Source organism: Mycolicibacterium xanthum (assembly GCF_019710635.1).
Taxonomy (GTDB): Bacteria; Actinomycetota; Actinomycetes; order Mycobacteriales; family Mycobacteriaceae; genus Mycobacterium; species Mycobacterium xanthum.
In genome coordinates, this window is sequence record NZ_JAIFZS010000037.1 from 57016 (window position 1) to 113627 (window position 56612).

Here is a 56612-nt window from a genome sequence, read left to right on the forward strand (position 1 = left end):
GCACCCGGGATCATCGACGCCATCCGGCGCCCCTCGGCGACATCGGCGGTCGGGTCGTCACTGGTCCACACCACCATCGTCGGCGCACTGATCGCGCCGTACTCCGCCGGGCCGAGCAGGTTGCGGGCCCGGATCTCCGGGTCCTGCAGCGCCATGATGTCGCGCATCGCGTCAGCGAAGCCGGGCTGGCGATACACCCGCTGGCGGCTGGCGACGATGTCGTCGTAGTCCTTGGTCTTGTCGGCCATCAGCCACTTGATGCGTGCCTGCACGGTCTCCCAGGTGGGGTTCTCGGCAGCGGCCATCGACAAGGTGATGATCCGCTTCATCACCTCGGGGTCGGCCTGCGACCCCCCTGCGGTGTTGAGCACCAGCCGGTCCACCCGTTCGGGCAGGTCCACGGCGAACCTGGCGGCCACCCAGCCCCCGAGTGACTCGCCGCTGATATATGCGCTGTGCGCACCGACCGCGTCCAGGAATGCGGCCAGATGTTCTACATAGTGCGGGATTTCGAGCAGATGGCCGGGCTTGTCGGTATATCCGTGGCCCAGCATGTCGATCGAGTAGGTCGAGAAGTGCTCGGCGTGCGACTCGAGGTTCCGGACATAGGCCTCGGCGTGGCCACCGGAGCCGTGCAGGAACACCAGAACAGGCTTGGCCGGGTCCCCGGCGTGCAGGTACCGGGTGCGCACCCCGCCTGCGTCGAGGTAGCCCTGCGAGAACGCGACCCCCTGCAGGTCGCTCCACACACTCTCGAATTCCGTCACCGCACCCTCTCCCGAGACGTTGACCGCAAGAATCGAATTCTCCTAATTTGTAAGCAGTCTGCTCATTTATCGCACATACATGTGCACTATAGTCAGAGCATCACCCTCTTGAGAGTGATATGTCAAGGAAGGCCCCTATGACTCGAGCGTCAGCCGAATCAGACCGCCAGCGCGGCCCGGGTGGCCCCGCCACGAACGTGGCGGGCAACGGCGCACCCGGATCCCAGACGCTGGCCCGCGGGCTCAGCGCCCTGCAGCTGGTCGCAAGCTCGCCGAACGGGTTGACGGTCGCCCAGGTCGCCGAAGACATCGGGGTGCACCGCACCATCGCCTACCGAATACTGACCACGCTTGCGCAGTTCCGATTCGTCGCCAAGGGTGAGGACGGGCGATACCGTTCGGCCGCGGCGCTGGCTGTGCTCGGCGCGTCGTTCGACAACAACGTCCGCCAACTGTGCGTACCCACGCTGCGCAGCCTGGCCGACGAACTCGGCACCACGGTGTCGCTGCTGGTGGCCGAGGGCGACCAGCAGGTCGCGGTCGCGGTGATGGTGCCGACGAACGTCTTCTACCAACTGTCCTTTCACGAAGGCAGCCGCTATCCACTGGATCGCGGATCGGCGGGGATCGCGCTGCTGGCGAGCATGCCGCCGCGCCCGGGTGAGCGCGACCTGGTTCCTCAGACGCGCCAGCAGGGATGGGTGATCACCCACGGCGAGATCGAACCCAACACCTACGGACTCGCGGTTCCGGTGCGTCGCAGGCCGCCGTCGCCGCCGACGTGCATCAACCTGATCTCACACCGGGAGGACATCGTCCTCGACGGCCGCGATTCGGTGATCGCGGCCGCCAACGAGCTCTCCACGATTCTGTCCTGAGGGATCACGGAGCACAACGCGACAACAACACCACGAGGAAGGAGATAGCGGTGACCGACTGGGACCACGACGTCGACGTCGTCGTACTGGGCAGCGGAGGTGCCGGACTGACCGCAGCACTTACCGCGGCGGTCAGCGGCGCCTCGGTGGAGGTATACGAGAAGGCCGACACGTTGGGCGGCACCACCGCGGTGTCGGGCGGGATCATGTGGATTCCCGCGCACAATCGCGGTGCCGGTGGCGAACTGACCATCGAAGACGCCATGGCCTATCTGCACGCACAGTCGCTGGGCTACATGGACGACGATCTGGTCGACACGTTCGTGCGCACCGGTGGACCGATGCTCGATTTCGTCGAGCAGCACAGCGACATCGAGTTCGAGGTGGCCGAAGGATTCCCCGACTACAAGCCGGAACTGCCCGGTGGCCTGCCCGGCGGCGGGCGCTCCCTGCATGCCAAACCCGTCAAGCTCTCCGAGCTGGGCGACTGGCGGGACCGGATAACGTCCTTTCCCGCCGACTTCAGCAACGTCGGTATCGACGCCGAGACCCGCGCGCGCATCCACGCGATCGACGACGACACCGGCGACTACTGCGTGGCCGGGACGGCGCTGATCGCCGGCCTGCTCAAGGCGCTGCTCGATGCGGGCGTGGTACCGCAGAACGATTCCCGCGCGGTCGAGCTCATCGCGGACCCGCTGGGAATCACCGGCGTTCGGATCGAGCAGGGCGGCAAGGACATCTACGTCCACGCCCGCCGCGGAGTGGTGTTGGGCACCGGCGGCTTCGAATGGGACGAACGGCTCGTCGAGGCCTACCTGCGCGGCCCGATGCGTGGCGCGGTGTCCCCTCCCAACAACACCGGGGACGGATTGCGCATGGCGATGGCGCACGGCGCAGACCTCGCGAACATGGGTGAAGCCTGGTGGGTGCCGATCGTGCAGATCCCGGGCGACACCTTCGAAGGACATCCACGCAGCCGCAGCGTGCGGCTCGAACGCACCCGTCCGCGCAGCATCATCGTCAACCGGTCGGGCAAGCGGTTCCTCAACGAGGCCGGCGAGTACAACTCGATGGCCGGTCCGTTCCACTTCCTCGACCCCAAGCTCGGCTACGCCAACGACCCGGCCTGGATCGTGTTCGACTCGATCCATCTCAAGCACTACGGGTTCCTCGGTGTCGATCCGGACGGACCGGTGCCGGACTGGTTCTGCCAATCCGCCGACCTCGCCGAACTCGGCGAGAAGACCGGCATCGACCCCGACGGCCTGGCCGCGACACTGGCGGCGTGGAACGCCAACGTCACCGAGGAACGGGATCCGGACTTCGGCCGTGGCGCGAGCGCATACGACGGCTACTGGGGCGACGCCAACGCCGCCACGCCGGCCGGCAAGACGCTGGGCCCCATCGACACCGCCCCGTACTACGCGGTGCCCGTGTTCATCGGGGCTATGGGCACCAAGGGCGGCCCACGCACCGACCGTGACGGCCGGGTCCTGCATGTCAACGGCACCGCGATCACCGGGTTGTTCGCCGCCGGCAACGCGATGGCCGGAGCCACCGGCAAGGCCTACGGCGGGGCGGGCGGCACGCTCGGTCCGGCATTGGTGTTCGGCTACCGCGCCGGCTACGCGGCTGCCACCGGCCACTCGGCGTCCTGAGGGCAACCCTCAGGTCGCGATGGCCGAGCCGACGACGTAGGTGCCGAGCAGCGAGGCGCCGATCAGGACGACCCATAAATCGGTGAGCCGGCACAGCAGCGCGGGCGCGCGCCGCACTTCCATGAACTCCCGGAAGATGATGCGCACCTTGACGAGTGCGATCACGATCGCACCGACGGTGACGGCGGTGCTCGCCTGGACGACCCCGTTGCGGTCGGCCATGTGATCGAGCAGGACATAGATCAGGGTCATCGCGGACAGGACCGCCCAGACGATGAGCAGCCTCTTGTTCGACAACACGCTCATCACCTCACGACGTAGAGCAGGGCGAAGATCAGGACCCACAGGAAATCAACTGTGTGCCAATAGGTCGCGCCCGTCTCGACGAGCTGCTGGGAGCGACGCTGCGGCCCGCGCAACTGGTAGACGACGACACCGAGCACGACGAATCCGATCAGCAGGTGCAGACAGTGGATCGCGGTCAGGAAGTAGTAGTGCTGGAAGAATTCGTTGGTGGTGAACGTGTTGCCCCGCCGGATCTCCAGCGTCCACTCGATCACCTTCGACACCAGGAACACGAGACCGAAGGAGATCGTCAGGTACGCGCTTGTCAACGCGGCGCGGTAGGCGCCCTGGCGGGCGGCCTGCACGACTCGGGCCATCGCCCACGAGCTCACGAGAAGCACGATGGTGTCGAACACACCGAAGCGGAGGTCCAGTTCGCCCTGCGACGCCAGGAACAGGTCGCGGTTCTGGGTGCGGGCGAAGAGGTACACGCAGAAGTATCCGGTGAACAGCAGAGACTCGAAGAAGACGAACACCCACATGTCCGGCTGTCCGGGAATGAACTTCGTACGGATGGCCACCGTTCGATCGGCGTCGGTGGTGTCGGTCATCGACCGCCTCCCGTCGGTTGCGCCAGTTGATCGGCCTTGGGCGGCAGGTCCGGTAGCGGGCCGGTGCCGAACTCCTCGCGTCCGATCAGCCTCCGCAGCAGGGTGATGAAAACGACTGTGTAGATACCGAAGACGATCACGTTGATCCACCAGGCGATAGCGCCGTTCCACGCGAACACGCCACGTTGGAAGATCCACGCCGGTGCGACGACCACCTCGGTGAGCGCATTGCAGAGATTCAGGTAGCCGAACCATTTCGGGAACACCCGGTTCTTGTCGATCAGTATCGCGAGCATCCACACCAGCGAGCCGACCAGGAAAACACCCATCGTTCCGCTGAAGGACAGGAACGCCAGATCGTAAAGCCACACGATCAGTTCGGGATCGCGGTCGGGGCGCAGCGCGGCAACGGTGATGGCGATGGCCATCACCAGCATGCCCGGTATGGCACTCAAGGCGTACATGATCATGTACGAGTAGGCGAAGACCCGGCTCACCGACATCCGCAACATCGAGTACGCGAGAAGGGCGTTCATCGGCCCGCACATTCCCGCGACGAGGAACACCACCGAGAAACCGGCAAGAATGCCGAAGTGGTGATCGTTGACCCAGTGCGCGATGGTCGCCGTGTCCCAGCCTGGACTCGGCGGCGGCTGAACACGGGTGACGACGAAGAACAACAGGCCGTAGAGGTTGTAGAAGACGACCATCACCGCCCACGCGAACCACAGCTCGCGCTTGGGACCGTGCCGCAGCTTCCACCAGAACCCCGCGCCGGGCGGCTCGACGGCGACGTGCTGCGCAGACATCGTCACGCCGCCACCCGGTGCTCGACTCGCTGCGCATGAATGACCCGGCCGACCACGGCGGCGGTGACCAGGATCCAGACGGCGATCGCGACGTTCTTGACCCAGAACGAGAGCAGGCCGTCCCACGCGAACGGCCCGCTCTTCGCCAGTGCGGTGAAGGCCGCCGGCATCAATGCGATGGCGATGAGAATGTTGAAGTGCGCGAACCACCTCGGTAGCACGGGCTTGGCCGGCTCATCCCAGTGGATCGCCAAGGCGACCAACAGACACTGGGCGATGAGGTACGGAACCAGGGTGGTGAACGAGACCCATGCCAGATCGTTGTACATCTGCGTGAGCTCCGGCGCCCGTTCCGGCCGGAAGGCGGCCAGCAGCCAGAAGATGTTGGCGATCAGGAAGATGGCGGGTGGCCCTCCGGCACAGGCGATCAGGCTGTAGGTCAGGATCGGCGTACGGTGGGCCATCCGGTGCACCTGGGTCGCCAACATCATCACGACGGGGATCAGGCCGACGCAGATCCAATTGAACAGGATCATGCTGTAGCGGATCCGTGCGGTCTCGTCGCGATAGAACGCGGCGACCTCGTCCGCCGACATGTTCGGCGACATCGGATGGACGAAGCCCGGAAACAGGAAGAACGCGGAGATCCAGATGACTGCCAGCACGGGCAGTGTCCAGAACAGGATCAACTCACCATCAGGTCGTCTCATCGTCGCGCCTCTTCGTCGAGCCGTGGTTGCCGATCGGCAACTTGGACGGTAGCCGATCGGCAACCAGGCGGTCAATCATCGGCTAGCGTGGCGGCTGTGACGAGGACCCAACCCAGGACCCAACCGAGGTTCAGCGCGATCCAGCGCACCGCGGCGCAGACCCGGGTCCTCGACGCGGCCCTGAAGCTGATCGCCGAACACGGTGTCAGCGGGACCTCGTTGCAGATGATCGCCGACGCGATGAACGTGACCAAGGCCGCGGTGTACCGCCAGTTCAGGACCAAGGAAGAGATCGTCATCGCGATCACCGAGCGGGAGATGGCCACGCTGGAGGATGCGGTGGAGGCCGCCGAGGCCGAAGGGCACCCGGTGCGGGCCCGCGAGGTTCTGCTGCAGCGGATGATCGACCAGGCCATCGAGCGTCGAGGGGTGGTCAGCGTGCTGCAGTTCGATCCGGTGATCATTCGGCTGCAGGCCGAACACGAACCCTTTCAGCGCTTCATCGAGCGACTCTACGCCGCGCTGCTCGGCACGGAAGCCGGGGTCGAAGCGCGCTTCCACGCGGCGATGCTGTCGAGCGCGATCAGCGTCGCGGTCATGCATCCGCTGGTCGCCGACCTCGACGCTGACACGCTGCGCTCGCAACTGAACGCGATGACCCGACGGATGCTGGATCTACCGGCTCAGGAGTCGGTGGGGACGACGAGCCGCTCGGCCGCCGTGTAGGGATCGTCGCGACCCTCTGCGACGGCTTCGGCCAACCGCCCGAGATCGGGGTGCTGGCGGAGCAGGCTCTGCGCCAGGGACAGGATCTGTGCGCGCGCCCGCGCGGCCCGTCGGGCGGGGTTGTCCGTGCGGTGATGGGCCTCGATCGCCGCCACCAGTTCGGCGATGCCGTCCCCTTGGGCGGCAACGAGTTTGAGGATCGGCGCGGCGGTTTCGGCGCGGAGGTCGCGCACGGTCTGGTCCGCGCCCTCGCGATCGGCCTTGTTCACCGCGACGATGTCGGCGACCTCCAAGAGCCCGGCCTTGGCGGCCTGGACGGCATCGCCGGCGCCCGGGTTGAGGATCACCACGGTTGGATCGGCCACCGCCGCGATCTCGATCTCGGACTGCCCCACGCCCACGGTCTCGAGGATGACCCGGTCATAGGACAGCGCCGAGAGCAGCCTGATCGCGGCGGGCACGGCGGCGGCCAGCCCGCCGAGGTGACCCCGGGTCGCCACCGACCGGATCAACACGTCGGGGTCGTTGATGTGGGCAGCCATCCGGATCCGGTCGCCGAGCAGCGCACCGCCGCTGTACGGCGAAGACGGGTCGACGGCCAGCACCGCCACCCGACTGCCCACAGCGCGGTAGGCGCCGACCAGCGCACCCACCGTCGTCGACTTCCCGGCACCGGGCGGACCGGTGATCCCGACCACGGCAGCCGGTGTCCCATCCCCCAACACCGCGAGCACCTCGTCGCGGCGCGGGCTCTCCACCATGCTCAACAGCCGACCGGTGGCGCGTACGGAGCCGCGGCCGGCTGCCGCGAAAAGCTCGTCGATGGTCACCTGACTCAGAGTACGCAGCCGATTTCCCTCAGTGCGAACGGTTCCTTCCCTTCATGAGAATGCTATTCTCCAAGATTGAGAGTGATCGTTTCAAGGAGGATTCACTATGCAGATCACCGGTAGTTCGGCTCTGGTCGTCGGCGGCGCGGGCGGGCTGGGCGAGGCCACCGTCCGCCGCCTGCACAACGCAGGCGCCAAGGTCGTCGTCGCCGACATGGCCGATGACAAGGGCAAGGCGCTCGAGTCCGAACTCGGGGTGCATTACGTACGGACCGACGCCACGTCCGAGGAGTCTGTCCAGGCGGCGATCGCCGAGGCCGAATCGCTTGCTCCGCTGCGTATCTCCGTCGACACCCACGGCGGCCCGGCCAGCGGCGGCCGGCTCGTCGGCAAGGACGGCTCGCCGCTGGACCTCGACGGGTTCAAGACGACCATCGAGTTCTACCTGACCGCGGTGTTCAACATCATGCGGCTGTCGGCTGCGGCGATCGCGAAGACCGAGCCGCTCGACGAGGGCGCCCGCGGGGTCATCATCAACACCGCATCGATCGCTGGTTACGAGGGGCAGATCGGCCAGCTGCCGTACGCGGCCGCCAAGGGCGGGGTGCTGGGCATGACCCTGGTCGCGGCGCGCGATCTGTCCCCACTCGGTATCCGCGTGGTCACGATCGCCCCCGGCACGATCAACACCCCGGCCTACGGCAAAGCCGCCGATCAGCTCGAGCAGTACTGGGCTCCGCAGGTGCCGTTCCCCAAGCGGATGGGCCGCTCGACGGAGTACGCACAACTCGCCCAGAGCATCATCGAGAACGACTACCTCAACGGCGAGATCATCCGCCTCGACGGGGCGCTGCGGTTCCCGCCGAGGTGAGTGGGCCGCTGGCGGGCAAAGTCGCCTTCGTCGCCGGGGCCAGCCGCGGGATCGGCGCGACCGTCGCGGCCGCCCTGGCCGGTGCCGGAGCGGCCGTCGCGGTGGCGGCACGCACCGAACAGCCGGGTAAGCTGCCCGGCACCATCGGATCCGTCGCCGCGGGCATCACCGCAGCCGGCGGGCGCGCGCTGCCGGTGAACTGCGACGTCACCAGCGAGGAGTCCGTCGAAACCGCCGTGGCCGCAACGGTCGAGGAGTTCGGCGGCATCGACATCCTGGTCGCCAATGCCGGGGTGATGTGGCTGGGCCCCATCGAGACCACGCCGCTCAAGCGCTGGAAGCTGTGTCTCGACGTCAACACCACGGGCGTCTTCCTGGTCACCAAGGCCGTGATCCCGCATGTTCGCGCCCGCGGCGGCGGCTCGTTGATCGCCGTGACGACCACCGGTGTCACGATGACCGACCAGGGCGCGAACGCCTACTGGGTGTCCAAGGCCGCAGCCGAGCGGCTGTATCTCGGGTTGGCCAGCGATCTGAAACCGGACAACATCGCGGTCAACTGCCTGAGCCCGTCGCGGGTGGTGCTGACCGAGGGCTGGCAGGCCGGCGGGGCCGGGATGCAGATCCCGCCCGAGATGGTCGAGCCGCCCGAGGCGATGGCCAACGCCGCGGTGTTTCTGGCCCAGCAGGACGCCAGCGGGATCACCGGCACCATTCAGCGCTCAGAGGACCTCAGCCTCTGACCGCCTCTGACCGCGAGCGCGCATAGGCACGCAGACACGCCGCCGGCGCCGGCAATCCACGCCCTTTCGTCGGCGGCGAGCGCGCACTTGCGTACGCGACACACCGCGCGCGGTCGCACAGACACGCGCGCCGAACGGCCGGAACGGCTCAGCCCTTGGCGATCAGGCCGTCGACGATCTTGTTGAAGTCCGCCGTGCCGAAGGACACGTACTCGGCCAGGTTCGCGTAGTCCAGCGAGGCCATCACCGACTTCTCCAACTGAAGGTTCATCAGCCGCTTGGTGGCCTCGACAGCCTGCTGCGGAAGCTCGAGGAGCTTCTTCGCGCACGCGATCGCCTCGGTGACCGGGTCGGCGACGACGTGGTTGGCCAACCCGAGCTCGACAGCGCGCGGGGCTTTGATCCGCACACCGGTCAGCGCGAACTCCTTGGCCTGCAACAGGCTGATCTGACTCCCCCACACCAGGGGCCCACCGTCGGCGGCGACCAGGCCGATGGAGACATGCGGATCGGCGAAGAACGCGTTCTCGGCGATGTAGACGATGTCGGACAGCGCGGCCAGGCTGCAGCCCAGGCCGACCGCCGGCCCGTTGACCGCGGCGACGACAGGGATCCGGCACCGCACCATGCCGATCACTATGTCGCGGCCGTGCTTGATCGTCTTCTGGCGCAGCGCTTCGTCATTGCGCAACTCGTTGAGGTAGTTGAAGTCACCGCCGGCCGAGAACGCCCGGCCCGCACCGGTGATCACGGCCGCTCGCGCGCCCGCATCCTCGCTGAGCGCATCCCAGATTCGGGCCAGGCCCACGTGCAGGTTGTCGTTGACCGCATTGAGGTCGTCCGGCCGGTTCAGGGTGATGATGCGCAGCGCACCATCGGCCTGGACGTCGATCTCATCGGGCATGTCGTACATGTCTAGCCTCCCAGTCCGAGGATGCGTTGGGCGATGATGTTCTTCTGGATCTGCGACGTTCCGCCCATGACGCTCTGTGACCGGCTGTACATGTAGGCGCCGAAGAGCTCCTCGTCGCCGGTGCCGACGGAAGCCAGCGCGGCGTGACCGACCGACTGCTCGACCCAGGTCATCAGCAGCTTGTCCAGGGAGCCCTGCGGACCGTGCTTGATACCGCCGAGCTGCTCGGACAGCCGCCGGCGCACGTGCAGACGCAACATCTCGGTCTGCACCCACGCCCACGCCAACTCCTGCGGCGGCGGACCGTCGACCCGGGAAGCCATCTGCCGCACCGTCTTCCCGTACCTGGCCGAGAAACCGAGGGTCGAGGGCTCGCGCTCATGGCTCACCACGGTCATCGCGAGCTTCCAACCATCCCCGGGAGCGCCGATCATGTTGGCCGCGGGCACCCGGGCGCCGTCGAACACCACCTGACCGAACTCCTTGGTCACTCCGCTGATCATCTTCAGCGGGAACTGCTCGATGCCGGGTTGATGCATGTTCACGATGAATGCCGAGATGCCCTTGTGCTTCGGCACATCCTTGTCGGTGCGTGCCAGCACCAGGCACCAGTCCGCTACATCGGAGTAGCTGGTCCAGATCTTGTGCCCGTTGATGACGTAAACATCGGGATCGTCGTCGCTCGGAGTGGCCGTCGTCGTCAACGACGCCAGATCAGATCCGGCGCCCGGCTCCGAGAAGCCCTGGCACCAGCGCTCGGTGCCGTTGATCATCCCGGGCAGGAAACGCTGGCGCAGTTCTTCGCTGCCGTGATGGCTCAAGCCGACGACGAGGTAACCGAGGCTGGGCCGCGCGGGCGCACCCGCCTTGGCGATCTCCTCGTCGACGATCACGTCGTAGACCGACGGCAGATCCTGGCCGCCATATTCCTTGGGCCACGAGGTCCCGAAGAACCCTGCTCCGTACAACGCCTGGTGCCATTCGCCCTGCTTGGCCCAGTACTCATCACCCGAGGTCGGGAACCGACCCTTCTGCTCGGTCAGCCAGCCGCGCAACCGTTCCCGGAATGCGGCCTCGTCTGGCGAATCACGAAAGTCCAATGGTCAGCTCCTCCAGCTTGACAGGCCAGGTTTCGGTGGCGGCGAGGACCCGCCGCAGATAGATGTGTGCCAGGCATTCCCAGGTGTTGCCGATGCCGCCGTGCACCTGGATCGACGTCTCGCACACCGTCATCGCCGCACGCGCACAGTAGATCTTGGCTACCCGGCCCGCCTCGATCGCTTCCTGCACGGGCAGTTCGTCGACCGCCCACGCGGCGTGCCGCGACACGCTGATCGAGCCCTCGATCAGCGCGAGGCTCTCGGCGAGCAGATGCCCGACCGCCTGGTAAGACCCGATCGCCGACCCGTATTGCTCACGGACCTTGGCGTACTCGGTGGCCAGCGCGTGGGTGCCCTGTGCCGCCCCGACGATGTCGGCGGTGCTGGCGGCCAGCGCGAGCGCATACCAGCGACCGGCCTCCTCCTCGGAGAGCTGCGCCAGCTCGGCGGGCGCCTCGACAACGCCGATCAGGCTTCCGGTGAGGTCGACCGATGCCGGTGCCGCATCACTCCTCTGAACCTGCCCGCCGAGGCGGCGGGCCAGGTCGTCGGCGAGCACCGGCCCCAGGTAGGGCACGTCGACCAGGCCACGGGCGAACTCCCCAGCCACGATCGCCACCTCGACGCCGGACGCGCCGTCGGAGCGCAGGGTACGGAAACCCGTGGCGTCCACGGCCTTCTCCAGCCGCGCCAGCCGCGCCTGCTCACCGAGCTCGGCGACCGAACCCGGTCCCAGGTCGTCGGCGAGGTCCGCCGCGGCGGAACTCAGCAGCTGTTGTTCTTCGGTCAAACGGACGTCCACAGACGCTCCTTCAGCACTCGGCGGAGCACCTTGCCGGAGGGCAGGCGCGGGATCTCGGAAACGACTACCACCCGGCTCGGCCGCTTGTACGAGGCCAGCCGGTCGGCGACCAACTGGGCGAGTTCGTCGGTGTCCACCGGGACGGAAGCGGTCACCGCGGCGACGATGGCCTCCCCATCGGTGCCGGCGGGCACCCCGAACACCGCGCAGTCGTCTACGGCGGGGTGCCCGTGCAGCACCGCCTCCACCTCGGCGGGCGCCACCTGGAATCCGCGGACCTTGATCATCTCCTTGGCGCGGTCGGTGATGCGCAGCCAGCCGTCGGCGTCGAGGGTGCCGACGTCACCGGTGCGGTACCACCCGTCGGCGAACGCCCCGGCGGTGTACTCGTCGGGCAGGTACCCGGCCATCGCCGCATCGGAACGCACCTGGATCTCGCCCTCCGCGTCCGGCCCGACCGGTTCGCCGGTGTCGAGCGAGACGATCCGCACGCTCACCCCGGACACCGCGCGACCGACGGTGTCCAGCCGTGGGTGATCCAGGTCGTTGCACGAGATCACCGGTAGCTCGCTGGCGCCGTAGGCGGTCACCCAGCGCACCCCGGTGCGGGCGGTCACGGCCTCGGCGACGCTCTGGGTCACCGGCGTGGCGCACCACATGATGTAGCGCAGCGAGGACAGGTCGTGGTCCTCCAGCCGGGGATGCGCCGAGAGCGCCAACGCGATGGGCGCCACCGCCATCTCGACCGTGACGCGGTCCGATGCGATGTGGGCGAGCATCGAGTCGATGTCGAAGCGTCGGTGCAGCCGGATCCACGCGCCGGTGTCGAGCGCGGTGACGATGTTGAGCAGCCCCAGGATGTGCGACGGCGGGGTCATGATCTGCATGCGGTCTGCATCGGTCAGCCCCAGCGCGTCACGCCAGTGCCCCACCGCAGCGGCCAGCGAGGCATGCGTGTGCCGAACCGCCTTGGGCATACCGGTCGTTCCCGAGCTGAACACCAGCACCGCGTCATCGGCGGGATCCGGCCCTGCGAAGGTGTCTTGCGCCGGCGCCGGCGCCTCGTCGAGGTGCAGCATCGGCATCAGCCCGGCGAGCACCGGATGGTCGCCGACGGCATGGGTCGGAGCGGTCAGGGTCAGCGCGTGGTCGACCTCGGTCCTCTTCCAGGCCGGGCTCAGCAGCACCGCCGCCGCCCCCAGCGACCAGATCGCGCGGACGGCGACGACGAACTCGGGCCGGTTCGACGACATCAGCGCTACGCGCGAACCGCGGCGCACGCCGCGCCGCTGCAGCTCGGCTGCCATACCGGCGGCGAGTGCATCCAGGTCGGCCAGACTGAACTGGCGGTCCTCGAAGGCGAGCGCCATGCGGTCACTCACGTCGCGCGCGCCCCTTCCAGCTAGCGGTGATAACGATGGGCAGTGATTGCGAGAAGATTACCGTTTGTCAGCGAGAATAGTATTCTCCTATTATCAGAATGACAATGTCGAGAGAGGGTTGTATGGCCGCCCCACACACTCCGGGATCGGGGTCTGTAGTGACAGAGACGACCGACGCGCAGGGTGAAATCACCATCGAGTTGGACGGCAAGACCGCGACGGTGGCGCCCCAGCCGGGCGAAACCCTGCTGGAATGCGCGCGGCGCGCGGGAATGGCGCCACCGTTCTCCTGCGAGGCGGGCAACTGCGGCACCTGCATGGCCCTGCTCAGGGAGGGCACCGCCACGATGCGGGCCAACGACGCGCTGACCGAGGACGAGGTCGCCGAAGGATACGTGCTCACCTGCCAGGCCGTCCCGGACACACCCAACGTCACGGTGACCTACGACGAGTGAGCGACCGGGGCGGCGCTGGCCGCCCCGTGCTCGTCGAGCCGCGGCGCGGCCCGGTAGCTGGGCTGGTAGCCCGCGATGTGGATTGGACTGCCCACCAGTTTGAAATCCCCGGCCGTGACCACGACCTCCGGCGTGGCGGCCAGCGCCTCCGGCAGGCTGCGCACCGCCGCCGCCGGAATGCCCAACCGCCGCAACCTGTCCTCCCAGCCGGCCGCGGTGTCGGCCGACAGTGCCGCACTGACCACGGAAAGCACCTCGTCGCGGCGCGCGGCGCGCTCTGCCATCGTCGGGAACCCCTCGATGCCGGCCTCTGCGGCGAATGCCGCCCAGAAGCCGTCATGGGTGATGAACAGCGCGAGATAGCCGTCGGCCGTCGAGAACAGCTGCGCCGGAACGTAGTACGAGTGCGCCCCGAACGGGTACCGCTGCGGTTGCACCCCGTCGTTGAGATAGGCGGCCGCGCGGTAGTTCAACTGGGAGAGCATCACGTCCCGCAACGAAACGTCGACCTGTCCCCCTCGGCCCGAGATGATCTGGGCCAGCAGCCCCAACGCCGCGGTGAGGCCGGTGGAGTTGTCCGCCGACGAGTACCCCGGCAGCGTCGGCGGCCCCTCCGGATCACCGGTCATCGCGGCCACCCCGGTGGCGGCCTGGATCACGTAGTCGAACGCCGGGTCGTCGCCGCCGTCGAGGCCGAAGCCGGTCATCGCGACACAGACGATGCCCTCGTTGAACTCGCGCAGCGACTCGTAGGTCAGGCCGAGGCGCTTGATCGCGGACGGCTTCATGTTCACCAGCAGCGCATGGGATTCGGCGACCAGTTCACCCAACCGCTGCCGGCCCTCGGCCGACCGCAGATCCAGACAAACGCTCTGCTTGTTGCGGTTCAGGCTGGCGAAGTAGCTGTCGCTGACCTGCCGGGAGATCTCCCCACCGGGCGGCTCGATCTTGATCACCTCGGCGCCGAGATCAGCCAGCAGCATCGTGGCGTACGGCCCGGCCAGCATCACCCCGACCTCGAGGATCCGGATGCCCGCCAGGGGACCTGCCGGTGCGCTCACCGCACGGCCTTGGCAAGCTCGGCGATCACCTCGCGGGTGCGATACTTCGACGCCACCAGTTCATCGCGGGTCTCCCCGATCGGCAACAGCCGCACCGAGAGATCGGTCACACCGGCATCGGCGAACTGCTTGAAGCGGGCCAGGATTGAGTCTTCGTCACCGGCTGCGCAGAGATCGCCGACGTTGCGGGCCTCGCCGCGATCGAGAAGCCGCTGGTAGTTCGGCGACGTCTCGGCCTCTGCCAAGATGCGATTGGCCCGCTCCTTGGCCGCGTCGATCTCGGAGTTCGCACACAGGCACACCGGAATCCCGGCCACGATGCGAGGCGCGGGGCGGCCCGCGTCGGCGGCGGCCTTGTTGATCTTCGGCGCGATGTGGTCGCCGATCGCCTTCTCGTCGGCCATCCACAACACGGTGCCGTCGGCGAGTTCACCGGCGATCTGCAACATGACCGGACCCAGTGCGGCGATCAGCACCGGCATCGGGGTCTGGGCGCCCAGTGCGGTCGGGTTGTGCACGGTGAAGGTGTCGTTCTCCACGTCGACCGGCCCGGGGCCGGCGATCGCGGCGTTGAGCACCTCGAGGTAGTCACGGGTGTAGGCGGCCGGTTTGTCGTACGGCAGGCCCAGCATGTCCCGGACGATCCAGTGGTGCGACGGGCCCACCCCCAGCGCCAGCCGTCCGGCCGACATGGCGTGGACCGAAAGCGCCTGGCGGGCAAGCGCGATGGGGTGCTGGGCCTGCAACGGCACGACCGCGGTGCCCAATTCGATCCTGGAGGTGTGCGCGGCCATCAGCGCCACCATCGTCAGGCAGTCGAAATCGTCGGGCACCTGGGGCATCCAGGCCGTGTCCAGGCCCGCCTCCTCGGCCCACTCGATGTCGGCGACCAGCTTGTTGACCTTGCGCGCCATGTCGCCACGCTCGGCACCGATCATCACGCCAAGACGCATGTCCACTCCCCTTTGTTCATCGAGCGTGCATTCACTGCGAGAAACCGGCCATGATCTCGCGCTGAGTGCACGCTCGGCGAACGACGCCTCACTCTGCCGCCTTGGTCAGCTCACGCACATCACGAACCAGATCATCCAATGAGGTCCCGGTCGGGAACACCGCCGCCGCACCGGCGTCGAGCAGTTTCTGCACGTCGCCCTGTGGGATGGTGCCACCCACGACGACGGCGATGTCGCCGGCGCCGGCGGCGCGCAGCGCGTCGACGGTGCGCGCCGTCAGCGCGACGTGCGCGCCGGACAGTATCGAAAGACCCACCAAAGCAACGTCTTCCTGCAGCGCAATCGACACGATGTCCTCGATGCGCTGGCGGATCCCGGTGTAGATGACCTCGAAGCCGGCATCGCGTAGCGTGCGCGCGACGATCTTGGCACCCCGGTCGTGCCCGTCCAGCCCGGGTTTGGCGACCAGTACCCGAACACTCACTGTTTTGCTCCTCGCGTCCGCGGCAACTGTTCTGCTCCTGGTATCCGCGGCACCTAGAACACCACCGGCTGCTGGAACTCGCCCCACACCGACTTCAGCGTGGAGACCATCTCGCCGACGGTGCAGTACGCGTTGGCGCAGTCGATCAGCTTGTGCATCAGGTTGTCGTCGCCTTCCGCGGCGCGCGCCAACTCGGCCAGGGCGGCCTTGACCGCCGTGTCGTCGCGTTCGGCCTTCACCTTCGACAGCCGCTTGAGCTGCAGATCGCGCCCCTCGGCATCGAGCTCGTAGGTGGCGATCTCCGGCGGGGGTTCATCGGTGACGAACCTGTTGACGCCGACCACCGGCCGCTCGCCTGACTCGACCTCCCGGTGGATCTTGAACGCCTCGTCGGCGATCAGGCCCTGTAGGTAGCCGTCCTCGATACAGCGCACCATGCCGCCGTGGTTCTCGAGATCGTGCATGATCTCGATGATCTTCTCCTCGGTGGCGTCGGTGAGCGCCTCGACGAAGTAGGAGCCGCCCAGCGGATCGGCCACCTTCGTCACGCCGGTCTCGTAGGCCAGGATCTGCTGGGTGCGCAGCGCCAACGTCGCCGACTCCTCACTGGGCAGCGCGAACGGTTCATCCCAGGCCGCGGTGAACATCGACTGCACCCCACCCAGGACGGCGGCCATCGACTCGTAGGCGACGCGCACCAGGTTGTTCTGCGCCTGCGGCGCGTACAGCGACGCACCGCCGGCCACGCAGCCGAACCGGAACATCGACGCCTTGTCGGTGGTCGCACCGTAACGCTCGCGCACGATGGTGGCCCAGCGCCGCCGTCCCGCCCGGTACTTCGCGATCTCCTCGAAGAAGTCGCCATGGGTGTAGAAGAAGAACGAGATCTGGGGTGCGAACTTGTCGATCGTCATCCGGCCCCGCTCGACCACGGTGTCGCAGTAGGTGACGCCGTCGGCGAGGGTGAACGCCATCTCCTGCACCGCGTTGGCCCCGGCGTCGCGGAAGTGCGCACCCGCCACCGAGATCGCGTTGAACCTGGGCACCTCGGCCGCGCAGAACTCGATCGTGTCCGCGATCAGGCGCAGCGAGGGCTCCGGCGGCCAGATCCACGTCCCGCGGGAGGCGTACTCCTTGAGGATGTCGTTCTGGATGGTGCCGGTCAGCTTCTCCCTCGGCACCCCCTTCTTCTCGGCGGCCGCGACGTAGAACGCCAGCAGGATCGCCGCGGTGCCGTTGATCGTGAAGCTGGTGCTGATCTTGTCCAGCGGGATGCCGTCGAACAGGATCTCGGCGTCGGCCAGTGTGTCGACCGCCACACCGACGCGGCCGACCTCCTCGCCGTACTCGGGGTCGTCGGAGTCGTACCCGCACTGCGTGGGTAGGTCCAGGGCCACCGACAAGCCGGTGCCGCCCTGGTCGAGCAGGTAACGGTAGCGCCGGTTGGACTCCTCGGCGGTCCCGAACCCGGAGTACTGCCGAAACGTCCAGGTCTTGCCCCGGTAGCCGGATGCGAAGTTGCCGCGCGTGAACGGGAAGGTCCCCGGAGCAGGCGGATCGGCGGCGCGGTCGGCCGGTCCGTACACGGGTTCCAGCGGAATTCCCGACGGGGTCTGTACTGGCTCGGTCATCACCGGATAACGTACTTGCAAAAAATGAGAATGCCAATACCGCTTCGGGGAAAGCCGCACGCAGCAGTGGGTGCCGAGGCTGTCCGGGCCTGGCCGAAACCCCGGTACACAGCGATTATGGGATTCGCCTAAAATGAGAACGCCACTATCTGGCGCCGCAGCGAGGAGGCTCCGTTGTCCGAAAAACTCACCGATCCAGGCGAGGCGCAGTTCACCGACCGCACCATGGTGGTGTCGGGCGGCAGCCGCGGGATCGGCCTTGCCATCGCACTCGGCGCCGCCCGTCGCGGCGCCAACGTCGTGCTGCTGGCCAAAACGGCCGAGCCACACCCGAAACTGCCGGGCACCGTGCACACCGCGGTCGCCGAGATCGAGGCCGCCGGCGGTCGCGGGGTCGCGGTGGTCGGCGACGTCCGCAAGGAGGAGGACGTCGCACGCGCCGTCCACACCGCGGTCGAGCACTTCGGTGGCATCGACATCGTGGTCAACAACGCCAGCGCGATCGCCACGGAGCCCACCGAGGACCTGTCCGCCAAGAAGTTCGACCTGATGATGGACATCAACGTCCGTGGGACCTTCCTGCTCACCAAGGCCGCGCTGCCGCACCTGCGCAAGTCATCCTCCGCACAGGTGATGACCATCTCGCCGCCGCTGAACATGAACCCCTACTGGCTTGGCGCGCACCCGTCCTACACGCTCTCCAAGTACGGCATGACGCTGTTGAGCCTGGGCTGGGCCAGCGAGTACCGCGACGCCGGCATCGGGTTCAGCTGCCTCTGGCCGCAGACCTACATCGCCACGTCGGCGGTCGCCAACCTGGCCGACGGCGACGCGCTGGCCGCCGCGTCACGCAGCCCCGAGATCATGGCCGACGCCGCGGTGCAGATCCTGAGCAGGCCCTCCGCCGAGGTCAACGGCGAGTGCTTCATCGACGCCGACGTCCTCACCGCCGCCGGTGTCAACGACCTGTCCCCCTACGGCGGCGGCGACGACCCGCTGTGGGATATCTTCGTGGACAAGTCATGAGTATTTCGCTGCTGCTGGAGATGGCGCTGTCGGCCGACCCCGACAGGACCGCCGTGGTCTCCGACGACCTTCGGCTCACCACCGGGGAACTGAGCGCGATGGCCGACGGGGGCGCGGGCGTCATCGCGGCGTCCGGCGCCGCCCACGTGGCCTACGTGGGAACCGGCGGCGCGATGCTGCCGCTGCTGCTGTTCGCGTCGGCTCGCGCCGCGGTGCCGGTCACCCCGCTGAACTACCGGCTGTCGGCCGAGGGCCTGCGCGCGCTGCTCGACCGTCTCCCCGACCCGCTGGTCGTCGTCGACGAGGAGTACCGCGAGGCGGTCGGCGACGGATACCGGACCATGGGTTCGGAGGAGTTCCTGGCCGCGGCCCGCACCGCCGAACCGGCCGCGGAGTTCGCCGACCCGGACTCCGTGGCGGTGGTGCTGTTCACCTCCGGCACGACCTCGAAGCCCAAGGCCGTCGAACTGAGCCACGCCAACCTGACCAGCTACATCACGGGCACCGTCGAGTTCGCGTCCGCCGAGCCAGGCGACGCCGCACTCATCTGCGTGCCGCCGTACCACATCGCCGGCGTCAGCGCCGCGCTGTCGAACCTGTATGCCGGCCGGAAGATGGTGTACCTGACCTACTTCGACGCCGGGAAGTGGGTGCGCCTGGTAGCCGATGAGGGCGTCACCTCGGCCACGGTGGTCCCGACGATGCTCGACCGCATCGTGGCGGTGCTCGAAGCACAGGGCACCACGCTGCCGACGCTGCGCACGCTGGCCTACGGCGGTTCCAAGGTCGCGCTGCCGCTGGTGCGCAAGGCGCTGTCGCTGCTGCCCGGCGTCGGGTTCGTCAACGCCTACGGCCTGACCGAGACCAGCTCGACGATCGCCGTGCTGGGCCCCGAGGACCACCGCGCCGCGCTGGCCGCCACCGACGACGCGGCCGCCCGCCGGCTCGGCTCGGTCGGCCAGCCCGTTCCTGGGATCGAGGTCGAGATCCGCGCCGACGACGGCACCGTGCTGGGCCCGGGCGAGCCCGGTGAGCTGTTCGTGCGCGGCGAGCAGGTGTCGGGCAAGTACACCGACATCGGTTCGGTGCTCGACGAGCAGGGCTGGTTCCCGACCAAGGACGTGGCCTACCTCGACGGCGCCGGCTATCTGTTCATCGGCGGACGCTCCGATGACACGATCATCCGGGGCGGCGAGAACATCGCGCCCGCCGAGATCGAGGACGTCCTCGTCGAGCATCCGGACGTACGCGACTGCGCGGTGGTGGGTGCCGACGACGCCGAGTGGGGGCAGATCATCGTCGCGGTCGTCGTGCCGCAGCCGGGATCGGACCCCGATGTCGAGAACCTCCGCGCGCACGTCCGTGCCCACTTGCGCGGATCCCGCACGCCCGACCGGGTGGTGTTCCGCGATGAACTACCCACCAACGCGACGGGCAAGGTGCTGCGCCGCGAACTCGTCAACGAACTCAATGCTCAGTCGAAGGAGCCAGCATGATCAAGAACGGCACCCGCCTGCAGAGCCAGGTCTGCGACACCCAGGTGATCGTCGTGCGCAGTGCCGACAGCCTCGACGATCTGCGGGCCGGCGGTGCGCCGATGGTGCCGATCGGCTCGGAAGGCTCAGCCGTGGATTCCGGCCTGTCGATCGACGCGGCGCTCTCCGACGGCAACCTGATGGGTAAGCGCTACGTCGACGACGGCGGAGCCGAGGTGCTCGTCACCAAGGCCGGCGCGGGCACCCTGTCGATCGGGTCGACCCCGTTGGCGCTCAAGGAAGCCAAGCCGCTGCCCGCCAGCGACTGATACCGTCGGCGAGTGAGGCCACACCGCCTGCTGTTCAGGTATGCCGGCGGCCTCACCACGGCCTACCTGTTCACGCTAGCCGAGGTGGTCGCGATCGTGCTGGCGCTGGTCGGCCCCTCCGCCATCACCACCGGTAGCGTCATCGCGCTCTCGCTCGTCGGAGCACTCGGCACCAGCACCGTCGCCGGGGGCGCGGTGGCGCTCATCAGGCCGTCGCTGCGCTGGCTGGCCGCCGGTGCGACGCCGACACCCAGACAGGTGCGCGCCGCGGCGAACATGATGCGATGGCAGAGCGTGATCACCGTCGCGCCGTGGTTGATCACCTCCGCGGTGATCGGGCCGCTCACCTTCGACTCTAGCATCGAAGCTTTCGTGGTCATCATCTCGGCGCTGCTGTTCGGCGCGATCGCCACGGTGTCCACCGGCTTCCTGCTCACGTTGCGCACGCTGCGACCGCTGTTGGCGGCCGTGCCGGTCGACGTGAAACGGCCACATGCGCCCGGAGTGCGGGCCCGGCTGCTGCTCATGTGGGTCGTGTGCACGGCGTTGCCGGGGTGCGCGATCGCCCTCCTGGTCGTCATGCGCAACAACAACTGGCTGCTCGACCAGAACACCTCGATCGAGCTCGCGCTCCTGGTACTGGCGATGGTGGCCGTCGTGCTCGGGTTTCGGGCCACGATGGTGCTGTCGATATCGATCTCAGATCCCCTCGAAGAGGTGGTCAACGCGATGGCCGCCGTCGAGAAGGGCCAGATCGACCAGTCCATCGACGTCTACGAGTGGTCCGAAATCGGGCAGCTGCAAAGCGGATTCAACCGGATGGTGGCGGGCCTGCGGGAACGAGACCGGTTGCGCGAGCTGTTCGGACGCCACGTCGGCGAGGAGGTCGCCCGCCGAGCCGTCACCGCGGACTCGTCGCTGTCCGGCGACGAACGCGATGTCGCGGTGCTGTTCATCGACCTGGTGGGTTTCACACGGCTGACCATCGACCACGAACCACATGAGGTGGCCGAGTGGCTCAACGACTTCTTCCGCATCGTGGTCGCCGAGGTGGACGCACGGCACGGCCTGGTGAACAAGTTCCAGGGTGACGCGGCGCTCGCGGTGTTCGGCGCTCCGCTGCGCATCGCCGATCCCCCCTCGGCCGCGCTCGCCACCGCTCGCACATTGGCCAACGAATTGCGCAGCCTTCCGGTCGATTTCGGTATCGGCGTTTCCGCCGGTCCGGTCTTCGCCGGCAATATCGGCGCCGAGAACCGATATGAGTACACCGTGGTCGGGGATGCCGTGAACGAGGCGGCGCGACTGGCCGATCGTGCCAAGGACTTCGGCGGCAGGGCGCTGTGCTCCGGCGCCGCGTTCGGCCTTGCCGAAGAGGCCGAACGCGCACAGTGGAAGCCCGAGGGGTGGGAAATGCTTCGAGGCCGCTCGGTGGTCACCGCGCTGTTCGTCCCCACCGGGTGCGGATCGGCTGAGGCGCACCCGATTCCTTGATCAGCCGGGGCCCATGGCTGTCTCGATGGCCTGTTTGATGAATCGGACGGCGTCGTTGCGCGACACCGACCCCATCATCTGGGCGGCCGCGCGCGTATTCTCCCCGACGATCCAGGTCGGGCCGTTGGCGAGATTGTCGAACGCCTCCCCGACCACCTCGGTGGCGGTGGCGGTGTCGGCGGGGCGCTCGTCCGGTGACGCGATCTGGCCGCGCGCGTGCTCAAGACGCCGCAGCGCGGGGGTGTCGGTCTTACCGAGGATCAGGCCCAACACGTCGACACCGCTGTCGTGCAGTTCGGCCCACAGCGCCTCGGCGAAGACCATGTCGAACGCCTTGGTCGCGCTGTAGGCCACCATGTTGGGGCCGCCGGCGAAACCCGCCCCCGACCCGAACAAGACGATGCCGCCGCGGCCGCGTGCCACCATTGCTGGCGCGAAATGGTGGCACAGGCGCATCGGGACGAGGCAGTTGCGCTGCACCATCTTCTCGGCGGACTCGATCGGTTGCGACAGGAACGGCCGAAATTCCGGGTCGGCGCCGGCGCAGTACACGACCATCCCGACGTCCAGGCCCGCGGTGTGTTCGGTGACGATGTCCACCGCGTCCGGCTCCGCCAGATCGACTGCCAGACAGCGCGTCCGGGCACCGGTGCGTTCCTCGATGCCGGCCGCCACCTCGCGCAGCACCTCGCCCCTCCGGGCCAGCAGCACCACGTTCACGCCGCGCTCGGCCAACCCCTCGGCGAACACCGCGCCCACCCCGTCGGACGCGCCGGCGACCAATGCCCACGGGCCGTACCTGTCGACGAAGCTCATGACGCGCTCACAGTCCGGACCAGGACGGTGGTGAACCGTCGCCGGCTGATCCGCCACCGCCCGTCGGCTCGAACCAGCTCGTCGTCGTAGAAACCAGCGGCGTTGACACCGGAGCTGTTGTCCTGGGCCATGATCAGCGCGTCAACGTAGGCGCGGGCCGTCGCCGTGTCGCCGTCGACCCTGACCGCCTGATTGGTGATCCGGTGCAGTGTGTGGCCCGCCATCTCGTGGGCGGCCACCATGAAGTCGACGACGGCGTCGACGCCCTGCCAGGACCCGATCTCGCCGTAATCCACGGTGCAGTCGCCGGTGAACACGGTGCGAAACAGCGGCCAGTCACGCCGGTCGATCCCGGTCGCGTAACGCACCTGGACATCACGGATTTCCTGCTGGTCGGCGGTCATGTGGCTGAACCTCCGTTGCCGGCCCCTGCGGGGGCCTGTGGGTGGACGACGATCCGGGGCGGGCCGTCGGACCTGCGAGCGAGTTCCATCGCGTCGGGGACCTCGTCGAGCGTGATGATCCTGCCCACGCTCGGCAAGGGGTCGAGGCGCCCGTCGGCGATCGCGTCGAGGGTTCCGTACCAGTCCTGGGGCATCGGACCGCCGCCGAATTGGATGGTCACCCCGGCGCGGGTCGCCGCAGTGATATCGAGCGTATCGCCGGTGTACCAGCCTCCGGCACAATAGATCCGGGTCGCCATGTCCGCCTCGTCGACGAGCCGTTGGATCAGCCCGGCGGCGCCGACACATTCGAACACCACCAGCGGCCCCCACCGGCCGCGCGCCGCACGCACCTCCCGCCAGACGTCGAACGGCGACCTCTCGCCTGGATCGACGGCGATGTGCGCGCCGAACCACTCGGCCAACCGGCGGCGTTCGGCGTTGTAGTCGGACACGATGATCGGCTCGACACCGCGGGCGGCGAGCGCGGCCACGGCCGACAGCCCGATTGCACCCGCCCCGACCACCAGGGGTATCTCGCCGGCCTGCAGGCCGGCCGACCGGACGTAGAACTCCCCGACGGCGAAGGCATCGACCAGTGCGGCAGCGTCATTGGGCACCTGATCGGCAACGGGAGTGGCGACGGCTTCGGCGATGACGACGAGCTCCGCGAAGCTGCCCTGGGCATCGGGGTGCTGGCCGATGATTCGGGTGCCATCGGCACCGCCGTTGACCAGGCGGATCGGAATGGAGGTAGCCCGGGTCCCGACCGCAAATCGGTCCGTACAACCCGGCCCGTGGCCGACAACCTCACCGACGAACTCGTGGCCCAGCACGATGTCTCGTTCCGGGTCGTAGAGCGAGCGTCCGGTGGGATCGTCGACTGCCATCTCGGGGTGATCCATGAAGTGCACATCGGAGGCGCAGATCGCGGTGCTCAGCGTCTTGAGAAGCAGCTCGCCATGGCCCGGTACCGGATCGGGGGTCTCCCCGACCTCCAGGCGCCCCTTCCTCAGCACAACGGCGCGCATCGTTGCACTCCTTGATGTTGTCGTGGCATATTCTCGAATATTCGATAGCTTTTCTCGATAGTTTGTCGTCACTATAGGAACGCCTCGAGGGAGGGTCAAGGGATGGCTGGCTCGGCACCGACCGCCCGGGTGGTCGACATCATCGAGCTGCTGGCCCGGCCCGGTCATCGGGATCTGCGCTTCTCGGACATCGTTTCCGAACTCGGTGCGACACAGGCCACCACCCACGCGATCCTGTCCACGCTGAGCGAACGCGGCTGGGTCGGCCGCGACCCGGCGACCAAGACGTACTCGCTCGGACCGGCGCTGGCCGCGGTCGGCCTGCGCGCCGAGAACGCCAACCCGCTGCTCGCCGCGGCCCGCACCGCCGCGCAGCGGCTACACACCGAAACCGGGTTCGCCACCTCGGTTCTCGAGCGGGTCGACGATTCGTTGATAGTCGCTGCACATGTCAGTGCCGACGACTCCACCCCCGCCCTCGGTCCAGGGGACCGCATCCCGTACGCGCCGCCGTTCGGTGTTGCGCTGGCCGCGTGGGATTCCCCGGCGGGGCGCGACATCTGGCTGCGGCGCGCGGCCGCCGATCCGGAGCTCCTGGCGCGGCTCGAGAACGTCCTGCAACGCACTCGCGACCGGGGCTTCGACGTCGACTGGACCACACCGGCGATGGCTCAAACAGCTGCCCTCGTGGTCACGCTGCAGCGGGACGGGGTTCCCGCTCAGATTGCCGGGATCATGGACCGGCTTCTGGTGGAATGCACCGCGGTCGGGTCATTGTCCGATGACGATCCCGCCAGGAGAGCACAGCCGGTTGCCACCATCGCCGCGCCGGTGATCGATGACCGGGGACGCGCATCACTGATCCTCGCCGTGCACCCGCTGCGCCGGCAGTCCGCCCGCCAGATCCAGGCGGTCGGTCGCCGGGTGCGGGCCGCCGCCGGAAGCCTCAGCGATCGGCCGACCGGTGACGCGGCAGGCGAAATCAACTACGGGGCAGTCCGAGGATCATCTGCGCGATGATGTTGAGCTGGATCTCCTTGGTGCCGCCGCCGATCAATTCGGCAGGCAGGTGGAAATACTGCTCGACCACCGGCAGCCGGCCCTCGGCAGTCGTTTCGACCATCGCCGCGGGCGCGGTGAGCTGCAGGGTGGCCTCGGAGATGCGGCGCAGCAGGACGTTCATCGCCACCTTGGCGATGCTCGACGCCGGGCCGGCAGCCTGCCCGTCGAGCAACCGGATGACCTCGCGCACCGCCAGCACCTTGATCGCATTGGCATAGGCGTCGACCCGACCCAGCTCGGTCAGCACCCTGTCGCCGTCGGGTCCGCCGTCGATGGCCAACCGCCGCAGGATGCCGGCCCGGTCGGAGTTGACGTAGCCGCTGATCGCGACCCGTTCCTGGGCCATGGTTGCGATCGCCAGGCTCCATCCGTCGGTGGGTTCGCCCATCAGCATCTCGTCGGGCACGAACACGTCGGTGAGGAACACCTCGTTGAAGTGTGCCTCGCCGTTGACCCAGCGGATCGGCTGCACGTCGATGCCCGCCGAGCGCATGTCCACGATGAAATAGCCGATGCCGCGATGTTTGGCGACGCCGGGATCGGTGCGGGCGAGCAGGGCACCGAAGTCGGCGTTGTGTGCCGAGGAGGTCCAGATCTTGTGCCCGTTGATCCGCCAGCCGCCGTCGACCCTGGTCGCCCTGCACGTCAACGACGCCAGGTCGGATCCGGCGCCGGGTTCGCTGAACAACTGGCACCAGACGAGTTCGCCGCGTTGCGTCGGCGGGATCAACCGCTGCTTCAGGTGTTCGGGCGCCGCAGAGATCAGCGTCGGCAGAATCCACTCGGCGATGCCGAGCGACGGCCGGACCAGGTCGGGGCGCTTGGCGAACTCCTCGTCGATGATGAGCTGCTGCAGCTGGGTGGCGCCCAGTCCCCACGGCGGGGGCCAGTGTGGCGCGATCAGGCCCGCCTCGGCGATGCGCGTGCGTTGCGGCCCGGTGGCGAGATTCGGATGGTCGCCCTGCCTGCCCGGCCCGTCGTTGTGCAACGTGCCCGCCTCGTCAAGCACGGCGGCCACCATCCGCCGGAACTCCGCGTCCAGATCGCCCAGCTTGACCGAGACGTCCCGGCTCTCGGTGCGGGTGAGCTCGCCCAGGGACCGTGCGAAGCGCTCGGCCGGGCCGATCGAGGCGGCCAGGCTGGTGGCCTTGCGCCAGTACAGGTGCAGATCGTGCTCCCAGGTGAAGCCGATCGCGCCGAACATGGTGAGGGCGTCGAGTACCAGTTCCGGTGCCGGACTCACCGCGATCAGCGCGGCACCCGCGGCCGCGATCCGGCTCTGGACAAGGTTTTCCGAGGTTGCCCGCACCGCGTCCCAGGCCGCCGATGTCGCCAGTTCGCTGTCCACCAGCAGTGTCGCCGCCCGGTGCTGCAGCGCCTGGAACGTACCGATCGGCCGGCCGAACTGCTCGCGGGTGCGCAGGTGCGCGGTCACCGCGTCGACGCACCAGCGGATGATTCCCGAGGTGGCGCTGGCGGTCAGCGCCACCGCCAGGCACCGGGCACGCTCGTCGTCGATTTCGGCAAGCACCGAATCCTGTTCGCAGACATAGTCGTCCAGGCGCAGCACACCGACGTCGACGGTCTTGTCGGTCCCGTCCAGCGCCTCCACCCCGGCCCCTGGGCGCGACGGGTCCAGCGCGAACCAGAGGGTCCGTTCCCCGGCACGCGCGGCCACCACCAGCACCCGCGCCGAGCAGGCCCCCAGGGCCGGGTCCGCGGTCCCGCTGACCGACCAGCCACCGGGGGTCGGGACGGCGTGCAGTGCGTCGCCGGGCGGGACGACCGCCGCCGGGGCACCCTCGGCGAGCCGGCTCAGCAGGCCGCCGGCCGCCGGGGAATCGGGTGCGAGCGACCCGACCGCCCCGGCGATCACGGTCGGCAGCAACGGCCCGGGCAGCAGGGCCGTAGCGGCGGCCTCGAGAACAGCGGCGCAGTCCATCAGGGTGCCACCCTGGCCCCCGACGCTCTCGGGCAGGTGTACCGCGTGAAAACCGTTGACGACGAACTCGTCCCACCACTGAGGCAGGTCGCCGGCGCCCAGCGCATCGAATGTCGCACGGGTCTTCTCGATCGGGGCGTGCCGGGCCGCGAACTGCGCGACCGCCTCGGCCAGTTGCTGCTGTTCCGGGTTGAGCCCCAGGGTCATTCGCTCTCCTGCACCGTTGTCACCACACCGCGGTCTGCGCCGGTGAAGAACCGGGCGGCCCGTTCGATCGCCTCCGAAATCGGTCGCGGCCGCCAGCCGAGTTCGCGCATCGCCTTGGTGTGATCGAGCGGCGTCATGATGTGCATCAGCCGGATGTTGAGCGGCGTGAGCATGGTGTCCCGGCCACGCACCCGGGCCACGGCGCTGCTCAGATACCCGGCGAGCGACATCGCGCGGATCGGGACACCCCACCGCGGCGGTGCGACACCGACGGCACGACAACCGATCTCGTGGACCTCGCGGGTGGGCATGAACCGCTCGGAGACGATGTAGCGTTCGCCGACCCGGCCCCGCTCGCCCGCCAGGATCAGCGCGAGCGCGGCGTCCTCGATGCCGACCACCTCGGCGTCGTAGCCGTCGATGAAGAACGGCAGCCTGCCCCGAACCGCGGCGGCCAGCATGCCGCCGTGCGGGGTGGGCAGGAAGTCGCCGGGGCCATAGGTGTTGGCCACGCACATGGCCACGCCGGGCAGGCCGCGGTCGGCGCAGTACCGCATGACCATCTCCTCGGCCGCCACCCGGGAACGGATGTAGTCGCCGCCGCGGTCGAGCCAGTTGTGGGCGGTGCCCTCGTCGGCGAGCCCGCCGTGCACCAGCCCTATCGTCCCGATCGAACTGGTGAACACGAAGCGGTACAGCTGTTGCGCGGCGGCGACGTCGAGAACGTTGCGCAGCCCGTCGACGTTGGTACGCCACATCGGGCGGGGGTCGCGAAGCCAGGGGCGGGCATCGACCACGCAGTAGTAGACGACGTCGCAGCCGGCCATTGCAGACCGCAGCGCGTCGGTGTCGAAGATGTCGCCGTAGCGGATGTCCACCGGCAGACCGTCGATGCCCCGGGTCGAGCTGGTGGTGCGGATCAGCACGCGCACATCGGGCTCACCCCGCTCGACGAGCTGCCGGGTGACATGCGACCCGAGAAAGCCGCTGGCGCCGATCACCAGCTTCGTTCCCGCCATTGCGCGCTGACCCTCCGATGCCGACAAACGAGACGCAACGTCTCGTCTTGTGGCAGGCTACGGGCGATGGCCCAGCGTGTAAAGCCCGATCCGGCCGGGGTCGGCGTGCCGCGCCGGCGCAGCGAGAAGTCCCGGATGGCGATCGTCGCCGCGACCAGGAATCTGCTGCTGGAAGGCGGTTTCGACAAGCTCACCATCGAGGCGGTCGCCGCCCGCGCGGGGGTCGGAAAACAGACCATCTACCGCTGGTGGCCGAGCCGGCACGCACTGGTCGCCGACGTGATCCTGGAGGACGCCGACAAGATCCTGCGCCCGATCGTGGCGACCGACGACCTCACCGCCGACGTCTGCGCGTGGGCGGTGAATCTGGCCGCTGCCCTGACGACGATGCGTGGCAACGCCATGCTGTGCATCCTCACCATCGCCGGGGTGGAACACCCCGACACCTCGGCCCGGCTGCAGGCCGGCTTCCGCGCGCCGCTACACGCCACGGTGCACAACCGGCTGCTGGCCGCCGGCTTCGGCGCCGAGGCGGCACAGAACGCGTCCGACGCGATCGTCGGCGGCATCGTCTACGCCATCCTCGGCGAAGGCCGTTCGTTTCCGCGCGACCGCGCCGAATCCATCGCCAGGACGGTGCTCGCGGGTATCGCGGCGGATTGACCTGGCGGTCCGGCGCACGACCGAGTTGGATGGGGGCATGGTCGAGGTCAGCCGCTCCCGCACCGTGGACGCCGGGCCCGAGGCGATCTGGGCCGTGCTGGCCGATTTCGGGTCGCTGAGCGAATGGGCCGACGACATCGACCACTCCAGCCTGCTGCATGAGACCGACCCCGCCCACCCGATCGGCACGACACGGCGCATCCAGGTCGGCCGCGACACCCTGCTCGAGACGATCGTCGAGTTCGACCCGCCGCACTCGCTGGCCTACGACATCACCGGACTACCCCGCCGGGTCAGCGCGTCGAACCGCTGGACCCTGCATCCCGACGCGGGCGGCCGCACCACCGTGACGCTGACCAGCACGGTCGCCGTCGCGGCCGGGCCGATCGGCCCGATCGCCGAGCGCGCCGTCGCCCGGCTGATGGCCAAACGCTCCGACGGGCTGCTGACATCGCTGTCCTCGACCCCGGGAGGAACCACCGGATGACCTCGCACCGGCCCGACATCGTCATCGTCATGACCGACGAGGAGCGGGCAACCCCGCCGTACGAGAGCGGCCCGGTGCTGCTTTGGCGCGAGCAGACCCTGAGCGGCCGCAAGTGGTTCGACGAACACGGGATCAGCTTCACCCGCCACTACACCGGTTCGCTGGCCTGCGTACCGAGCCGGCCCACGATCTTCACCGGCCAGTACCCCGACCTGCACGGGGTCACCCAGACCGACGGAATCGGCAAGGCCTTCGACGACTCCCGGCTGCGCTGGTTGCGCCGCGGCGAGGTGCCTACGCTGGGCAACTGGTTTCGCGCGGCGGGCTATGACACCCATTACGACGGCAAGTGGCACATCTCCCACGCCGATCTGACCGACCCGGCCACCGGCGCCTCGCTGGACACCAACGACGAACGGGGGATGGTCGACCCCGATGCCGTGCAGCGCTACCTGCAAGCCGATCCTCTTGGCCCGTACGGCTTCTCGGGCTGGGTCGGCCCCGAGCCGCACGGCGCCAAACTGTCCGACGCCGGGATCCGCCGCGACCCGCTGATCGCCGAGCGGGTCGTCGCATGGCTCGAGGACCGTTACGCACGGCGCCGTGCCCGCGACCCCGCTGCGCTGCGCCCGTTCCTGCTGGTCGCCAGCTTCGTCAACCCGCACGACATCGTGCTGTTCCCGGCCTGGTCGCGACGCAGTCCGCTGTCCGCCTCGCCGCTGGACCCGCCGGCCGTCCCGCCGGCGCCGACGGCCGACGAAGACCTGTCCACCAAGCCCGCCGCCCAGATCGCGTTCCGGGAGGCCTACTACTCCGGCTACGGCCCGGCCCGGGTCATCGAACGGGCCTACCGGCGCGACGCCCAGCGCTACCGCGACCTGTACTACCGGTTGCACGCCGAGGTGGACACCCCCATCGACCGGGTGCGTCGCGCGGTCACCGAGGGTGGATCGGGCATCGGCCCCGACGACACCGTGCTGGTGCGCACCGCCGATCACGGCGATCTCCTCGGCGCCCACGGCGGGCTACATCAGAAGTGGTTCAACCTGTACGACGAGGCCACCCGGGTGCCGTTCGTCATCGCCAGGGTCGGCCGCTCCGCGACCACGGCACGCTCGGTGTCGGCGCCCACCTCGCACGTCGACCTGGTCCCGACGCTGCTGTCGGCGGCCGGCGTCGACGTCGACACGACCGCCGCGGTGCTGGCCGAGACCTTCTCCGAGGTGCATCCCCTGCCGGGGCGTGACCTGATGCCCGTGGTGGACGGCGCACCGGCCGACGAGGACCGCCCGGTATACCTGATGACCCGCGACAACATGCTCGAAGGCGACACCGGGGCGTCGGGAATCGCCCGCGCGCTGAAGCTGACGTCGAATGTTCCCGCACCGCTGCGGATTCGCGTCCCCGCGCACACGGCGGCGAACTTCGAGGGCCTGGTGGTGCGCGTCGACGACGCCAGCGCACCGGGCGGCGCGGGACACCTGTGGAAGCTGGTGCGCTCCTTCGACGACCCGGCCACCTGGACCGAACCGGGGGTGCGCCACCTCGCCGCCGACGGGCTCGGCGGCCCGATGTACCGCAGCGACCCACTCGACGACCAGTGGGAGCTCTACGACCTCACCGACGATCCGATCGAGGCACGCAACCGCTGGACCGATCCGCAGCTGCACGAGCTGCGGACCCATCTGCGCACACAACTCAAACACGCTCGCGCGGAGTCGATTCCCGAACGCAACCGGCCCTGGCCCTACGCCCGCCGCACGCCACCCCGACACACCCAACGGTGGTCACCGATGGCCGCGGTGCGCGCGCTGCTGCCGGACCGGTCGCCGCGCTGAAAGCGCGCCGCGACACCCGCCGCGCGGGCGATCAGGCCCGCGCGAACTGCTTCTCGTTGTAGAGCCGCGCCCACTCCGCACGCGGGCGGATCGACACGTCGACATCGGTGGCCTTGGCGCGAAGGGCGCCTGCCGTAGCTTGTTCCCGCGGCGTCAGCTTGAACGGATCCCAGCTGAAGAACCGGCAGGAGTTCTGCCAGGTGATCTTGTTGATGTCGGAATCGTCGGCGCCCGCGGCGTTCAGCTCGGCGAGCACCTGCTCGGGGGCATCCGGCCAGAAGCAGTCCGAGTGCGGGTAGTCGCACTCCCAGGCGATGATGTCGATACCGATCTCGTGGCGCAGCTTCAGCGAGGTCTTGTCGGTGACGTAGCAGGCCAGCGAGTGCTCGCGGAACACGTCGCTGGGCAGCTTGTCGCCGAAGTCGCGGCGCAGCCACTTCTGGTTGGTGTAGTGCCGGTCGCTGCGGTCGAGGTAGAACGGGATCCAGCCGATGCCGCCCTCGGAGAACGCGAACTTCAGGTCCGGGTAGTTGCGCATCGCCGGGCCCCACAGCAGGTCCTGGGCGCACATCGCCGACACCTGGGTGGCCAGGATGATCATGTTGTCGATCGGCGCGTTCGGCGCCATCGAGATCGCGCCGAAGCCCGTCCCGATGTGCAGGCACATCACCACGTTCTCCTCCGAGAGCGTGGTGAACACCGGCCCCCAGTAGTCCTCGTCGTGGTAGCTGGGCAGACCCTCCAGGTGCGGCAGTTCGGGCATGGTCACCGCGCGGCAGCCCTTGGCGGCGACGCGGCGGATCTCGGCGCACATGGCCTCGGGGTTCCACGTCGGCAGGATCGCGATCGGGATGAACCGGTCCGGGTAGCTGCCGGCCCACTCGTCGATGTGCCAGTCGTTGTAGGCCGCCACCATCACCAGCGTCGCCTCTTCGCGATGCATGTTCAGGTGCCGCGCCGAGAACCCGGTGAACGTCGGAAAGCACATCGAGGCCAGGATGCCGTTGCGGTTCATGTCGCGCACCCGCTCGTGCACGTCGTACACGCCCGGGCGCATCTCGGCGAAGCCGGCGGGGTCGCGGCCCCACTCCTCGGCCGGCCAGGAGACCACGGCGTTGAGTCCGCTGACCCCCTGCGGCCTGCCCTGGTACATCCACTGATCGACGCCCTTGTCGTCGGTCACGACGATCGGCGCCTCCTCCTTGTACTTGGCCGGGACGTGCCGCAGGAACATGTCCGGCGGCTCGACGACGTGGTCGTCGATGCTCACCAGGATCAGGTCTTCAGGGCTCATGCTTGCGCTCATACTCAAGTAGTACCGTGTGATCCCATGACCGTCTCTGCATCTTCGGACAGAGTATTGTCCGAACCGGCCAACTTGGCTCCGGAGGGGGCCCGGCGGGTCATCGAACTGCGCCGCGGCGGGCAGGCGCTGGCCGGCAGCTACCTGTACGAGGGTGATGCGCTGATCACCGGATGGCACTCCCACGAGGTGCACCAGGTCGAGTACGCGCTGCACGGGGTGGTCGAGGTCGAGACCGATTCCGCGCACCATCTGCTGCCGCCCCAGCAGGCCGCCTGGATACCGGCCGGCCTGGAACACCAGGCGGTGATGAACCCCGACGTCAAGACGGTGGCGGTGATGTTCGACCGATCGCTGATCCCCGATGGCGACGGCCGGGCCCGCATCCTGGCGGTGTCCCCGCTGATCCGCGAGATGATGATCTACGGCCTGCGGTGGCCGATCGACCGCCGGCCGGGCACCGCCGAGGACGAGAGCGTGTCCGACGGGTTCTTCCGCACCCTGGCCGCGCTGGTGCGCGAGGCACTCGACCACGAGGCCCCGCTGAGCCTGCCGACCTCGGACAACCCGATCGTGGCCGCCGCGATGGACTACACCAAGCGACACCTCGACACGGTCACCTGCGAGGAGGTCAGCCGCGCGGTGGCGGTGTCGGAGCGCACGCTGCGGCGGCTGTTCGCCGACACCCTGGGGCTGTCGTGGCGGACCTATCTGCTGCACGCCCGGATGCTGCGGGCAATGGCGCTGCTGGCGGCGCCGCGCCAGACCGTGCAGGAAACCGCGACCGCCGTGGGCTTCGACAGCGTCAGCTCGTTCACCCGGGCGTTCGCGCAGTTCTGCGGCGAAACCCCGTCGGCCTACCGCCGGCGGGTCAGCGAAACGCCGGACTGAGGATCCTCGGCGGATCGGCCCTGCTCACCAACGAGCTGCCCAACCCGTATTCGCTTTCCTTGCAGCAGATCTCACGCGGCCTCGGCGAAACGCAGAGCCGTGCAGGCCGCGGCGAATCTCCCCCACTCGTCCGCATTCGGTCTGACGAGCCCGGCGAGGACGGCGTCGTCAGGCACCGGGAAGCCGGGCGCGATCCTGCGCAGCCTCTCGGCGAGCTCCAGGGCGTCCGACGCGGGGCTGTCCCACCCGCACCCGAAGATCCGTTGGCGCAGCGACTGCTCGGCCTCATCGACGACGGCTCGCCAATTCAACGGCGGGATGCGCAAGCCGTCCACACACCGGGCGACCTGCTGCTCGTAGCGGTCTTCCCAGAATTCGAAATTCCACCCATGCCAGATCTCCGCTAGCCGGTCGAGAACCGCCGACCCGTCGGCCGTCCACCACACCCCGACAGTCTTGCTGGACGGATCCACATGGACCCCGCGGGCCGGAATCGCCTTGAGCGCGACCTTCCTCCTTCCCCGACCCGGTAGAGCATCGAGGAACGCGGGCCCGTAAGCCTCCGGGTGGTGGTAGTCGACCAAGGGCCAGAGTCGCACGGCACCGTCGCGGGCGACGACCGAGACCAACTGGCACGGCGAATACCGGTCCGAAGTGACGACGGCGGTCGGCTCGCCATCGAGCGCTGGCGGGCAGTCATGCCCCACGTACGCCGCCAGTTCCCGGGTGCCGCCGTACGCCCACACCACCTCAAACCCCGACCAGACATCGGCGAGCACCGCCATCAGCGCACGCCGGTGCGGCGGACCGTCGATCAATTCGTCACCGAAGAACAGCAGCCGGTGGCGGTCCAGGTCTATGACCGCACCGCTGGACTCCGGCGCGATCCAGTCGAAATCGCGGTCGTCGGACCGCCAAAACGTCTGGATATGCCGATGTGCGAGGTCTGGACCACCGATCAGCATGTCGAGGATCCGCCGCCCCGCCCAATGCCAGTCGTACGCGCGCCAGTCGCCGTTCTCGACGACGATGACTTCTCCCCAGTTCTTCATGCCGGCCTCCTGTCGCGGACACACCGCGCGGCGTGTCTCTCGGGCCGAGCATGCAAGCAGGGTCTGACATCGAGTGCGCGAGGGGGGACTCGAACCCCCACGCCCATAGGGCAATGGAACCTAAATCCATCTCGTCTGCCAGTTCCGACACTCGCGCAGGCCCGCCGATCTTAGCGCGGCGCGGTGCCAGATCTGTCGGAGCTCATCCGTACGTTGCTGTCAACACCCCGCGAAAGGGTTTCAGCATGAGATCCAAGGAAGAGTTCGACACGGTTCGACAGCTCATAGTCGAAGGCGTGAACGACTGCGAGATAGCAAGACGGACAGGCATTCCACGAAAGACGGTGTGGCAATGGCGTCGCGCACCGGGAACCCGGTACCGCGCGCGGAGGGGCTCGTCGAGGTGTGGTGTCGAACATGACTTCACTGCTATCCCAGCCGCACCGTACGCTTACCTGCTCGGCCTCTACTTGGGCGATGGCTACATCTCACGTGGAAGTCGCAGCTACAAACTCCGCGTCACGTGTGACAAGCGCTACCCGTCGATCATCGATCGTTGTCGCGAAGCCATCGATGCGCTCTTCCCAAGACAGCGCGCCGCCGTCTACTGGCGGAAATCCGGCTGTGCAGATGTCTACCTGTGCTCCAACCACTGGCCCTGCCTGCTTCCTCAACACGGGCCGGGCCGCAAGCACCACCGCCGTATCGCGCTGGAGCCGTGGCAGCAGGCCATCGTCGAGCGCGAGACCGAGGAGTTCGTCCGCGGTCTGATCCACAGCGACGGGTGCCGCGTCGTCGCCAACGACCGCGGTGTCCGCAGCGTGAGATACCACTTCAGCAATCGGTCGGAGGACATCATCGGCCTGTTCACCGGCGCCCTCGATCTTCTGGGCATCACGTGGCGGCGGTCGGACGGGCACACCGTGTCCATCTACCGCAAGGCCGCGACGGCCCGGATGGACGAGTTCATCGGGCCCAAGGACCGCGCGGTACCGTTGAACGGTGTCCACTACGCGGCGTAGGAGGCCGGCGCTCATCCTGTTGGTGATCGTCGCCGCCGGCGGCTGCCTCGGGCTGGCCTGGTGGCAGTGGACGCGTTTCGAGTCGACGTCGGGTGATTTCCAGAACCTCGGCTATGCGCTGCAGTGGCCGATGTTCGCCGTGTTCTGCGTCTACGCCTACTACAAGTTCGTCCGCTACGAGGAGGCGCCACCGCCGGCGCCCTCGGAGGAAACCGCCACCGAGATCCCGGCCGGGCTGCTTCCCGAACGGCCCGGACCCGCCGCCCGCGCCGAGGCCGACCCGGCGCTGCGGGAGTACAACGCCTACCTCGCCGAGCTCGCCCGGGCCGACGACGATGACACCAGACTCCAGCGAGAATGACAGGATCCGGTACGTGACCGCACCCGACTCCCCCGCACCCACCGCCCCCGTCGAGACGATCCGCAAGGCCCTGACCGGCTACCGGGTGATGGCCTGGGCGACCGGCATATGGCTGATCGCCCTGTGCTACGAGATGGTGATGAAGTACGCCTTCAACGACGATTCGCTGGGCTGGATCGCGATCGTGCACGGCTGGGTGTACTTCGTGTACCTGCTGTTCACCGCGAACCTCGCGGTGAAGGTCCGCTGGCCGATCGGTAAGACCGTCGGCGTGCTGCTGGCCGGGACCATTCCGCTGGTCGGCATCATCGTCGAACACTTCCAGACGCAGAGCATCAGGGAGCAGTTCGGGCTCTAGCGTCCGCGCGACGACCGGTCGCCACCATTTACTTAGCTACACTCGGCGATATGGCAGCCAGCCTCGGCGAGCGCTGCGGCGCCGCCCCGGCCGGCAGCCACGTCGCCACCCCCGCCCGCGATCCCGCCCTCACCGGGATGCGCGCCGTCGCCGCGCTCCTGGTGGTCGTGACCCACGCGGCGTTCGCCACCGGTCAGCTCACCCACGGATACCTCGGGTCGGTGTACGCCCGGCTGGAGATCGGGGTCGCGATCTTCTTCGTGCTGTCGGGATTCCTGCTGTTCGGCCCGTGGGTACGGGCGGCCGCCGCCGGGACGGCGCCGCCCGGCCTGTCCCGATACTCCCGTCACCGGGTGCGCCGGATCCTGCCCGCATACCTGATCACCGTCGTCGCGACGTTCGAGATCTACACCGTGTTCACTCCCGGGCCGAACCCGGGCCAGACCTGGTACGGCCTGCTGCGCTACCTGACGTTCACCCAGATCTACAGCAGCGATTACCTGTCCACGCTGCTGCATCCGGGGCTGTCGCAGATGTGGAGCATGGCCGTCGAGGTGGCGTTCTACGCCGTCCTGCCGGGACTGGCCTGGCTGCTGCTGCGCGTGCTGTGCCGCGACCGCTGGCAGCCCGCCCGGGCGCTGGCCGGGATCGCCGCGCTGGCCGCGGTCACCCCGGTGTGGCTGATGGTGCTCAACACCACCGGCCTGCTGCCGAACTCGGCCGGCATGTGGCTGCCCGCGCATCTGGCCTGGTTCGCCGGCGGCATGGCGCTGGCCGTGCTGCACACGCAGGGGGCACGGTGCCGGGCCGCGTTCGCGGTGCCGGCCGCGGTCGCGGTCTTCCTGGTGGTGTCCTCACCGGTGGGCGGTACGTTGTTCGGGCCCGACCCGGTGTGGGCGCCGGCCACGAAATCCCTGGGCTACGCCGTCGCCGCGACGCTCGCCGTGGCGCCGCTGGCGCTGGGTGAGCGCGGCCGGTACCGCGCGCTGATGTCGAGTCGGCCGCTGGTCTGGCTCGGCGGGATCTCCTACGAGATCTTCCTGGTCCACGTCGTGATGATGGCGCTGGCCATGTATGCCGTGCTCGGCTGGCCGCTGTTCACCGGGTCGCTGCCCGGGCTGATCGTCGCCACCCTGGCCCTGACGATTCCCGCCGCGTGGGTGCTACACGCGGTGACGCATCGTCACCACGATGCCAGCTCCCGCAACGCGGGAAGCAGCAGGGTCAACGCCCGGCCCCGGTGCGAGGCGGCGTCCTTCTCGGCGGGGCTGAGCTCGGCGGCGGTCCTCGCCGAGCCGGTGGGCACGAACACCGGGTCGTAGCCGAACCCGCCGTCACCGCGGGGGGCCCGCGCGATGCTGCCCGTCCACTCCCCGCGCACCACCACGGCGTCGGACTCGGCCGGACCGTGCACCAGCGCGCAGGCCGACACGAATGCCGCCCCGCGCCGTTCGTCAGGCACGTCGCCGAGCTGGCCCAGCAGCAGCGCCGTGTTGGCGGCGTCGTCACCGTGGCGTCCCGACCATCGCGCGCTGAGCACACCCGGCATCCCGTTGAGGGCGTCCACGGCCAGCCCGGAGTCATCGGCCACCGTGGGCAGCCCGGTCGCGGTGAACGCATCGCGCGCCTTGGCCAGCGCATTCTCCTCGAATGTCGCGCCGGTCTCGGGCGGCTCGGGGAACGGCGGCACGTCGTCGAGCGACAGCAGCGTCAGCCCCGACACCCCGGCCGTCTCGAGCACCCGCTGCAGTTCGGCCAGCTTCTTGCGGTTGCGTGAGGCCACCAGCAACCGGGACATCCCGGTCAGCTTCCGAACGCCTTCTTGGCCGGCTCGTTGGACACCGGCAGCTCGCCCGGATAGGGCAGCTCGAGTGCCTGGCGCTGGACCGCGAACAGCTGATCGCACGCCACCATCGCCGCGTCGAGCATCTTGTCCAGGGTCGAGCGCGGGAACGTGGCGCCCTCACCGGTGCCCTGGATCTCGACCAGCGTTCCGGTGTCGGTGGCCACGACGTTCATGTCGACCTCCGCGCGGGAATCCTCGCTGTAGGGCAGGTCGACGCGGATGCGGCCGTCGACGACACCGACGCTGACCGCCGCGATCGCACAAGACAGCGGACGCGGATCCGACAGCCGGCCGGCCGCCGACAGGTAGGTCACCGCATCGGCCAGCGCGACATAGGCACCGGTGATCGCGGCGGTGCGGGTACCGCCGTCGGCCTGCAGCACGTCGCAGTCGATCGCGATGGTGTTCTCCCCGAGCGCGCCCAGATCGATGCAGGCCCGCAGCGACCGGCCGACCAGCCGGCTGATCTCCTGGGTGCGGCCGCCGACCCGGCCCTTGACCGACTCCCGGTCGGAGCGTTCGTGGGTGGCGGCCGGCAGCATCGCGTACTCCGCGGTCAACCAGCCCTGTCCGGAGCCCTTACGCCAGCGCGGCACACCCTCGGTCACGCTGGCCGTGCACATGACCCGGGTCTCGCCGAACGCCACCAGCACCGACCCGGCGGGGTGGGAGGTGAATCCGCGGGTGATGGTGACGGGTCGCAGTTCGTCGTCGAGCCGGCCGTCTTCTCGTCTGGACACGGGCCAACACTATCCGGTCGGCCGGAGACGTCCGGCCGCGGTCAGCCCCGTCGGGACGACCGGCCGACGTCGAACGACTCGTTACACACCACGGCCTGCACCGGGCCGTCGAACTCGGCCTTCGCCTCGCTGATGACGTCCTCGCGCGACGTCCACGGCGGGATGTGGGTCAGCAGCAGCTCCGAGACACCGGCGCGGGCGGCGATCCGGCCCGCCTCGGTACCCGAAAGGTGCAGCCGTGGCGGGCGCGACGGCGAATGCGTCCACGACGCCTCGCAGAGGAAGACGTCGGCGTCCCGGGCGAGGTCGATCAACGCATCGCAGTATCCGCTGTCGCCGCTGTAGACCAGCGTGCCGCCGGACCGGTCGGTGATCCGCATGCCGTAGGACTCGCAGGGGTGGGCCACCAGTCGCGGCTCCACCGACAGCGAACCGATCTCTACGGGCTGGCCGTCACGCCAATGTCTGAGCTCGAAGATGTCGGTGCAGTCGTCGATCTCCCCGCCCTCCGGCGACGACGCCGCACCCAGCCGCTCCCATGTGCTGGCCGGCCCGTAGATCACCCCCCGCTCGGGGGCCGGCGTCGGGTGGTAGCGCCGCCAGACGAACAGGCCGGGCATGTCCAGGCAGTGGTCCGCATGCAGGTGCGACAACAGCACGTGCACCGAGTTGGGATCGGCGTGGCGCTGAAGCGCACCGAGCACACCGCCGCCGAAATCGAGGACCAGGGGTGGCGTGTCGGGGGCAGTCAGCAGGTAGCCCGACGCCGGCGAATCAGGGCCGACCACGGAGCCGGAGCAACCCAGGACGGTGATTCGCACGTTCACTAGCTTGCCATGCCCGCCGAGAACGTGGCCAAAACATCGCCGCTTTGCGCGACGAACATCATGTTCCCGCGCCGACGTGACGCCGCACCCGGCGCACACCGTCCAGCGACGGGCCGAGGAACCGGGCCGCCAGCGCGGTGAACGCCTCCGGGTCCCCGGTCGCCTCGAAGGCCCGCAGGGGTGCGGCTGCGGCGCCGCCCCCGTCGGCCGGATGCGGTGCCAGCAGATCGTTCTCGGTGAGCACCCGCAGCAGGTCCTTGGCGGTCTCCTCGGCGCTGGACACCAACGTCACGTGGTCACCCATCGCCAGCTGGATCAACCCCGACAGCATCGGGTAGTGGGTGCAGCCGAGCACCAGCGTGTCGACCTCTGCACGCTGCAACGGCTCCAGGTAGCCCTCCGCGAGGCCGAGCACCTGCCTGCCACTGGTCACGCCGCGCTCGACGAAGTCCACGAACCGCGGGCAGGCCGCCGAGAACACCTCGATGTCCTGCGCCGCGGCGAACGCGTCCTGGTAGGCGCCGGACGCGATGGTGGCCTCGGTTCCGATGACGCCGATGCGGCCGCTGCGGGTGGTGGCGACCGCGCGCCGCACCGCGGGCAGGATCACCTCCACCACCGGGACCGGCGCGTAGCGTTCCCTGGCGTCGCTCAGACACGCCGACGATGCCGTGTTGCACGCGATCACCAGCGCCTTCACCCCGCGCCCGGCCAGGTCGTCGCCGATCGCCAGCGCGTGCCCACGGATCTCGGGGACCGTCAGCGGTCCGTACGGGCCGTTGCCGGTGTCGCCGACGTAGATGATGCCCTCGTCGGGCAGCTGGTCGATCACCGCCCGCGCGACGGTCAGTCCGCCGACTCCGGAATCGAAGATCCCGATCGGGCGTGCCGCGTCCTCGGTCATGTGCTCAGCGAAGGCGGTCCGACCGGGCGCCGCAACGCGCGCGCCTTGCGCTCGGGACCGGACAGCAGGTACGCCGCGAGCACCCCGGCCAGCGCTCCGCTGAGATGGCCCTGCCAGGACACGCCCAGCGTCCCGGGCAGCACGCCGAGCAGGATGCTGCCGTAGATGAACAACACCACGACCCCGACGACGATCTCCCAGACCTTGCGGGTGAAGAACCCGAACACGATCAGGAACGTCAGCCATCCGAAGATCAGCCCGGAGGCGCCGATGTGGTTGGTCTCGACGACCACACCTTGATAGGTCGGCGCCCCGATGTCGCCGATCAGCCAGGTGCCCAGGCCGCCGAGGACCCAGATGATCGCGGTCGCGAAGATGAACCGGGACAGCCCGGCCAGCGTCATCAGAAAGCCGAGCACCAACGCCGGCCCGGTGTTGGCGATCAGATGTTCCCAGTTGGAGTGCAGCAACGGGGCGAACAGGATGCCGGTCAGTCCGTCGGTCTCCAGCGGGCGGATGCCGTTGCTGTCCAGACGGTGTCCGGTCAGCGAGTCGATCAACTCGATGAGCCACAGCAGGACCACGAACGACACGATGGTGAGCCCGCCGACCACCCACGCGGGGCGCTTTTCCGGCTGCCCCTGCGGGCCGGATTGCCCACCGGTGCCCGTCATGCCCATAGCTGCCCTTCCAGCGCGTCCTCCGCGTCATCCAGGCTACCGGTGTACGCACCGGTCGACAGATACTTCCAACCGGCGTCGGCGACCACGAACGCGATGTCGGCGCGCTCACCGGCCTTGACCGCCTTGGCCGCCATCCCGAGAGCGGCGTGCAGCACCGCGCCGGTGGAGATGCCGGCGAAGATGCCCTCCACCTGGACCAGCTCGCGGGTGCGTTTGACCGCGTCGTAGGAGCCCACGGAGAAGCGGGTGGTCAGCACGCCCTCGTCGTAGAGCTCGGGGATGAACCCCTCGTCGAGGTTGCGCAGCGCGTAGACACCCTCGCCGTAGCGCGGTTCGGCGGCGACGATCTGGATGTCCGGCACGTGCTCGCGCAGGTACCGGCCGGTGCCCATCAGCGTGCCGGTGGTGCCGAGACCGGCCACGAAATGCGTGATCTCGGGCAGATCGGCCAGCAGCTCGGGCCCGGTTCCGTGATAGTGCGCCAAGGTGTTCGCCGGGTTGCCGTACTGGTAGAGCATCACCCACGAGGGGTGTTCGGCGGCAAGCTCCTTGGCGCGCGCGACGGCGGTGTTGGAGCCGCCTTCGGCGGGCGAGAAGATGATGCGCGCGCCGTAGAGCTCGAGCAGCTGCCGCCGTTCGATCGAGGTGTTCTCGGGCATCACGCAGACCATCCGGTAACCCTTCAGCAGCGCGGCCATCGCCAGCGAGATACCGGTGTTTCCGCTGGTCGGCTCCAGGATCGTGCACCCGGGGTGCAGCAGGCCGGCGCGTTCGGCGTCCTCGATCATGCGTAGCGCGGGCCGGTCCTTGATGGATCCGGTCGGGTTGCGGTCCTCCAGCTTGGCCCACAGCCGCACGTGCGGGGTGTCGTTCCACGCCGGAGACAGCCGCTGCAGACCGACCAGCGGGGTGTCGCCCAGCGCTTCGAGTAGCGAGTCGTACCGCGTCATCGGGACGTTCTCAGCCTCCGGCCACGGCGGCAGAATCGTCGCCTCCGGCAACCGCGGGCAGGATCGTCACCGAGTCCCCGTCGGAGATCTCGGTGGCCAGCCCACCGGAGAACCGCACGTCCTCGTCGTTGACGTAGATGTTGACGAAGCGCTGCAGCTTGCCCGGGTTGGCGGGGTCGACCAGCCGCTCGGAGATGCCCGAGTAGTTGGCCTCCAGATCGGCGATCACCGCCTGCAGGGTGTCCCCGGAGGCGCTGACCCGCTTCTCGCCCCCGGTGTGGGTGCGCAGGATGGTCGGGATCGACACAGAGACGGGCATTGATCGGGCTCCTTCTTCACGCTCTCGGTCAGTACTGCTCGACGATGCTGACTGGCTCTTCGGTCACGACGCCGCCCGCGATCCGATAGCTGCGCAGTTCGTGCCGGTCGGGGTCGCGGGTGGACACCAGGACGTAGTGCGCATCGGGTTCGGCGGCGTAGGAGATGTCGGTGCGGCTCGGATAGGCCTCGGTGGCGGTGTGCGAGTGGTAGATCACCACCGCGGCCTCGTCGGCCTCGTCCATCGCCCGCCACACCTTCAGCTGCTCGGCGGAGTCGAACCGGTAGAAGGTGGGCGACCGCTCGGCGTTGACCATCGCGATGAACCGTTCTGGGCGATCGGAGCCGTCCGGACCCGCGATGATGCCGCACGCCTCGTCGGGATGGTCGGCCCGCGCGTGCGCCACCATCGCATCGACCAGGTCGGCCCGGATCGTCAGCACGGTGCCTCTTTCACGTGCTCCCTTTCGTCTCGAACGCTCCCGGCAACAGGCCACGGTAGGTGGGTATTCCAGCGACCGGCTCAGCGGCCAGAACTCCGACCAGCACCGCGCGGGCCAGGCAGTCCGCCGCCGCGGCACCCACCTGCATGATCAGCGGCACCTCCGGTGACATCGACGCAGGCGTCGTGGGGTCCGGCATCACCTCGACCGCGCCGGTGGCCAGTGCGAACACCGTATCGCCATCGAGGGGGGTGTGACACGGCCGGATGGTGCGCGCCAGGCCGTCGTGGGCGGCCACCGCCACCCGCCGGCACCCCGCGGGGCTCAGCGCCGCGTCGGTGGCGACGACCGCGATGGTGGTGTTCAGCGGGCTGAGCTCACCGTGCCGATCGGCGTAGCCGGCCAGCTGACCGGCGGGCGGGGCCGCCAGGCCGAACTCCTCGATCTGGTAGGCCAGCCAGGGCAGCCCGGTGCCTGGGTCGACGACGTCGCCCGCGGAGTTGACCACCACCAGCGCACCCACCGTGACGCCGCAGTCCAGCGTCACCGACGCCGTTCCGACACCTCCCTTGAGCACCCCGGCGCGCGCACCCACACCGGCCCCGACGGTGCCGATCCCCACGTCGGCACCCGCCGCGGCGGCGGCCTGATAGCCGAACCCGGCGTCGGGCCGGCACGCCCAACCGCCGACCGGCAGGTCGAAGATCACCGCGGCGGGAACGATCGGGACCACTCCGCCCTCGAGCGCGACGCCGCGCTGCTGCTCCTCGAGCCAGGTCATCACGCCGTCGGCCGCCGCCAGGCCGAAGGCGCTGCCGCCGGTGAGCACCACGGCGTCGACGTGGCGCACCGAATTGCTCGGGTCCAGCAGGTCGGTCTCCCGGGTCCCGGGGGCGCCGCCACGACCGTCGACCGCCCCCACCGTTCCGGGCGGGGCCAGCACCACGGTGGTACCGGTCGCCCAGCCCGAACCGAGTTCGGCGTCCGGGTCGAGCCGCTGATGGTGACCGACGTGGATACCACCCACGTCGGTGATGGCGCCGCTCACCGCCGACCCCCCGGTATGCGGGCACTCATCGTCAGCGCGACCTGCCCATCAGGCTGAGCACCAGGTACTCCTGGAGAACGGTCAGCCATTGGTAGACGTCCAGATGCCCGGCCATCGGGTCGTCGCCGGGCAACCGGTCGGGACCGTTGGCGCCGATGTCGAGCATGGTGCCGAGGGCGAGCCGGACGTCGTTGACGGCGGCCACCCACGACTGCGCGTCGTCCTCGTCGAGCTCGAACTTTCCGCCGCCGGCCGGGACGGTGTCGAGCAGGCGTTGCGCCGCTTTCCGTTTCGCATCGATGATCTCGGGCTCGTGCAGGCTGCGCAGCGCGCCGTTGAGGCTCTCGGCAGCATCCGAACCCGCCGGGTGCCCGGTGGCCGACCGGTAGAAGTCCGGCAGCAGCCGCTTCATCGTATCGTCTTGTGGTGGAACGGAATTGCCGGTGCGCATCCCGGTGATCTCGGCCAGTTCGTCGACCGGCGCCGAGCGCTCGCGGTCGTCGAGCATTCCCAGCATCGAAGTGACCAGGCTGACCAGCAGTTCGGATTCGTGCGCGGCCAACGCCGACCTGAACCGCGGGCCGTCCGCGCCCTCGACCCGCTTCCACTTACGCACGGCGGTGGTCAGCGATCCTGCTGAAGGGTCGCCCACAGCCCCGCGGCGTGCAGCTTGGACACGTCGACCTCCATCGACTCCCGGGTACCCGCCGACACCACGGCCCTGCCCTCGTGGTGCACCTGCAGCATCAGTTCGGTCGCGCGCGTTTCGCTGTAGCCGAACAGCTTCTGGAACACATAGGTCACGTACGTCATCAGGTTGACGGGGTCGTCCCAGACGATGGTCACCCAGGGAGCATCGGCGGCGGCGTCCTCCTCGACGGCGGTGGCGACGCCGCGTTCTTCGCGGGTGCCCGGGCGGGCCTTCGCCGACGTGACCATGTGGCCCAGAATACCGGTGACATCGTGGCGCCCCGGAGGTGATCCGACCCGATACGGTTGCCCTGTGAATCCCTGGTCTCCGGGCCCGTCGGTGGCGTTGCTGACCGACAAGTACGAGCTGACGATGCTGGCCGCTGCGCTTCGCGACGGCAGCGCCCACCGGCGCGCCACCTTCGAGGTGTTCGCCCGACGCCTGCCGGAAGGCAGGCGCTACGGCATCACCGCCGGAACCGGCCGTTTCGTGGATGCGTTGCAGGAGTTCAGGTTCGACGACGCGGCGCTGAGTTCGCTGACCGACTTCCTGGACGACGCCACCCTGCAGTACCTGGCCGGATACCGGTTCAGCGGTGATATCGACGGCTACCCGGAGGGCGAACTGTACTTCCCGGGCTCCCCGGTTCTCTCGGTGCACGCGACCTTCGGCGAGGCCGTACTGCTGGAGACGCTGGCGCTGTCGATCTTGAACCACGACACCGCCATCGCCTCGGCGGCGGCGCGCATGGTCAGCGCCGCCGCCGGCCGGACGCTGATCGAGATGGGTTCGCGCCGGACCCACGAACGGGCCGCGGTGGCCGCCGCGCGCGCGGCCTACATCGCCGGTTTCACCGGGTCGTCCAACCTGGAGGCCCAGCGCAGCTACGGGGTGCCCGCCCTGGGTACCAGCGCGCACGCGTTCACGCTGCTGCACACCACCGCGGGTCACACCACCTCCGAGGCCGAACGAGCCGCCTTCCAGGCCCAGGTCGCCTCCCTGGGACCCGGCACCACGCTGCTGGTCGACACCTACGACATCACCACCGGCGTGGCCAACGCGGTGGCCGTGGCCGGTCCCGAGTTGGGTGCCGTGCGAATCGACTCCGGCGACCTGGGCGTGGTGACCCGCCAGGTCCGTGATCAGCTGGACGGCCTGGGTGCGACCGCCACCCGCATCGTGGTGTCGGGGGACCTCGACGAGTTCGCGATCGCCGCGCTGCGTGCCGAGCCGGTCGACATCTACGGGGTCGGCACGTCGGTGGTCACCGGGTCGGGGGCGCCGACGGCCAACATGGTCTACAAGCTGGTCGAGATCGACGGAATCCCCGTCGAGAAGCGCAGCAGCCACAAGGAGTCCCACGGCGGCCGCAAACAGGCCCACCGGCTGGCGCGGCAGACCGGCACGATCGTCGAGGAGGTCGTGCACCCGGCCGGCGATCCGCCGCCCGCGCCGGCCGACCTCGTCGCGCGGCCGTTGACGGTGCCGCTGGTGCGCGGCGGCGAGCCGGTCGGCGACCTCGACGTCGACGCGGCCCGCGACCGGGTCGCCGAAGGCCTGCACAGCCTGCCGTGGGACGGCCTCAAGCTGTCCAAGGGCGACCCCGCGATTCCGACCCGGATGGTCGGTCCCGTCCGCGGCGGGCGCTGAGGTCCCGATGGACGACGAGATCACCGAGCTGCTGGCCACCGCGGTCACGGCGCTCGGTGGGGCCGGCCGCGACGGCCAGATCGAGATGGCCGAGGCGGTGGCGCGGGCGTTCCGCAGTGGCGAGCACCTGGCCGTGCAGGCCGGTACCGGCACCGGTAAGTCGCTGGCCTATCTGGTGCCCGCGATCGCGCGGTCGCTGTCCGACGACCGGCCCGTCGTCGTCTCGACCGCGACGATCGCGTTGCAGCGCCAGCTGGTCGACCGCGACCTCCCCCGGCTGGCCGACTCGCTGGCTTCGAAGCTGCCCCGCCGACCGGAGTTCGCGCTGCTGAAGGGGCGCGGCAACTACCTGTGCCTGAACAAGGTCCACAACGGGTCCGGCAGCGGCCTCGACGAACCCGGAGATCGTCCGCAGGAGGAGTTGTTCGCCCCGACGGCGGTCAGCGCATTGGGCCGCGACGTGGCCCGGCTCACCGAGTGGTCGTCCTCGACACCGACCGGCGACCGCGACGAGCTGACCCCCGGCGTCGCCGACCGGTCCTGGGCACAGGTCAGCGTGTCGGCCCGGGAATGCATCGGGGTGTCGCGCTGCCCGTTCGGCACCGACTGCTTCGCCGAGCGCGCCCGCGAGCGGGCCGGGCGGGCCGACGTCGTGGTCACCAACCATGCACTGCTGGCCATCGATGCGATGGGTGACGCCAACGTGCTGCCCGAACACGACCTGCTCGTGGTCGACGAGGCGCACGAGCTGGCCGACCGGGTCACCGGTGTGGCGACCGCCGAACTGTCGGCCACCGCCCTGGGCATCGCGCAGCGGCGCGCCGCCCGGGTGGTCGCACCCGAGCTGGCGCAACGGCTGGATGCGGCGTCGGCCACGTTCTCGTCGGCCGTCTTCGACGCCCAGCCGGGCCGCATCGACGTGCTCGACCCCGAGCTGGCGACCTACCTGACCGCGCTGCGCGACGCGGCTGTCGCCGCACGCACCGCGATCGACACCGCGCCCAACGACCCGAAGACGGCGTCGGCGCGGGCCGAGGCGGCCACCGCGTTGATCGACGTCAGCGACACCGCCGCCCGGATCCTCGACTCGTTCGCACCCGCGATACCCGACCGCACCGACGTGGTGTGGCTCGAGCACACCGACGACGGCCGGTCGGGTACCCGTGTCGTGGTGCGGGTCGCCCCGCTGTCGGTGGCCGGGCTGTTGCGCTCCCGGCTGTTCGCCCAAACCACCACGGTGCTGACATCGGCCACGTTGACCATCGGCGGCAGCTTCGAGTCGATGGCCCGAGGCTGGGGGCTGACCGGCGTGGGGGACAGCGAGATCGCTTGGCGTGGAATCGATGTGGGCTCCCCGTTCGACCACGCCCGGTCGGGCATCCTCTACGTGGCCGCACACCTGCCGCCGCCGGGCCGGGGCGGGACGGCGGCCGCAGACGGCACCGTGGGCGGCTCCACCTCGGCCGAACAACTCGACGAGATCGAGTCGCTGATCACCGCCGCCGGCGGGCGCACGCTGGGCCTGTTCTCGTCCATGCGCGCCGCGAAGGCGGCCGCCGAGGAGATGCGCGAGCGGCTCGACACCCCGGTCCTCTGCCAGGGCGAGGACACCACCTCGGCGCTGGTGCGCCGATTCGCCGACGACGAGCCGACGTCGCTGTTCGGCACGCTGTCGCTGTGGCAGGGCGTCGACGTGCCCGGCCAGTCGCTGTCGCTGGTGCTGATCGACCGCATCCCGTTCCCGCGCCCGGACGACCCGCTGCTGACCGCACGCCAGCGGGCGGTCGCCGCCCGGGGCGGCAACGGGTTCATGGCGGTGGCCGCCAGCCACGCGGCCCTGCTGCTCGCCCAGGGCGCCGGCCGACTGCTGCGCCGGGTGGACGACCGCGGCGTGGTGGCGGTCCTGGACTCGCGGATGGCGACTGCCCGCTACGGCGGGTTCCTGCGCTCGTCACTGCCCCCGTTCTGGGCAACCACCGACGGTCCGGCGGTGCGCGCCGCCCTGCGGCGGCTGCGCGGCGGCGGTGAGCCGAACCCGGCGTGACGCACGCCCGGCAACCCGGCCGCGCACTATCCTGACAGCGGACTTCGCGAGCGGGCCGCCCGGCCACCGAGGAAGGACCGAAAGGCGGATCCATGAGGCGAGGACACCTGGTCGGCGCCGCGGTCGCGGCCTGCTCGGTGCTGGTGGCCGGCGCGTGTTCGACGACGGTGCAGGGTGACGCCGTCTCGGTATTCGACGACCCGTTCAGCGTGGCCGGCATGCCGGCCACCGACGGCCCGACCGGTTTCCGCCCCAACGCCGCGGCTCCGACCCGCGAGGTCGAGGGCACCGACGGTGGCTCCATCGACGAACTGGCCGCCGGGGCCACCAGCGACATCGAGGAGTACTGGGCGACCACCTTTCCGGAGACCTTCGACGAGGACTTCACCCCGGCGGCAGACCTGTTCTCGTGGGACTCCGACGGCTTCGACGGTGAGTTCTGCGGTGAGGACACCTACGGACTGGTCAACGCCGGGTTCTGCTACGACGACCGCACGATCGGCTGGGACCGCGGGCAGCTGCTTCCCGGCCTCAAACGCGCCCACGGCGAGATGGGCGTGGTGATGGTGCTGGCCCACGAGTACGGCCACGCGGTGGCCCGCCAGGCCGGGCTGTCGGCAGAGGACACGCCGACGCTGCTGTCCGAACAGCAGGCGGACTGCTTCGCCGGGGCCTACATGCGCTGGGTGGCCGAGGACAATTCGCCGCGCTTCACCGTGAGCACCGGCGAGGGCCTCAACAACGTGCTGGCCGGCGTGATCTCCTTCCGCGACCCGTTGTTGACCGAGAACGATCCCGATGCGGGATACGACGAGCACGGCTCGGCGTTCGAACGGCTCTCGGCGTTCCAGTTCGGCTTCACCGACGGCCCGTCGGCGTGCGCGGCGATCGACATGCGCGAGATCGCCCAGCGCCGGGGCGACCTGCCGGTACTGCTGCCGGAGGACCAGACCGGTGAGCTCCCGGTGACCGAGGAGTCCGTGCAGTCGATCGTCGAGGCGATGGAGATCCTGTTCGAACCGGCCGACCCGCCTGCGCTGAGCTTCGACGCCGCCGAGGCGGAATCCTGCGCCGACGCCCGGCCGAGTCCGCCCGCGTCGTTCTGCCCGTCGACCAACACCATCGTCCTGGACATGCCCGGGATGGAGGACATGGGCGCTCGGACCGATCCGGACGAGGGCGGGACGCTGGCCACCGGCGACAACGCCGCGTACTCGGTGCTGGTGTCCCGATACATGGTCGCGATCCAGCACGAACACGGCGGCGTCAGCCTCGACAACGCCGCCGCCGCGCTGCGCACCGCATGCCTGACCGGTGTCGCGACGGTCAAGATGTCGCAGGACGTCACCACCCCCGGCGGAGACACCATCGCACTGACCGCCGGCGATGTCGACGAGGCGGTGTCCGGGATGCTCACCAACGGGCTGGCCGCCAGCGACGTCAACGGCGAGACCGTGCCGTCGGGCTTCTCCCGCATCGACGCTTTCCGGCTCGGCGTGCTCGGCGACGCCGAGCGCTGTTTCAAGCGCTTCCCGTGAGCCCCGACGGCCCGCCGCGGCCGCCTGACACCCGCCCCGAAGAACGTGACGGTCGCCGCGTCGGCCTGTCGGGTGATTGAACGGCGCACTACGGTGGGTATAGGCGCGGCAGGGCTGAATCGAACTGTGAACGAGACCAGACAACGCACGCGCGGCGGACGCCGCGTGGATGTTCGAAAGTGGTAGGGAGTGGGTTAGGTGACCGCCGGTCGGATCGAGATCGATGACGTTCAGCCCGTGGTGTCCGGCGGGCGCTTTCCCGCCAAGGCGGTGGTCGGTGAGGTGGTTCCGGTGACGGCCACCGTGTGGCGCGAGGGCCACGACGTGGTGGCGGCGACGCTGGTGGTCCGCCATCACGGCACGTCCTACCCACCGCTGGCCGACGCACCGCCCGGCCTGGTCTGGCCGGCTCCGGCCGTGCCGATCGAAGAGGTGGTGAGCCCGGCCCCCCGGGTCCGGCCCGCGACACTGCCGATGGCCACCGGCCGCACCCCCGATGTCTTCCACGGCCAGTTCGTCCCCGACGCGGTCGGGCTGTGGACCTTCCGCGTCGACGGGTGGGGCGATCCGCTGGCGACGTGGCGCAGGCACGTCGTCGCCAAGCTGGACGCCGGCCAGAGCGAGGGCGAGCTCTCCAACGATCTGCTCGTCGGCGCCCGGCTGCTGGAACGGGCCGCGAGCGGTGTGCCCCGCCAGGACCGCTACCCGCTGGCCGAGGCCGCGGCCCGGCTGCGCGAACCGGGCGACCCGTTCTACCGGGCCGGTGCCGCGCTGGCTCCCCAGGTGACCGAGCTCGTCGAGCGCTATCCACTGCGTGAACTGATCACCCGCGGCGAGCAGTACGGGGTGTGGGTGGACCGGCCGTTGGCCAGGTTCAGCTCGTGGTACGAGTTCTTCCCCCGTTCCACCGGCGGCTGGGACAGCGCCGGCGAACCGGTGCACGGCACGTTCGCCACCGCGGCCAAGGCGCTGCCCCGGGTCGCCAGGATGGGGTTCGACATCGCCTACCTGCCGCCCATCCACCCGATCGGCAAGGTGCACCGCAAGGGCCGCAACAACAGCGTCACCGCCGCACCCGGCGACGTCGGCTCGCCGTGGGCCATCGGCAGCGACGAAGGCGGCCACGACGCGGTGCATCCGGACCTGGGCACCATCGACGACTTCGACGAGTTCGTCGGCGCCGCACGCAACGAGGGCCTCGAGGTCGCCCTGGACCTGGCCCTGCAGTGCGCTCCGGACCACCCGTGGGCGCGCGATCACCCCGAATGGTTCACGGTGCTGCCGGACGGCACGATCGCCTACGCCGAGAACCCGCCGAAGAAGTACCAGGACATCTATCCGCTGAACTTCGACAACGACCCCGCCGGGCTGTACGAAGAGGTGCTGCGCGTCGTCCGGTTCTGGATCTCCCACGGCGTCAAGGTTTTCCGGGTCGACAATCCGCACACCAAGCCGCCGAACTTCTGGGCGTGGCTGATCGGCGAGGTCAAGAACGTCGATCCCGACGTGCTCTTCCTGTCCGAGGCGTTCACCCGTCCCGCGCGGCTGTTCGGTCTGGCCAAGCTCGGCTTCACGCAGTCCTACACGTATTTCACCTGGCGCACGGCCAAGTGGGAACTCATCGAGTTCGCCGAGCAGATCGCCGAGCACGCCGACTACAGCCGCCAGAGCCTGTGGACCAATACACCCGACATCCTGCACGCGAGCCTGCAGCACGGCGGTCCGGGCATGTTCGCGATCCGCGCGGCGCTGGCGGCGACCATGAGCCCGACGTGGGGCGTGTACTCCGGGTTCGAGCTGTTCGAGCACCGGGCGGCGGGCGAGGGCAGCGAGGAGTACCTGCATTCGGAGAAGTACGAGTTGCGTCCGCGCGATTTCGACGCCGCGCTGAGCGACGGCGAATCGCTGGAGCCGTTCATCACCCGGCTCAACGAGATCCGCCGTGTGCACCCCGCGCTGCAACAGCTGCGCACCATCAAGTTCCACCACATCGACAACGACGCGCTGCTGGCCTACAGCAAGTTCGACCCGGTGTCCGGTGATCAGGTGCTCGTGGTGGTGACGCTCAACGCACTGGGCCCCGAGGAGGGTGTGCTCTGGCTGGACATGGGCGCGCTGGGCATGGACGACCAGGACCGGTTCTGGGTGCGCGACGAGATCACCGGAGAGGAATACCAATGGGGCAAAAGCAATTTCGTTCGCCTCGAGCCGGCCCGCGCGGTGGCACACGTGATCAACCTGCCCCAGATTCCAGCCGACCAACGATACAACCTGCTGCGTAGGGAGTGACGAGATGACCAACGCGCCCAACCTGACGAACCAGATCGACAGCCCGCACCTGCGGCCGCACACCGCCGACCTGAACCGGGTGCTGGCCGGTGAACACCACGACCCGCATTCGGTGCTGGGCGCCCACGAGTACGGCGACCACACGGTGATCCGGGTCTATCGCCCGCACGCCGCGCGGCTCAACGCGGTGATCGGTGACACCCGCTACCCGCTGTCCCACGTCGAGGCGGGATTGTTCGCCGTCGCCGTGCCGTTCACCGATCTCGTCGACTACCGCCTGGAGATCAGCTACTCCACCGACGAGTCGGCGTTCGTCCACCACCTCGCGGATGCCTACCGGTTCCTGCCCACCCTGGGCGAGATCGACCTGCACCTGTTCGCCGAGGGCCGCCACGAGCGGCTCTGGGACGTGTTGGGCGCGCACCGGCGTAGCTTCACCACGGCAGACGGTGTCGTCGAGGGGGTGTCCTTCGCGGTGTGGGCGCCCAACGCCAAGGGCGTCAGTGTGACCGGCGACTTCAACCACTGGGGCGACGAGGCGCAGATGCGCGTGCTCGGTTCGACCGGGGTGTGGGAGCTGTTCTGGCCGGGCTTCCCCGCCGACGGCCTCTACAAGTTCCGGGTGCACGGCGCCGACGGCTCGGTCACCGATCGCGCCGACCCGATGGCGTTCGCCACCGAGGTCCCGCCGCAGACCGCATCGAGGGTGTTCGAGAGCGACTACACCTGGAACGATCAGGACTGGATGACCCGGCGCGCGCTGCGCAACCCGGTGTTCGAGCCGATGAGCACCTACGAGGTCCATCTGGGATCGTGGCGGCGCGGCCTGAGCTACACCGAGATGGCCGACCAGCTCACCGGATACGTCGTCGAGCACGGGTTCACCCACGTGGAGATGCTTCCGGTCGCCGAGCACCCGTTCGGCGGGTCGTGGGGCTACCAGGTCACCTCCTATTACGCACCGTCGTCGCGGTTCGGTTCCCCCGACGAGTTCCGCTATCTCGTCGACCGCCTGCACCAGGCCGGGATCGGGGTGATCGTGGACTGGGTCCCTGCCCACTTCCCGAAGGACTCGTGGGCGCTCGGCCGATTCGACGGAACCGCGCTCTACGAGCATGCCGACCCCCGCCGCGGCGAGCAGCTGGATTGGGGCACCTACGTTTTCGACTTCGGGCGCACCGAGGTGCGCAACTTCCTGGTGGCCAACGCGCTGTACTGGCTGCAGGAGTTCCACATCGACGGGCTGCGCGTCGATGCGGTGGCCTCGATGCTCTACCTGGACTACTCGCGCCCCGAGGGCGGGTGGACACCGAACGCGTACGGCGGCCGGGAGAACCTCGAGGCCGTGCAGTTCCTGCAGGAGATGAACGCCACCGTCCACAAGATCAACCCCGGAATCGTCACCATCGCAGAGGAATCCACGTCCTGGCCCGGGGTCACCCGGCCCACCAACCTCGGCGGTCTCGGGTTCTCGATGAAGTGGAACATGGGCTGGATGAACGACACGCTGGAGTTCGTCAAACGCGACCCGGTGTATCGCACCTACCACCACCACGAGATGACGTTCTCGATGCTCTACGCATTCAGCGAGAACTACGTGCTGCCGATCAGCCACGACGAGGTGGTGCACGGCAAGGGCACCCTGTGGGGACGGATGCCGGGCAACGACCACGTGAAGGCCGCGGGCATCCGTGGGCTGCTGGCCTACCAGTGGGCGCATCCCGGCAAGCAGTTGTTGTTCATGGGCCAGGAGTTCGGCCAGCGCGCCGAATGGTCCGAGGAACGCGGGGTCGACTGGTTCCAGCTCGACGAGAACGGCTATTCCGGCGGCATTCTGCGGATGATGACCGACGCCAACGCGATATACCGCACCCGGCGGGCGCTGTGGTCACGCGACACCCAGCCCGAGGGCTACTCGTGGATCGACGCGAACGACTCGGCCAACAACGTGCTGAGCTTCTTGCGCTTCGGCGACGACGGCTCGACGATGGCGTGCGTGTTCAACTTCTCCGGCTCCGAGCACAGCCGTTACCGGCTCGGCCTGCCGCATGCGGGCACGTGGCGTGAGGTGCTCAACACCGACTCCGACACCTACAACGGCGCGGGCATCGGCAATCTCGGCTCCGTCGAGGCCATCGACGAGCCGTGGCACGGCCGGCCGGCCTCGGCGGTGATGGTGCTGCCGCCGCTGTCGGGGCTGTGGTTCGAGCCGGAGGCCTGACCCCCAATTTCGCCGAAATGGCATTCCAGCCGCGAAAGGTCGAGTAACGGCCTGCCGGAATGCCAGTTCGGCGCTGGGTCGGTCAGCGGTCAGTACAGCGCGGGTCAGTACAGCGCGTTGGCGAGGTTGCGCCGTCCCGCGATGACCGCGGGATCCGCCGGGTCGAACAGCTCGAACAGTTCGATCAGCCGGGTGCGCACCGTGCTGCGGTCGTCGCCGGCGGTGCGCTTGACCAAGTCGGTCAGCCGCTTGAAGGCGGCGTCGATGTCCTGCTGCAGGATCTCGACGTCGGCGGCGGCGAGCGCCGCGGCGATGTCCCCGGGTGCGGCGTCGGCGGTCGCCACCGCGTTGCGCGGATGCGTGGTGGCCCGCTGCAGGAAGGCGATCTGACGTACGGCACCACCCGCCTCGGCGTGGGTCGGGTCCCGCTGCAGGATCGCCTGGTAGGCCTTCAGCGCGGAGTCGAAGTCGCCGTTGTCGAGGAATGTGCGCGCCTGTTCGACCTCGGGGTCGACCGCTTCGGGCTGTTCGGCATCGCCACCGCCGCTGAGCTTCCCGGCGGTGGCGGACAGCAGCGAGTCGATCCAGCGCCGCAACTGCTCGGGCGGTTGCATGCCCTGGAAGCTGGACAGCGGCTGCCCGGCGGCCAACGCGACCACGGTCGGGACGGCCTGGACGCCGAACATCTGGGCCACCCGCGGCATGGTGTCGACGTTGACCGTCGCCAGCGACCAGTTCGGACCGTCGGTTGCGGCCAGGCCGGCCAGCACGTCGCCGAGTTGCACGCTGGACTCACTGCGCGGTGACCACAGCAGCACCACGATCGGCACCTCGTTGGAACGGATCAGCACCTCGGCTTCCAGGTTGGCCTCGGTGATCTCCACACCGCCCGGCGCTCCCTCGGTCGGGGTCTCCGGGGCGGTGGCACGCTGCTTGAGGGCAGACAGGTCGACGGCACCCGCCATGGCGGGCCCGACCGGGGGACGAGAACGAGTCACGTGATCAAGTCTGTCACGTCGTTTCCGGTGCCCGACGCCCCGCCCGCACGGACCCGGCAGGCGCCGATTCCAGGCCCGATTCCGGACCCGTTTGCGGGCCCATCCGCCCCGTCCGATCAGCCCATATGAGGAACATCACACTGCCGAGGGGCACGACGCTGCCCAGCAACGCCAGCAACCATGTGCCGAGTCCCCATCTGACCGCGATACCGGTCAGTAGCGCCGCCACGACGAAGGCGATGAAGATCGCGCCGTGCACCGGACCGAAGACCTTGACACCGATCTCGGTCCGGGGCGAGCCCAGGTACTTGAAATACATGCCCAGCAGCAGGCCGACCCAGGTGGCGGCCTCGGCCAGTGCGATGATCCGGAACCATCCGGTCGCGCTGCGAACGTCGAACGAGCTAGTACGGGTCGTCATGGCCGCCATTGTGCCCGACGCCCCGGCCAGCTACTACGTCGCGTCGTTGACCGATCGCGCAGCTCAGGGGCGACGCAGGATCAATGCATCGCCCTGCCCGCCGGCCCCGCACAACGCGGCCACGGCGTAGCCCGGACCTTCGTTGTTCCCGTCGCTTCGCTCGCCCCGGCGGCGGGCCAGCTCCAGTGCGGCGTGCAGCGTGATCCGGGCGCCGGACATGCCGATCGGATGGCCGATCGCAATGGCACCGCCGTTGGTGTTGACCTTGGCCGCCACCGTAGCCTCGTCGAGGCCCAGCTCCTTGGCCGACGCGAGCGCGACGGCGGCGAACGCCTCGTTGATCTCGATGACGTCCAGCTGATCGACCGAGATGCCCTCTTTGGCGACGGCCTTCTTGATCGCGTTGGCGGGCTGGCTCTGCAGGCTCGAGTCCGGTCCGGCCACCACACCGTGGGCCCCGATCTCGCACAGCCAGCTCAGGCCCAACTCCTGCGCCTTGGCCTTGCTCAT

The 56612-nt window shown here is 69.0% G+C and carries 58 protein-coding genes, 1 tRNA gene and 1 pseudogene (2 of these 60 only partly in view); 24 read left to right on the plus strand and 36 right to left on the minus strand.

The annotated features are described in order from the left end of the window. Positions 1-767, minus strand: the 5' portion of a protein-coding gene (locus JDV09_RS14560; protein WP_221369850.1) for an alpha/beta fold hydrolase. It extends 100 nt beyond the left edge of the window; 767 of the gene's 867 nt are visible here — the first part of the coding sequence; it begins with the start codon at positions 765-767; its stop codon lies off the left edge, out of view. A gap of 137 nt (positions 768-904) precedes the next feature. On the opposite strand from JDV09_RS14560, the gene JDV09_RS14565 reads away from it, so the two are divergent. Together JDV09_RS14565 and JDV09_RS14570 are read left to right on the plus strand one after the other, a co-directional pair. Beyond that, on the plus strand, positions 905-1645 hold the full coding sequence (locus JDV09_RS14565) for an IclR family transcriptional regulator (protein ID WP_255605376.1): 741 nt from the start codon (positions 905-907) through the stop codon (positions 1643-1645). A gap of 50 nt (positions 1646-1695) precedes the next feature. Continuing rightward, positions 1696-3306, plus strand: a complete 1611-nt coding sequence (locus JDV09_RS14570) for an FAD-dependent oxidoreductase (protein WP_221369851.1) — start codon at positions 1696-1698, stop codon at positions 3304-3306. Between the two features lie 9 nt (positions 3307-3315). Here JDV09_RS14570 and JDV09_RS14575 read toward each other — a convergent pair whose 3' ends face one another. The 4 genes from JDV09_RS14575 to JDV09_RS14590 are packed head-to-tail and all read right to left on the minus strand — an operon-like array spanning position 3316 to position 5721. Beyond that, positions 3316-3612, minus strand: a complete 297-nt coding sequence (locus JDV09_RS14575) for a cytochrome C oxidase subunit IV family protein (protein WP_221369852.1) — start codon at positions 3610-3612, stop codon at positions 3316-3318. Further along, entirely contained in the window at positions 3612-4202 is a 591-nt protein-coding gene (locus JDV09_RS14580; protein WP_221369853.1) for a cytochrome c oxidase subunit 3, read from the minus strand. The genes JDV09_RS14575 and JDV09_RS14580 overlap by 1 nt, the downstream gene beginning before the upstream one ends. Then, positions 4199-5011, minus strand: coding sequence for a hypothetical protein (locus JDV09_RS14585; RefSeq protein ID WP_221369923.1), 813 nt, complete (start codon positions 5009-5011; stop codon positions 4199-4201). Before JDV09_RS14585 ends, JDV09_RS14580 begins: the two co-directional genes overlap by 4 nt. A gap of 2 nt (positions 5012-5013) precedes the next feature. After that, entirely contained in the window at positions 5014-5721 is a 708-nt protein-coding gene (locus JDV09_RS14590; protein WP_221369854.1) for a hypothetical protein, read from the minus strand. A 96-nt stretch (positions 5722-5817) separates the two neighbouring features. On the opposite strand from JDV09_RS14590, the gene JDV09_RS14595 reads away from it, so the two are divergent. Beyond that, complete coding sequence (locus JDV09_RS14595) at positions 5818-6447, plus strand: TetR/AcrR family transcriptional regulator (protein WP_221369855.1); 630 nt, start codon at positions 5818-5820, stop codon at positions 6445-6447. Here the strand turns inward: JDV09_RS14595 and JDV09_RS14600 are convergent. After that, positions 6405-7277 (minus strand): ArgK/MeaB family GTPase, encoded by an 873-nt coding sequence (locus tag JDV09_RS14600; protein ID WP_221369856.1) that lies wholly within the window; start codon positions 7275-7277, stop codon positions 6405-6407. The genes JDV09_RS14595 and JDV09_RS14600 overlap by 43 nt on opposite strands. 106 nt (positions 7278-7383) lie before the next feature. Here JDV09_RS14600 and JDV09_RS14605 point away from each other — a divergent pair, with 106 nt between their 5' ends. Together JDV09_RS14605 and JDV09_RS14610 are read left to right on the plus strand one after the other, a co-directional pair. After that, positions 7384-8148: an SDR family NAD(P)-dependent oxidoreductase gene (locus JDV09_RS14605; RefSeq protein ID WP_221369857.1), complete on the plus strand. Its 765-nt coding sequence runs from the start codon at positions 7384-7386 to the stop codon at positions 8146-8148. Then, complete coding sequence (locus JDV09_RS14610) at positions 8145-8891, plus strand: SDR family oxidoreductase (RefSeq protein WP_221369858.1); 747 nt, start codon at positions 8145-8147, stop codon at positions 8889-8891. The genes JDV09_RS14605 and JDV09_RS14610 overlap by 4 nt, the downstream gene beginning before the upstream one ends. Before the next feature lie 148 nt (positions 8892-9039). On the opposite strand, the gene JDV09_RS14615 is transcribed toward JDV09_RS14610, so the two are convergent. The 4 genes from JDV09_RS14615 to JDV09_RS14630 are packed head-to-tail and all read right to left on the minus strand — an operon-like array spanning position 9040 to position 13088. Beyond that, a complete protein-coding gene (locus tag JDV09_RS14615; protein WP_221369859.1) occupies positions 9040-9804 on the minus strand; it encodes an enoyl-CoA hydratase/isomerase family protein in 765 nt (254 codons plus the stop codon). Between the two features lie 2 nt (positions 9805-9806). After that, positions 9807-10904 (minus strand): acyl-CoA dehydrogenase family protein, encoded by a 1098-nt coding sequence (locus JDV09_RS14620; protein WP_221369860.1) that lies wholly within the window; start codon positions 10902-10904, stop codon positions 9807-9809. Beyond that, the gene (locus JDV09_RS14625; protein WP_221369861.1) at positions 10891-11706 is read right to left on the minus strand and encodes an acyl-CoA dehydrogenase family protein; all 816 of its coding nucleotides are present in this window, start codon (positions 11704-11706) and stop codon (positions 10891-10893) included. The genes JDV09_RS14620 and JDV09_RS14625 overlap by 14 nt, the downstream gene beginning before the upstream one ends. Further along, positions 11691-13088: a class I adenylate-forming enzyme family protein gene (locus JDV09_RS14630; protein WP_221369862.1), complete on the minus strand. Its 1398-nt coding sequence runs from the start codon at positions 13086-13088 to the stop codon at positions 11691-11693. The genes JDV09_RS14625 and JDV09_RS14630 overlap by 16 nt, the downstream gene beginning before the upstream one ends. Before the next feature lie 122 nt (positions 13089-13210). On the opposite strand from JDV09_RS14630, the gene JDV09_RS14635 reads away from it, so the two are divergent. After that, the gene (locus JDV09_RS14635; RefSeq protein ID WP_221369863.1) at positions 13211-13543 is read left to right on the plus strand and encodes a 2Fe-2S iron-sulfur cluster-binding protein; all 333 of its coding nucleotides are present in this window, start codon (positions 13211-13213) and stop codon (positions 13541-13543) included. Here JDV09_RS14635 and JDV09_RS14640 read toward each other — a convergent pair. The 4 genes from JDV09_RS14640 to JDV09_RS14655 all read right to left on the minus strand — a co-directional run bounded on the left by JDV09_RS14640 (position 13531) and on the right by JDV09_RS14655 (position 17672). Continuing rightward, on the minus strand, positions 13531-14604 hold the full coding sequence (locus JDV09_RS14640; RefSeq protein ID WP_221369864.1) for a CaiB/BaiF CoA transferase family protein: 1074 nt from the start codon (positions 14602-14604) through the stop codon (positions 13531-13533). The genes JDV09_RS14635 and JDV09_RS14640 overlap by 13 nt on opposite strands. Next, positions 14601-15557 carry an LLM class F420-dependent oxidoreductase gene (locus JDV09_RS14645; RefSeq protein ID WP_221369865.1) on the minus strand — a complete coding sequence of 319 codons (957 nt, stop codon included), beginning with the start codon at positions 15555-15557 and terminating at the stop codon, positions 14601-14603. The genes JDV09_RS14640 and JDV09_RS14645 overlap by 4 nt, the downstream gene beginning before the upstream one ends. An 88-nt stretch (positions 15558-15645) precedes the next feature. Further along, entirely contained in the window at positions 15646-16041 is a 396-nt protein-coding gene (locus JDV09_RS14650) for a cobalamin B12-binding domain-containing protein (protein ID WP_221369866.1), read from the minus strand. Positions 16042-16094: 53 nt separating this feature from the next. Continuing rightward, positions 16095-17672 (minus strand): methylmalonyl-CoA mutase family protein, encoded by a 1578-nt coding sequence (locus JDV09_RS14655; protein WP_221369867.1) that lies wholly within the window; start codon positions 17670-17672, stop codon positions 16095-16097. Between the two features lie 174 nt (positions 17673-17846). Between JDV09_RS14655 and JDV09_RS14660 the strand changes: the two genes are divergently transcribed. From JDV09_RS14660 to JDV09_RS14675, 4 genes are read left to right on the plus strand one after another with little or no spacing between them, the layout of a single operon-like run. Further along, positions 17847-18698, plus strand: a complete 852-nt coding sequence (locus JDV09_RS14660) for an SDR family oxidoreductase (protein ID WP_255605377.1) — start codon at positions 17847-17849, stop codon at positions 18696-18698. After that, positions 18695-20194 (plus strand): class I adenylate-forming enzyme family protein, encoded by a 1500-nt coding sequence (locus JDV09_RS14665; RefSeq protein ID WP_221369868.1) that lies wholly within the window; start codon positions 18695-18697, stop codon positions 20192-20194. The genes JDV09_RS14660 and JDV09_RS14665 overlap by 4 nt, the downstream gene beginning before the upstream one ends. After that, the gene (locus tag JDV09_RS14670) at positions 20191-20502 is read left to right on the plus strand and encodes a hypothetical protein (RefSeq protein WP_221369869.1); all 312 of its coding nucleotides are present in this window, start codon (positions 20191-20193) and stop codon (positions 20500-20502) included. Before JDV09_RS14665 ends, JDV09_RS14670 begins: the two co-directional genes overlap by 4 nt. A gap of 12 nt (positions 20503-20514) precedes the next feature. Further along, positions 20515-21996 carry an adenylate/guanylate cyclase domain-containing protein gene (locus tag JDV09_RS14675; RefSeq protein ID WP_221369870.1) on the plus strand — a complete coding sequence of 494 codons (1482 nt, stop codon included), beginning with the start codon at positions 20515-20517 and terminating at the stop codon, positions 21994-21996. On the opposite strand, the gene JDV09_RS14680 is transcribed toward JDV09_RS14675, so the two are convergent. The 3 genes from JDV09_RS14680 to JDV09_RS14690 are packed head-to-tail and all read right to left on the minus strand — an operon-like array spanning position 21997 to position 24286. Further along, on the minus strand, positions 21997-22812 hold the full coding sequence (locus JDV09_RS14680; protein ID WP_221369871.1) for an SDR family NAD(P)-dependent oxidoreductase: 816 nt from the start codon (positions 22810-22812) through the stop codon (positions 21997-21999). It abuts the gene before it with no gap. Further along, positions 22809-23216, minus strand: a complete 408-nt coding sequence (locus JDV09_RS14685) for a nuclear transport factor 2 family protein (protein WP_221369872.1) — start codon at positions 23214-23216, stop codon at positions 22809-22811. Before JDV09_RS14685 ends, JDV09_RS14680 begins: the two co-directional genes overlap by 4 nt. Continuing rightward, positions 23213-24286 carry a zinc-binding dehydrogenase gene (locus tag JDV09_RS14690; protein WP_221369873.1) on the minus strand — a complete coding sequence of 358 codons (1074 nt, stop codon included), beginning with the start codon at positions 24284-24286 and terminating at the stop codon, positions 23213-23215. Before JDV09_RS14690 ends, JDV09_RS14685 begins: the two co-directional genes overlap by 4 nt. A gap of 102 nt (positions 24287-24388) precedes the next feature. Here JDV09_RS14690 and JDV09_RS14695 point away from each other — a divergent pair, with 102 nt between their 5' ends. After that, entirely contained in the window at positions 24389-25306 is a 918-nt protein-coding gene (locus tag JDV09_RS14695) for a helix-turn-helix domain-containing protein (RefSeq protein WP_255605378.1), read from the plus strand. Here JDV09_RS14695 and JDV09_RS14700 read toward each other — a convergent pair. After that, on the minus strand, positions 25269-27497 hold the full coding sequence (locus tag JDV09_RS14700; RefSeq protein WP_221369874.1) for an acyl-CoA dehydrogenase family protein: 2229 nt from the start codon (positions 27495-27497) through the stop codon (positions 25269-25271). The two genes, JDV09_RS14695 and JDV09_RS14700, sit on opposite strands and share 38 nt — an antisense overlap. Continuing rightward, entirely contained in the window at positions 27494-28516 is a 1023-nt protein-coding gene (locus tag JDV09_RS14705; protein WP_221369875.1) for an NAD-dependent epimerase/dehydratase family protein, read from the minus strand. The genes JDV09_RS14700 and JDV09_RS14705 overlap by 4 nt, the downstream gene beginning before the upstream one ends. A 66-nt stretch (positions 28517-28582) precedes the next feature. Between JDV09_RS14705 and JDV09_RS14710 the strand changes: the two genes are divergently transcribed. The 3 genes from JDV09_RS14710 to JDV09_RS14720 are packed head-to-tail and all read left to right on the plus strand — an operon-like array spanning position 28583 to position 31504. Continuing rightward, positions 28583-29179: a TetR/AcrR family transcriptional regulator gene (locus JDV09_RS14710; protein WP_221369876.1), complete on the plus strand. Its 597-nt coding sequence runs from the start codon at positions 28583-28585 to the stop codon at positions 29177-29179. 37 nt (positions 29180-29216) lie between these two features. After that, positions 29217-29666 carry an SRPBCC family protein gene (locus JDV09_RS14715; RefSeq protein ID WP_221369877.1) on the plus strand — a complete coding sequence of 150 codons (450 nt, stop codon included), beginning with the start codon at positions 29217-29219 and terminating at the stop codon, positions 29664-29666. Beyond that, the gene (locus tag JDV09_RS14720; RefSeq protein ID WP_221369878.1) at positions 29663-31504 is read left to right on the plus strand and encodes a sulfatase-like hydrolase/transferase; all 1842 of its coding nucleotides are present in this window, start codon (positions 29663-29665) and stop codon (positions 31502-31504) included. Before JDV09_RS14715 ends, JDV09_RS14720 begins: the two co-directional genes overlap by 4 nt. Before the next feature lie 31 nt (positions 31505-31535). On the opposite strand, the gene JDV09_RS14725 is transcribed toward JDV09_RS14720, so the two are convergent. Beyond that, the gene (locus JDV09_RS14725) at positions 31536-32798 is read right to left on the minus strand and encodes an amidohydrolase family protein (protein WP_221369879.1); all 1263 of its coding nucleotides are present in this window, start codon (positions 32796-32798) and stop codon (positions 31536-31538) included. Between the two features lie 36 nt (positions 32799-32834). Here JDV09_RS14725 and JDV09_RS14730 point away from each other — a divergent pair, with 36 nt between their 5' ends. Continuing rightward, complete coding sequence (locus JDV09_RS14730; RefSeq protein WP_221369880.1) at positions 32835-33698, plus strand: AraC family transcriptional regulator; 864 nt, start codon at positions 32835-32837, stop codon at positions 33696-33698. A gap of 71 nt (positions 33699-33769) precedes the next feature. Here the strand turns inward: JDV09_RS14730 and JDV09_RS14735 are convergent, their stop codons facing one another. Next, positions 33770-34750 carry a hypothetical protein gene (locus JDV09_RS14735; protein ID WP_221369881.1) on the minus strand — a complete coding sequence of 327 codons (981 nt, stop codon included), beginning with the start codon at positions 34748-34750 and terminating at the stop codon, positions 33770-33772. A gap of 74 nt (positions 34751-34824) precedes the next feature. Next, positions 34825-34907: transfer RNA gene (locus JDV09_RS14740), tRNA-Leu, on the minus strand. A 313-nt stretch (positions 34908-35220) separates the two neighbouring features. Here JDV09_RS14740 and JDV09_RS14745 point away from each other — a divergent pair. The 4 genes and pseudogenes from JDV09_RS14745 to JDV09_RS14760 all read left to right on the plus strand — a co-directional run. Further along, positions 35221-35772, plus strand: coding sequence for a hypothetical protein (locus JDV09_RS14745; RefSeq protein WP_255605379.1), 552 nt, complete (start codon positions 35221-35223; stop codon positions 35770-35772). Further along, positions 35753-36133: a hypothetical protein gene (locus tag JDV09_RS14750; protein WP_221369883.1), complete on the plus strand. Its 381-nt coding sequence runs from the start codon at positions 35753-35755 to the stop codon at positions 36131-36133. Before JDV09_RS14745 ends, JDV09_RS14750 begins: the two co-directional genes overlap by 20 nt. A gap of 13 nt (positions 36134-36146) precedes the next feature. After that, positions 36147-36491, plus strand: coding sequence for a DUF3817 domain-containing protein (locus JDV09_RS14755; RefSeq protein WP_221369884.1), 345 nt, complete (start codon positions 36147-36149; stop codon positions 36489-36491). 50 nt (positions 36492-36541) lie between these two features. Further along, positions 36542-37669 (plus strand): annotated as a pseudogene (locus tag JDV09_RS14760) (acyltransferase family protein); the annotation flags it as partial. 5 nt (positions 37670-37674) lie between these two features. Here the strand turns inward: JDV09_RS14760 and rdgB are convergent. From rdgB to clpS, 11 genes are read right to left on the minus strand one after another with little or no spacing between them, the layout of a single operon-like run. Beyond that, positions 37675-38289 (minus strand): RdgB/HAM1 family non-canonical purine NTP pyrophosphatase, encoded by a 615-nt coding sequence (rdgB, locus tag JDV09_RS14765; RefSeq protein WP_372452922.1) that lies wholly within the window; start codon positions 38287-38289, stop codon positions 37675-37677. Positions 38290-38294: 5 nt separating this feature from the next. Then, positions 38295-39077 carry a ribonuclease PH gene (gene rph / locus JDV09_RS14770; RefSeq protein WP_221369885.1) on the minus strand — a complete coding sequence of 261 codons (783 nt, stop codon included), beginning with the start codon at positions 39075-39077 and terminating at the stop codon, positions 38295-38297. Between the two features lie 41 nt (positions 39078-39118). After that, the gene (locus JDV09_RS14775; protein WP_221369886.1) at positions 39119-39904 is read right to left on the minus strand and encodes a cyclic nucleotide-degrading phosphodiesterase; all 786 of its coding nucleotides are present in this window, start codon (positions 39902-39904) and stop codon (positions 39119-39121) included. Positions 39905-39962: 58 nt separating this feature from the next. Next, the gene (gene murI, locus JDV09_RS14780; RefSeq protein ID WP_221369887.1) at positions 39963-40808 is read right to left on the minus strand and encodes a glutamate racemase; all 846 of its coding nucleotides are present in this window, start codon (positions 40806-40808) and stop codon (positions 39963-39965) included. Further along, on the minus strand, positions 40805-41488 hold the full coding sequence (locus tag JDV09_RS14785) for a rhomboid family intramembrane serine protease (protein WP_221369888.1): 684 nt from the start codon (positions 41486-41488) through the stop codon (positions 40805-40807). Before JDV09_RS14785 ends, murI begins: the two co-directional genes overlap by 4 nt. After that, complete coding sequence (locus JDV09_RS14790; RefSeq protein ID WP_221369889.1) at positions 41479-42441, minus strand: PLP-dependent cysteine synthase family protein; 963 nt, start codon at positions 42439-42441, stop codon at positions 41479-41481. The genes JDV09_RS14785 and JDV09_RS14790 overlap by 10 nt, the downstream gene beginning before the upstream one ends. Before the next feature lie 10 nt (positions 42442-42451). Next, positions 42452-42760, minus strand: a complete 309-nt coding sequence (locus tag JDV09_RS14795; protein ID WP_221369890.1) for a MoaD/ThiS family protein — start codon at positions 42758-42760, stop codon at positions 42452-42454. A gap of 28 nt (positions 42761-42788) precedes the next feature. Next, positions 42789-43202 carry a M67 family metallopeptidase gene (locus JDV09_RS14800; RefSeq protein ID WP_221369891.1) on the minus strand — a complete coding sequence of 138 codons (414 nt, stop codon included), beginning with the start codon at positions 43200-43202 and terminating at the stop codon, positions 42789-42791. A 10-nt stretch (positions 43203-43212) separates the two neighbouring features. Next, positions 43213-44250 carry a P1 family peptidase gene (locus JDV09_RS14805; protein WP_221369892.1) on the minus strand — a complete coding sequence of 346 codons (1038 nt, stop codon included), beginning with the start codon at positions 44248-44250 and terminating at the stop codon, positions 43213-43215. A gap of 31 nt (positions 44251-44281) precedes the next feature. Then, positions 44282-44866 carry an oxidative stress transcriptional regulator AosR gene (aosR, locus tag JDV09_RS14810; RefSeq protein ID WP_221369927.1) on the minus strand — a complete coding sequence of 195 codons (585 nt, stop codon included), beginning with the start codon at positions 44864-44866 and terminating at the stop codon, positions 44282-44284. Between the two features lie 8 nt (positions 44867-44874). Then, on the minus strand, positions 44875-45189 hold the full coding sequence (gene clpS / locus JDV09_RS14815; RefSeq protein ID WP_221369893.1) for an ATP-dependent Clp protease adapter ClpS: 315 nt from the start codon (positions 45187-45189) through the stop codon (positions 44875-44877). Between clpS and JDV09_RS14820 the strand changes: the two genes are divergently transcribed. The 5 genes from JDV09_RS14820 to glgB all read left to right on the plus strand — a co-directional run bounded on the left by JDV09_RS14820 (position 45188) and on the right by glgB (position 54683). Beyond that, the gene (locus JDV09_RS14820) at positions 45188-46591 is read left to right on the plus strand and encodes a nicotinate phosphoribosyltransferase (protein ID WP_221369894.1); all 1404 of its coding nucleotides are present in this window, start codon (positions 45188-45190) and stop codon (positions 46589-46591) included. The genes clpS and JDV09_RS14820 overlap by 2 nt on opposite strands. Positions 46592-46598: 7 nt before the next feature. After that, positions 46599-48635: an ATP-dependent DNA helicase gene (locus JDV09_RS14825; RefSeq protein ID WP_221369895.1), complete on the plus strand. Its 2037-nt coding sequence runs from the start codon at positions 46599-46601 to the stop codon at positions 48633-48635. 92 nt (positions 48636-48727) lie between these two features. Then, positions 48728-50173: a neutral zinc metallopeptidase gene (locus tag JDV09_RS14830; protein WP_221369896.1), complete on the plus strand. Its 1446-nt coding sequence runs from the start codon at positions 48728-48730 to the stop codon at positions 50171-50173. A gap of 198 nt (positions 50174-50371) precedes the next feature. Then, positions 50372-52462, plus strand: coding sequence for an alpha-1,4-glucan--maltose-1-phosphate maltosyltransferase (locus tag JDV09_RS14835; protein WP_221369897.1), 2091 nt, complete (start codon positions 50372-50374; stop codon positions 52460-52462). 4 nt (positions 52463-52466) lie between these two features. Further along, positions 52467-54683: a 1,4-alpha-glucan branching protein GlgB gene (glgB, locus tag JDV09_RS14840; protein WP_221369898.1), complete on the plus strand. Its 2217-nt coding sequence runs from the start codon at positions 52467-52469 to the stop codon at positions 54681-54683. A 104-nt stretch (positions 54684-54787) separates the two neighbouring features. Here the strand turns inward: glgB and JDV09_RS14845 are convergent, their stop codons facing one another. The 3 genes from JDV09_RS14845 to JDV09_RS14855 all read right to left on the minus strand — a co-directional run. Further along, complete coding sequence (locus JDV09_RS14845; protein WP_221369899.1) at positions 54788-55681, minus strand: tetratricopeptide repeat protein; 894 nt, start codon at positions 55679-55681, stop codon at positions 54788-54790. A 13-nt stretch (positions 55682-55694) separates the two neighbouring features. Next, complete coding sequence (locus tag JDV09_RS14850) at positions 55695-56102, minus strand: DUF3817 domain-containing protein (protein ID WP_221369900.1); 408 nt, start codon at positions 56100-56102, stop codon at positions 55695-55697. Between the two features lie 63 nt (positions 56103-56165). Then, a protein-coding gene (locus JDV09_RS14855) for an acetyl-CoA C-acetyltransferase (RefSeq protein ID WP_221369901.1) crosses the window boundary here: on the minus strand, positions 56166-56612 show its 3' portion. 789 nt of this gene lie beyond the right edge of the window; the window shows 447 of its 1236 coding nt (coding positions 790-1236); the start codon falls outside the window, past its right edge; the stop codon is at positions 56166-56168.

Bases quoted from the DNA above. Each gene is read 5' to 3' on its own strand.
- JDV09_RS14830 (WP_221369896.1), top strand. From the start codon at position 48,728: ATGAGGCGAGGACACCTGGTCGGCGCCGCGGTCGCGGCCTGCTCGGTG.
- JDV09_RS14725 (WP_221369879.1), bottom strand. From the start codon at position 32,798: ATGAGCCCTGAAGACCTGATCCTGGTGAGCATCGACGACCACGTCGTC.
- JDV09_RS14710 (WP_221369876.1), top strand. From the start codon at position 28,583: ATGGCCCAGCGTGTAAAGCCCGATCCGGCCGGGGTCGGCGTGCCGCGC.
- murI (WP_221369887.1), bottom strand. From the start codon at position 40,808: ATGACCGAGGACGCGGCACGCCCGATCGGGATCTTCGATTCCGGAGTC.
- JDV09_RS14785 (WP_221369888.1), bottom strand. From the start codon at position 41,488: ATGGGCATGACGGGCACCGGTGGGCAATCCGGCCCGCAGGGGCAGCCG.
- JDV09_RS14585 (WP_221369923.1), bottom strand. From the start codon at position 5,011: ATGTCTGCGCAGCACGTCGCCGTCGAGCCGCCCGGCGCGGGGTTCTGG.
- JDV09_RS14690 (WP_221369873.1), bottom strand. From the start codon at position 24,286: ATGCGCGCCGTTGTGCTGAGGAAGGGGCGCCTGGAGGTCGGGGAGACC.
- JDV09_RS14695 (WP_255605378.1), top strand. From the start codon at position 24,389: ATGGCTGGCTCGGCACCGACCGCCCGGGTGGTCGACATCATCGAGCTG.
- JDV09_RS14670 (WP_221369869.1), top strand. From the start codon at position 20,191: ATGATCAAGAACGGCACCCGCCTGCAGAGCCAGGTCTGCGACACCCAG.
- JDV09_RS14575 (WP_221369852.1), bottom strand. From the start codon at position 3,612: ATGAGCGTGTTGTCGAACAAGAGGCTGCTCATCGTCTGGGCGGTCCTG.
- JDV09_RS14700 (WP_221369874.1), bottom strand. From the start codon at position 27,497: ATGACCCTGGGGCTCAACCCGGAACAGCAGCAACTGGCCGAGGCGGTC.
- JDV09_RS14655 (WP_221369867.1), bottom strand. From the start codon at position 17,672: ATGACCGAGCCAGTACAGACCCCGTCGGGAATTCCGCTGGAACCCGTG.
- JDV09_RS14720 (WP_221369878.1), top strand. From the start codon at position 29,663: ATGACCTCGCACCGGCCCGACATCGTCATCGTCATGACCGACGAGGAG.
- JDV09_RS14730 (WP_221369880.1), top strand. From the start codon at position 32,835: ATGACCGTCTCTGCATCTTCGGACAGAGTATTGTCCGAACCGGCCAAC.
- JDV09_RS14605 (WP_221369857.1), top strand. From the start codon at position 7,384: ATGCAGATCACCGGTAGTTCGGCTCTGGTCGTCGGCGGCGCGGGCGGG.
- JDV09_RS14705 (WP_221369875.1), bottom strand. From the start codon at position 28,516: ATGGCGGGAACGAAGCTGGTGATCGGCGCCAGCGGCTTTCTCGGGTCG.
- glgB (WP_221369898.1), top strand. From the start codon at position 52,467: ATGACCAACGCGCCCAACCTGACGAACCAGATCGACAGCCCGCACCTG.
- JDV09_RS14685 (WP_221369872.1), bottom strand. From the start codon at position 23,216: ATGACCGCCGACCAGCAGGAAATCCGTGATGTCCAGGTGCGTTACGCG.
- JDV09_RS14635 (WP_221369863.1), top strand. From the start codon at position 13,211: ATGGCCGCCCCACACACTCCGGGATCGGGGTCTGTAGTGACAGAGACG.
- JDV09_RS14615 (WP_221369859.1), bottom strand. From the start codon at position 9,804: ATGTACGACATGCCCGATGAGATCGACGTCCAGGCCGATGGTGCGCTG.
- JDV09_RS14825 (WP_221369895.1), top strand. From the start codon at position 46,599: ATGGACGACGAGATCACCGAGCTGCTGGCCACCGCGGTCACGGCGCTC.
- JDV09_RS14680 (WP_221369871.1), bottom strand. From the start codon at position 22,812: ATGAGCTTCGTCGACAGGTACGGCCCGTGGGCATTGGTCGCCGGCGCG.
- JDV09_RS14565 (WP_255605376.1), top strand. From the start codon at position 905: ATGACTCGAGCGTCAGCCGAATCAGACCGCCAGCGCGGCCCGGGTGGC.
- JDV09_RS14645 (WP_221369865.1), bottom strand. From the start codon at position 15,557: ATGCGTCTTGGCGTGATGATCGGTGCCGAGCGTGGCGACATGGCGCGC.
- JDV09_RS14580 (WP_221369853.1), bottom strand. From the start codon at position 4,202: ATGACCGACACCACCGACGCCGATCGAACGGTGGCCATCCGTACGAAG.
- clpS (WP_221369893.1), bottom strand. From the start codon at position 45,189: ATGGTCACGTCGGCGAAGGCCCGCCCGGGCACCCGCGAAGAACGCGGC.
- JDV09_RS14790 (WP_221369889.1), bottom strand. From the start codon at position 42,441: ATGACGCGGTACGACTCGCTACTCGAAGCGCTGGGCGACACCCCGCTG.
- JDV09_RS14590 (WP_221369854.1), bottom strand. From the start codon at position 5,721: ATGAGACGACCTGATGGTGAGTTGATCCTGTTCTGGACACTGCCCGTG.
- JDV09_RS14735 (WP_221369881.1), bottom strand. From the start codon at position 34,750: ATGAAGAACTGGGGAGAAGTCATCGTCGTCGAGAACGGCGACTGGCGC.
- JDV09_RS14850 (WP_221369900.1), bottom strand. From the start codon at position 56,102: ATGACGACCCGTACTAGCTCGTTCGACGTTCGCAGCGCGACCGGATGG.
- JDV09_RS14665 (WP_221369868.1), top strand. From the start codon at position 18,695: ATGAGTATTTCGCTGCTGCTGGAGATGGCGCTGTCGGCCGACCCCGAC.
- JDV09_RS14820 (WP_221369894.1), top strand. From the start codon at position 45,188: ATGTGGCCCAGAATACCGGTGACATCGTGGCGCCCCGGAGGTGATCCG.
- JDV09_RS14715 (WP_221369877.1), top strand. From the start codon at position 29,217: ATGGTCGAGGTCAGCCGCTCCCGCACCGTGGACGCCGGGCCCGAGGCG.
- rdgB (WP_372452922.1), bottom strand. From the start codon at position 38,289: ATGTCCCGGTTGCTGGTGGCCTCACGCAACCGCAAGAAGCTGGCCGAA.
- JDV09_RS14795 (WP_221369890.1), bottom strand. From the start codon at position 42,760: ATGCCCGTCTCTGTGTCGATCCCGACCATCCTGCGCACCCACACCGGG.